At 73.9% G+C, this 57,671-nt stretch carries 46 protein-coding genes (1 of these 46 running past the window's edge); 34 read left to right on the forward strand and 12 right to left on the reverse strand.

Translation table 11 applies throughout. The features are described 5' to 3' along the window. Nucleotides 1-270: 270 nt before the first annotated feature. The 8 genes from ACIRRH_RS38390 to ACIRRH_RS38425 all read left to right on the forward strand — a co-directional run bounded on the left by ACIRRH_RS38390 (nt 271) and on the right by ACIRRH_RS38425 (nt 11,440). Nucleotides 271-1,680: a histidine kinase gene (locus tag ACIRRH_RS38390; protein WP_403077044.1), complete on the forward strand. Its 1,410-nt coding sequence runs from the start codon at nt 271-273 to the stop codon at nt 1,678-1,680. Then, nucleotides 1,632-2,297 (forward strand): response regulator transcription factor, encoded by a 666-nt coding sequence (locus ACIRRH_RS38395; RefSeq protein WP_224283344.1) that lies wholly within the window; start codon nt 1,632-1,634, stop codon nt 2,295-2,297. Before ACIRRH_RS38390 ends, ACIRRH_RS38395 begins: the two co-directional genes overlap by 49 nt. Before the next feature lie 221 nt (nt 2,298-2,518). After that, entirely contained in the window at nt 2,519-4,096 is a 1,578-nt protein-coding gene (locus ACIRRH_RS38400) for a DUF2637 domain-containing protein (RefSeq protein ID WP_403077047.1), read from the forward strand. A 110-nt stretch (nt 4,097-4,206) separates the two neighbouring features. Then, entirely contained in the window at nt 4,207-5,496 is a 1,290-nt protein-coding gene (locus tag ACIRRH_RS38405) for a DUF6986 family protein (RefSeq protein ID WP_403077050.1), read from the forward strand. Nucleotides 5,497-5,664: 168 nt separating this feature from the next. After that, a complete protein-coding gene (locus ACIRRH_RS38410) occupies nt 5,665-6,321 on the forward strand; it encodes a YigZ family protein (protein ID WP_403077052.1) in 657 nt (218 codons plus the stop codon). Nucleotides 6,322-6,746: 425 nt separating this feature from the next. Next, nucleotides 6,747-8,531, forward strand: a complete 1,785-nt coding sequence (locus ACIRRH_RS38415; RefSeq protein WP_403077053.1) for a hypothetical protein — start codon at nt 6,747-6,749, stop codon at nt 8,529-8,531. 114 nt (nt 8,532-8,645) lie between these two features. Next, on the forward strand, nt 8,646-10,391 hold the full coding sequence (locus tag ACIRRH_RS38420; RefSeq protein ID WP_403077056.1) for a restriction endonuclease: 1,746 nt from the start codon (nt 8,646-8,648) through the stop codon (nt 10,389-10,391). Nucleotides 10,392-10,678: 287 nt separating this feature from the next. Next, complete coding sequence (locus tag ACIRRH_RS38425) at nt 10,679-11,440, forward strand: ZIP family metal transporter (protein WP_403077058.1); 762 nt, start codon at nt 10,679-10,681, stop codon at nt 11,438-11,440. 98 nt (nt 11,441-11,538) lie between these two features. Here the strand turns inward: ACIRRH_RS38425 and ACIRRH_RS38430 are convergent, their stop codons facing one another. Beyond that, nucleotides 11,539-12,444, reverse strand: a complete 906-nt coding sequence (locus ACIRRH_RS38430; protein ID WP_403077061.1) for a LysR family transcriptional regulator — start codon at nt 12,442-12,444, stop codon at nt 11,539-11,541. Nucleotides 12,445-12,604: 160 nt separating this feature from the next. Here ACIRRH_RS38430 and ACIRRH_RS38435 point away from each other — a divergent pair, with 160 nt between their 5' ends. Then, nucleotides 12,605-13,546, forward strand: a complete 942-nt coding sequence (locus tag ACIRRH_RS38435) for an EamA family transporter (RefSeq protein WP_403077153.1) — start codon at nt 12,605-12,607, stop codon at nt 13,544-13,546. Here ACIRRH_RS38435 and ACIRRH_RS38440 read toward each other — a convergent pair. Further along, nucleotides 13,461-13,982, reverse strand: coding sequence for a MarR family winged helix-turn-helix transcriptional regulator (locus tag ACIRRH_RS38440; RefSeq protein WP_403077062.1), 522 nt, complete (start codon nt 13,980-13,982; stop codon nt 13,461-13,463). The two genes, ACIRRH_RS38435 and ACIRRH_RS38440, sit on opposite strands and share 86 nt — an antisense overlap. Nucleotides 13,983-14,148: 166 nt before the next feature. Between ACIRRH_RS38440 and ACIRRH_RS38445 the strand changes: the two genes are divergently transcribed. Then, entirely contained in the window at nt 14,149-14,481 is a 333-nt protein-coding gene (locus ACIRRH_RS38445) for a DUF2218 domain-containing protein (RefSeq protein ID WP_403077065.1), read from the forward strand. Here the strand turns inward: ACIRRH_RS38445 and ACIRRH_RS38450 are convergent. Further along, nucleotides 14,454-15,101, reverse strand: a complete 648-nt coding sequence (locus tag ACIRRH_RS38450) for a phosphatase PAP2 family protein (RefSeq protein WP_403077068.1) — start codon at nt 15,099-15,101, stop codon at nt 14,454-14,456. The two genes, ACIRRH_RS38445 and ACIRRH_RS38450, sit on opposite strands and share 28 nt — an antisense overlap. Before the next feature lie 495 nt (nt 15,102-15,596). Then, nucleotides 15,597-16,937, reverse strand: coding sequence for a 4-aminobutyrate--2-oxoglutarate transaminase (gene gabT, locus ACIRRH_RS38455; protein ID WP_403077071.1), 1,341 nt, complete (start codon nt 16,935-16,937; stop codon nt 15,597-15,599). Between the two features lie 242 nt (nt 16,938-17,179). Here gabT and ACIRRH_RS38460 point away from each other — a divergent pair, with 242 nt between their 5' ends. The 3 genes from ACIRRH_RS38460 (at nt 17,180) to ACIRRH_RS38470 (ending at nt 22,700) form a co-directional block, all read left to right on the forward strand. Continuing rightward, complete coding sequence (locus tag ACIRRH_RS38460; protein ID WP_403077074.1) at nt 17,180-19,270, forward strand: ATP-binding protein; 2,091 nt, start codon at nt 17,180-17,182, stop codon at nt 19,268-19,270. 154 nt (nt 19,271-19,424) lie between these two features. Next, nucleotides 19,425-20,993, forward strand: a complete 1,569-nt coding sequence (locus tag ACIRRH_RS38465; RefSeq protein ID WP_403077076.1) for a PucR family transcriptional regulator — start codon at nt 19,425-19,427, stop codon at nt 20,991-20,993. Between the two features lie 264 nt (nt 20,994-21,257). Next, nucleotides 21,258-22,700, forward strand: a complete 1,443-nt coding sequence (locus tag ACIRRH_RS38470) for an aldehyde dehydrogenase family protein (protein ID WP_403077079.1) — start codon at nt 21,258-21,260, stop codon at nt 22,698-22,700. A 99-nt stretch (nt 22,701-22,799) separates the two neighbouring features. On the opposite strand, the gene ACIRRH_RS38475 is transcribed toward ACIRRH_RS38470, so the two are convergent. Then, on the reverse strand, nt 22,800-23,468 hold the full coding sequence (locus tag ACIRRH_RS38475; RefSeq protein ID WP_403077082.1) for an NAD(P)H-binding protein: 669 nt from the start codon (nt 23,466-23,468) through the stop codon (nt 22,800-22,802). Between the two features lie 82 nt (nt 23,469-23,550). On the opposite strand from ACIRRH_RS38475, the gene dxr reads away from it, so the two are divergent. The 5 genes from dxr (at nt 23,551) to ACIRRH_RS38500 (ending at nt 29,143) form a co-directional block, all read left to right on the forward strand. Then, nucleotides 23,551-24,792: a 1-deoxy-D-xylulose-5-phosphate reductoisomerase gene (dxr, locus tag ACIRRH_RS38480; RefSeq protein ID WP_403077084.1), complete on the forward strand. Its 1,242-nt coding sequence runs from the start codon at nt 23,551-23,553 to the stop codon at nt 24,790-24,792. 69 nt (nt 24,793-24,861) lie between these two features. Beyond that, nucleotides 24,862-26,166: a M50 family metallopeptidase gene (locus tag ACIRRH_RS38485; protein ID WP_403077086.1), complete on the forward strand. Its 1,305-nt coding sequence runs from the start codon at nt 24,862-24,864 to the stop codon at nt 26,164-26,166. Nucleotides 26,167-26,310: 144 nt separating this feature from the next. Continuing rightward, nucleotides 26,311-27,471 (forward strand): flavodoxin-dependent (E)-4-hydroxy-3-methylbut-2-enyl-diphosphate synthase, encoded by a 1,161-nt coding sequence (ispG, locus tag ACIRRH_RS38490; protein ID WP_403077088.1) that lies wholly within the window; start codon nt 26,311-26,313, stop codon nt 27,469-27,471. Between the two features lie 169 nt (nt 27,472-27,640). After that, nucleotides 27,641-28,516: a GNAT family N-acetyltransferase gene (locus ACIRRH_RS38495; protein ID WP_403077156.1), complete on the forward strand. Its 876-nt coding sequence runs from the start codon at nt 27,641-27,643 to the stop codon at nt 28,514-28,516. A gap of 78 nt (nt 28,517-28,594) precedes the next feature. Continuing rightward, the gene (locus tag ACIRRH_RS38500; protein ID WP_403077091.1) at nt 28,595-29,143 is read left to right on the forward strand and encodes a GNAT family N-acetyltransferase; all 549 of its coding nucleotides are present in this window, start codon (nt 28,595-28,597) and stop codon (nt 29,141-29,143) included. Between the two features lie 25 nt (nt 29,144-29,168). On the opposite strand, the gene ACIRRH_RS38505 is transcribed toward ACIRRH_RS38500, so the two are convergent. Both ACIRRH_RS38505 and ACIRRH_RS38510 read right to left on the reverse strand, forming a co-directional pair. Continuing rightward, nucleotides 29,169-30,119 carry an aminoglycoside phosphotransferase family protein gene (locus ACIRRH_RS38505; protein WP_403077094.1) on the reverse strand — a complete coding sequence of 317 codons (951 nt, stop codon included), beginning with the start codon at nt 30,117-30,119 and terminating at the stop codon, nt 29,169-29,171. Nucleotides 30,120-30,294: 175 nt separating this feature from the next. Continuing rightward, nucleotides 30,295-31,221 carry a ferritin-like domain-containing protein gene (locus tag ACIRRH_RS38510; RefSeq protein WP_403077159.1) on the reverse strand — a complete coding sequence of 309 codons (927 nt, stop codon included), beginning with the start codon at nt 31,219-31,221 and terminating at the stop codon, nt 30,295-30,297. Between the two features lie 282 nt (nt 31,222-31,503). On the opposite strand from ACIRRH_RS38510, the gene rimP reads away from it, so the two are divergent. The 10 genes from rimP (at nt 31,504) to ACIRRH_RS38560 (ending at nt 44,768) form a co-directional block, all read left to right on the forward strand. Beyond that, a complete protein-coding gene (rimP, locus tag ACIRRH_RS38515; protein ID WP_403077096.1) occupies nt 31,504-32,043 on the forward strand; it encodes a ribosome maturation factor RimP in 540 nt (179 codons plus the stop codon). 55 nt (nt 32,044-32,098) lie between these two features. Then, entirely contained in the window at nt 32,099-33,100 is a 1,002-nt protein-coding gene (gene nusA, locus ACIRRH_RS38520) for a transcription termination factor NusA (RefSeq protein WP_403077098.1), read from the forward strand. 76 nt (nt 33,101-33,176) lie between these two features. Beyond that, the gene (locus ACIRRH_RS38525) at nt 33,177-33,470 is read left to right on the forward strand and encodes a YlxR family protein (protein ID WP_403077099.1); all 294 of its coding nucleotides are present in this window, start codon (nt 33,177-33,179) and stop codon (nt 33,468-33,470) included. Nucleotides 33,471-33,700: 230 nt separating this feature from the next. After that, a complete protein-coding gene (gene infB, locus ACIRRH_RS38530; RefSeq protein ID WP_403077101.1) occupies nt 33,701-36,817 on the forward strand; it encodes a translation initiation factor IF-2 in 3,117 nt (1,038 codons plus the stop codon). Between the two features lie 152 nt (nt 36,818-36,969). Then, complete coding sequence (locus ACIRRH_RS38535) at nt 36,970-37,266, forward strand: DUF503 domain-containing protein (protein WP_224284125.1); 297 nt, start codon at nt 36,970-36,972, stop codon at nt 37,264-37,266. 152 nt (nt 37,267-37,418) lie between these two features. After that, nucleotides 37,419-37,859, forward strand: a complete 441-nt coding sequence (gene rbfA, locus ACIRRH_RS38540; protein ID WP_224284126.1) for a 30S ribosome-binding factor RbfA — start codon at nt 37,419-37,421, stop codon at nt 37,857-37,859. A 2-nt stretch (nt 37,860-37,861) separates the two neighbouring features. Next, entirely contained in the window at nt 37,862-38,965 is a 1,104-nt protein-coding gene (locus tag ACIRRH_RS38545; protein WP_224284127.1) for a bifunctional oligoribonuclease/PAP phosphatase NrnA, read from the forward strand. 35 nt (nt 38,966-39,000) lie between these two features. Beyond that, nucleotides 39,001-39,930, forward strand: a complete 930-nt coding sequence (gene truB / locus ACIRRH_RS38550; protein ID WP_403077106.1) for a tRNA pseudouridine(55) synthase TruB — start codon at nt 39,001-39,003, stop codon at nt 39,928-39,930. Between the two features lie 192 nt (nt 39,931-40,122). Next, a complete protein-coding gene (locus ACIRRH_RS38555) occupies nt 40,123-43,758 on the forward strand; it encodes a serine protease (protein ID WP_403077108.1) in 3,636 nt (1,211 codons plus the stop codon). A 65-nt stretch (nt 43,759-43,823) separates the two neighbouring features. Next, complete coding sequence (locus tag ACIRRH_RS38560; protein WP_403077110.1) at nt 43,824-44,768, forward strand: bifunctional riboflavin kinase/FAD synthetase; 945 nt, start codon at nt 43,824-43,826, stop codon at nt 44,766-44,768. A 55-nt stretch (nt 44,769-44,823) separates the two neighbouring features. On the opposite strand, the gene ACIRRH_RS38565 is transcribed toward ACIRRH_RS38560, so the two are convergent. The 3 genes from ACIRRH_RS38565 to eccE form a co-directional block, all read right to left on the reverse strand. Continuing rightward, on the reverse strand, nt 44,824-46,920 hold the full coding sequence (locus ACIRRH_RS38565) for a MinD/ParA family protein (protein WP_403077112.1): 2,097 nt from the start codon (nt 46,918-46,920) through the stop codon (nt 44,824-44,826). Nucleotides 46,921-47,051: 131 nt separating this feature from the next. After that, nucleotides 47,052-47,819 (reverse strand): hypothetical protein, encoded by a 768-nt coding sequence (locus ACIRRH_RS38570; RefSeq protein WP_403077115.1) that lies wholly within the window; start codon nt 47,817-47,819, stop codon nt 47,052-47,054. Then, nucleotides 47,819-49,237: a type VII secretion protein EccE gene (gene eccE / locus ACIRRH_RS38575; protein WP_403077117.1), complete on the reverse strand. Its 1,419-nt coding sequence runs from the start codon at nt 49,235-49,237 to the stop codon at nt 47,819-47,821. Before eccE ends, ACIRRH_RS38570 begins: the two co-directional genes overlap by 1 nt. 186 nt (nt 49,238-49,423) lie before the next feature. On the opposite strand from eccE, the gene ACIRRH_RS38580 reads away from it, so the two are divergent. The 6 genes from ACIRRH_RS38580 (at nt 49,424) to ACIRRH_RS38605 (ending at nt 55,298) form a co-directional block, all read left to right on the forward strand. Beyond that, nucleotides 49,424-51,109: a type VII secretion protein EccB gene (locus tag ACIRRH_RS38580; RefSeq protein ID WP_403077119.1), complete on the forward strand. Its 1,686-nt coding sequence runs from the start codon at nt 49,424-49,426 to the stop codon at nt 51,107-51,109. A 203-nt stretch (nt 51,110-51,312) separates the two neighbouring features. Beyond that, a complete protein-coding gene (locus ACIRRH_RS38585; protein WP_403077121.1) occupies nt 51,313-51,597 on the forward strand; it encodes a WXG100 family type VII secretion target in 285 nt (94 codons plus the stop codon). Nucleotides 51,598-51,717: 120 nt separating this feature from the next. Then, a complete protein-coding gene (locus ACIRRH_RS38590; RefSeq protein WP_403077123.1) occupies nt 51,718-52,008 on the forward strand; it encodes a WXG100 family type VII secretion target in 291 nt (96 codons plus the stop codon). A gap of 98 nt (nt 52,009-52,106) precedes the next feature. Continuing rightward, the gene (gene mycP, locus ACIRRH_RS38595; protein WP_403077125.1) at nt 52,107-53,339 is read left to right on the forward strand and encodes a type VII secretion-associated serine protease mycosin; all 1,233 of its coding nucleotides are present in this window, start codon (nt 52,107-52,109) and stop codon (nt 53,337-53,339) included. A 111-nt stretch (nt 53,340-53,450) separates the two neighbouring features. Next, nucleotides 53,451-53,990, forward strand: a complete 540-nt coding sequence (locus tag ACIRRH_RS38600) for a SigE family RNA polymerase sigma factor (RefSeq protein ID WP_224277453.1) — start codon at nt 53,451-53,453, stop codon at nt 53,988-53,990. A 66-nt stretch (nt 53,991-54,056) separates the two neighbouring features. Continuing rightward, nucleotides 54,057-55,298: a hypothetical protein gene (locus ACIRRH_RS38605; RefSeq protein ID WP_403077128.1), complete on the forward strand. Its 1,242-nt coding sequence runs from the start codon at nt 54,057-54,059 to the stop codon at nt 55,296-55,298. Between the two features lie 69 nt (nt 55,299-55,367). Here ACIRRH_RS38605 and ACIRRH_RS38610 read toward each other — a convergent pair whose 3' ends face one another. After that, nucleotides 55,368-56,771, reverse strand: a complete 1,404-nt coding sequence (locus ACIRRH_RS38610; RefSeq protein ID WP_403077130.1) for an APC family permease — start codon at nt 56,769-56,771, stop codon at nt 55,368-55,370. 469 nt (nt 56,772-57,240) lie between these two features. Continuing rightward, on the reverse strand, nt 57,241-57,671 hold the final stretch of the coding sequence (gene eccCa, locus ACIRRH_RS38615) for a type VII secretion protein EccCa (protein ID WP_403077133.1). Its footprint extends 3,517 nt past the window's final position; only the last 431 of its 3,948 coding nucleotides appear in the window; its start codon lies beyond the right edge, outside the window; it ends in the stop codon at nt 57,241-57,243.

The following is a 57,671-nucleotide window of genomic DNA, read 5'->3' on the forward strand; positions in this document are numbered from 1 at the left end:
GGAAGCTAAGCCTTACAGCGCCGATGGTACTGCAGGGGGGACCCTGTGGGAGAGTAGGACGCCGCCGAACAATTCTTCAGAAGAACCCCCATCCGCGTCCCGGATGGGGGTTCTTCGCATTTCCGGATCATCTCACCCGCCGGTGTCACTTTGTCCACCAGCAGGTGGTCCTAGGTCTACCCCGGAATTGGGGTGCCATGGCCAGTGCCGGTGGCGGGTGGTTCGTGAACACTGATGGAGGACGATCGGTACCGGCCTCAGGAGCTTCCCGTGACAACAGTGAGTCGTACGAGCGGCACGTCCGTACGTGCGCAGGCCCGGGCTGCCTTCGCGGCCGGCGGTGAGGGCCTGACACGGCTGGTCCTGGTGCTGCTGGCCGCAGTGCCGGGGTTCGTCCTGCCGGTGGCGGCAGCCGTTCTCTCCGGGGTGATCGCGGCACAGATCCTCCAGAACTACTCTCCGGCGATCCTCGCTGCGCTCCTGGTGGCGGCGTCCGCCGGTTCCTTGGTGGCCGCCTTCCTCGTCCGCAGCGTCGCCGACCGCACCCGCGGTCAGCTGGAGCGCTGGTTCGGCATACGGCTGCCGACCACCTACGAGCCTCGTCCGGAGCTGGAGTTGGACGGTCGCGGGCACTGGTGGACGGGTTACACCTACCACCGCTCGCGGACGGTGGCGAAGTACGCGCAGGTGCTCCACTGGGGCCTGCGGGACCGGACCACCCGTGCCGAGCTGCTCTGGATGGTGGTGAACCCGTTCCTCGCGGTGGCCCTGGTCGGCCCGGTGGCCGTGCTGCTCGGGCTGGGAGCCGCCTACATCCTGTCGGGGCCGGTTCCCGCGTCCGACTTGGGTCCGTTGAGCGGTCGGATGGCGTCCATCCTGCTGAGCGTGGTGCTCGGGGCCGCGATGATCGTCGTCGGGATACTCGTGGCGCCGTTCGCGGTGCGGCTGTACGCGGAGGCGGCCCGCCGGGTGCTGGACCAGGACGGCCGGGCGACGCACGCCCAGCTGACCAGGCGGGTGGCCGAGTTGACCGAGACGCGGGCGGACGCGGTGGGCAACCAGGCGGCCGAGCTGCGGCGGATCGAGCGGGACCTGCACGACGGCGCCCAGGCACGACTGGTCGCGATCGGCATGACGCTGGGCACCATCGAGCACCTGATGGACACCGACCAGGAGGCCGCGCGCGAGCTCCTCGCCGAGGCCCGGCAGTCCTCGGCCCGGGCGCTCCAGGAGCTGCGGGACCTGGTGCGCGGCATCCACCCGCCGGTGCTCGCCGAGCGTGGGCTGGGCGACGCCGTCCGGGCCTTGGCGCTGGACAGCGCGTTGCCGACCGAGGTCTGCGTGAGCCTGCCGGACCGGCCGCCGGCCCCGGTGGAGGCCGCCGTGTACTTCAGCATCTGCGAGCTGCTGGCCAACGCGGCCAAGCACTCGGGGGCGGACCAGGTATGGGTGGACATCCTCTACCGGGCCGGCTGCCTGCGGGTCACGGTGACGGACGACGGCGTGGGGGTGGCGGACCCGTCACGGGGGACCGGACTGCGCGGGATCGAGAAGCGATTGGGTACCTTCGACGGTGTCCTCTCCATCGACAGCACGTCGGGCGGACCCACCACCATCACCTTGGAGTTGCCGTGCGAGTTGTCCTCGCCGAGGATCTCTATCTCCTCCGCGAAGGCCTGATCCGGCTGTTGGAAGCGCACGGCTTCACTATCGCGGCGGCGGTGGAGACCGGTCCCGAGCTGTTGGAGGCGCTGCTGACCCACCGCCCGGACGTGGCCGTGGTCGACGTCCGGCTGCCCCCGACGCTCACCGACGAGGGCTTGCAGGCCGCGCTCAAGGCACGGCGGGAGATCCAGGGCCTGCCGGTGCTGGTGCTGTCGCAGCACGTCCAGCAGCTCTACGCGCGGGAGTTGCTGGCCGACGGCACCGGAGGGATCGGCTATCTGCTGAAGGACCGGGTGTTCAACGCCGGGCAGTTCATCGACGCGGTCCGCCGGGTGGCGGCGGGCGGCACGGCGATGGACCCGGACGTGATCGCCAAGCTGATGCAGACCACCTCGCGCCGGCCCGGTCCGCTGCTGCGGCTGTCCCCGCGCGAGCGCGAGGTGCTGGAACTGATGGCCGAGGGCTGTTCCAACTCGGCGATCGCCGCCCGACTTTCGGTGAGCGACGGTGCGGTGGCCAAGCACATCGCCAACATCTTCAGCAAGCTCGAACTCGCCCCCGACGAGGACGCCAACCGCCGGGTGCTGGCCGTACTGGCCTACCTCAACGGCACGGCGGGGCAGACCCGCTGACGATCCGGTCCGGCCTCCGGCGCAGCTCCGCACGGTGCCGGGGCCGGTGTCGGGCAGCTCACCGTGACACTCCAGGCTGTGGGAACGCTTAAACACGTGTACGAGTAAACTCCGGTGGGCCGAGCCCGGAGGTTGCCCAGCCGTCCGGCGGCCCGACCAGCGGGACCCGGCAGTCGTGGCAGCGTACGGCAGCAGCCGACATCCAGGGGTTGATAGACGTAATGGCACGCCCAACGCTCACCAAGGCCCATCGGGGCCTGCTCGGCCTGGTCGCGGCCGGTGCCTGCATCATCTCGGGCATCGGCTTCGCGGGCTCGTACAACGCGGTGCGCGAGCTGGCCGAGGAGAAGGGTTTCGGCGCCTTCTCCTATGCTTTCCCGATCGGCGTGGACGCCGGCATCGTCGTGCTCCTCGCGCTCGACCTGGTGCTGACCTGGCTGCGAATACCCTTCCCGATGCTGCGGCAGACCGCATGGCTGCTGACCGTCGCCACCATCGCCTTCAACGCGGCCGCCTCCTGGGGCGACCCGCTGGGCATGGGGATGCACGCCGTCATCCCGGTGCTCTTCGTGGTCGTGGTCGAGGCCTCGCGGCACGCGGTCGGCCGGATCGCCGCGATCACGGCGGACCGCCACATGGAGTCGGTCCGGGTGATGCGCTGGATCCTCTCCCCGGTGCCGACCTTCCGGCTCTGGCGGCGGATGAAGCTCTGGGAGCTCCGCTCCTACGAGGAGGTCATCCGACTCGAGCAGAACCGGCTGGTCTACCGGGCGCAGCTGCGCTTCCGGTACGGCCGTGGCTGGCGCCGCTCGGCGCCGATCCAGGCGCTGCTGCCGCTCAAGCTCGCCAAGTTCGGCGTGCCGCTGGACCCGTCGCTGCTCGACCGGCTGGATGACGAGGGCCGTGAGGTCGAGGCCGGGGAGACGCTGACGGAGCAGGAGGTGCAGGGGATCGGCGTCCAGGAGAATCGTGTCGCCGCGGCCATCGCCCCGGCTGTCGAGGCCCACTCCCCGCAGCCCCAGCAGGTCCAGCAGCCCCCGCAGCCCCAGCAGTCCGAGCGGACCCAGCAGGTACCGCAGCCGCAACAGGCGCCGCAGGTCCAGCAGGCCCAGCCCGAACAAGCTCAGCCCGAACAAGCTCAGCCCGAACAGGCTCCGGCTCCGGTGCCCGCGGCCGTCGCGCCGATGTCCGCCGAGGTCGCCGCACCGATGCTCGCGAAGCTGGCCGCCGTCAGGCTGCGGGCCGCCCAGGAACCGGACGAGGCGGCCGACGCTGTCGCGCAGCCGCGTGGCGAGGAGCTGAACGTCTGGACCGAGCGCCCGGTCCGCACCACCGGCCACCCGGCCGACGCCGCCCCGGGCGGGCGGGTGCCCGGGCAGGCCTCGCCCTGGTTCAAGCCCCCGCGCCCGGCTGCCGAGGAGCCCGTTCCCGCCGCCGCGCCCGCGACCGGTCCGCAGGCCCAGCAGGCGACCGGCCCTCAGCAGCAGCCCGAGCAGCCCGCCGAGCCCGAGCAGCCCGCCGAGCCCGAGCAGTCGGTCCCGGCCGAGCAGCCCGTGCATGCCGAGCAGCTCGGATTCCCACCGGCGCCCGCTCGCCTCGACCCGGACGTCGCCTACGAGGCGCTCGTCTCGTACATGGACATCCACGGCCACCAGCCCGATCCCCAGCGCCTCGCCGACTGGCTGACCAGGGAGTTCGGTGTCACCGGCAAGGGCCCGGACGGTTCGGTCCACCCCAAGGAGGTCGCTGAGCTCTTCCCGGAGCTGCGCGACCGCTACGCCGCCGCCGGGAGGGACTGACCGCGGCCGCCGCCGTCCGGGGCTCGGGCGGCCATTGACGCCCGATCCCGCCGGAGCTACCTTCGCCTCAACAAATTGTTGAAGCGCTGGTTCGACATGGAGGAGTGCGGATGACGCGGGTCGGGGTCGACGGAAGCGGGCCGACGGACGGGCCCTCCTTCTCCACCGCGGCCCGCGCCGCCGTGGAGGCGCTGCTCGCCCCGGTGGACGCCGATCTGGCGCGCCGTTACCCGGGGGAGCCCGGGACCAGGCAGCCGGTGCACACCGTCTACGTCCCGGCCGACGCCTTCGGCGCCGACACCGTGCGGGAGTGGGGCCGCCAGGCCCTGGAGGCCTTCGACCGCCATGCCGCCACCCCCGCCGAGCTGGCCCGCGCCCTCGGTGTGACCGACGACGAGCTGCTCGCGGACGTGCACGCCCGGGTCCGCGCCAAGCTGGAGCGCGAGCCGGTCGAGGACCTGCGGATCGACTTCGAGGACGGCTACGGCCCCCGCCCCGACGCCGAGGAGGACGCGGCCGCCGTCCGCGCCGCCGAACTGGTCACCGCGGCGGTGGCCGAGGGCTGCGCCCCGCCGTACCTCGGCATCCGGATCAAGTGCATGGAGGCCCCGGTCCGGGCCCGCGGCATCCGCACCCTGGAGCTCTTCCTGGCCACCCTGCTGGCCAACGGCGGGCTGCCGGACGGCCTGGTCCTGACGCTGCCCAAGGTGACCTACGCCGAGCAGGTCACCGCGCTGGTCCGGCTGCTGGAGGACTTCGAGCGCCGGGCCGGACTGCCCGCGGGCCGGATCGGCTTCGAGATCCAGATCGAGACCACCCAGGCGATCCTCGGTCCGGACGGCCGGGCCACCGTCGCCCGGATGATCGGGGCCGCCGAGGGACGCGCCACCGGCCTGCACTACGGGACCTTCGACTACAGCGCCGCCTGCGGCGTCAGCGCGGCCCACCAGAGCATGGACCACCCGGTCGCCGACCACGCCAAGGCGGTCATGCAGGTGGCGGCCGCCGGCACCGGGGTACGGCTCTCCGACGGCTCGACCAACGTCGTCCCGACCGGCTCCACCGAGCAGGTGCACGCCGCCTGGAAGCTCCACCACGGCCTGGTCCGCCGCTCGCTGGCCCGTGCCTACTACCAGGGCTGGGACATGCACCCGGCGCACCTGCCGACCCGTTACGCCGCCGTCTACTCCTTCTACCGCGAGGGCCTGGCGGCCTCCGCCGCCCGGCTCTCCGCGTACGTCGCCAGGACGGGCGGCGACGTGATGGACGAGCCGGCCACCGCCCGGGCGCTGAGCGGCTACCTGCTGCGCGGACTGGACTGCGGCGCCGTCGACCTCGCCGAGGTCACCGCGCTGACCGGCCTGGACCGCGAGCGGCTGAACGCCCTGGCCGGCCGCTGACCCACCGGCGGCCGGCATCGCGGCCGACCGTCGAACCGGCCGTCCAACCGGCTGCCGAACCCGGCGGCTGACCCCTCCCGCCGCGCGCCAACTAGGCTGGCGGTGCCGCCCCGGTGCCCCGGGGCGCGCGCCGCCAGCCTTCGCCGTCCTCGGGAGGACCCCCGCACCATGTCCGCCACGCCGGAGCCCACCGCCAGGCCGTACCTCACCATCCGGCGGGCCGGCAGCCACGAGATCGAGATCAAGAAGTCCCGGTTCATCTGCCACCTCGCCCGGGTCGTCGACGAGGAGGAGGCGCAGGCCTTCATCGCCGGCATCCGCAAGCAGTACTGGGACGCCCGGCACAACTGCACCGCCTTCGTGGTCGGCGACGAGCAGCGCCGTGAGCGTTCCAGCGACGACGGCGAACCCGGCGGCACGGCCGGGGTGCCGATGCTGGAGGTGCTGCGCCGGCGCGGGCTGACCGACACCGTCGCCGTGGTCACCCGGTACTTCGGCGGGATCAAGCTCGGTGCGGGCGGCCTGGTGCGGGCGTACGGGAACGCGGTGTCGGAGGCCGTGGACGAGATCGGCCTGCTGGAGCGCCGGCCGGTCGCGCTGCTCGCGGTGACGGTGGACCACGTCCGGGCGGGGCGGGTGGAGAACGACCTGCGGGCGGCCGGGTACGCGGTGACCGACCTGGCCTACGAGGCAACCGGGGTGCGGATCGAGGTGGGCGTGCCGGAGCCGGACGCGGCGGACTTCCACACCTGGCTGGCCGAGGCGACCGGCGGTACCGCGGTGGCGGCCCCGGCCGGCCGCACCTACGTCGAGGTGCCGGTCTGACCGCCGGGGCGGGCGGCACCTCGTGGGTCCTGCGGGTCGGAGGAGTCGCCGGACGGCCCGTGACCGGCCGTTTCCCGTGGCCCAGGCCCTGCGCCACGCGGAAGGCCGCTTGAGCACATTCACCCGAACGTAGTGTCGTAGCCCGGAGTTGGAACTTCCGCTCCGGGCCGTGGCGTTTCCTGGGCAAGGCTCCGGCAGAACCGGACGAAACCATCGATGGAGGACACAGGACCCCACCCCCGCACCACGGAGGTATGCGCATGACCTCAGACCGTTCGACCTCGAACCCCCAGCCCGCCACGAACCCGACCTCGAACCGCCTGACCACCCACCACCCGATCGCGAATCGCTCCGCCCCGAACCGCGTCCGCCCGCACACCGGTGCCGACCTACCGGGTCCCCGCGGTCCCGCGACGCCCTATCGGATGACGGTCACCACGGCCCTCGCGCACGCCGAGGCCGTCGACCTGGCCGACGAGCAGCTGGCCTCCTGGCTGAAGCAGGAGGGCTTCGAGGAGCCCCCTCCGGACTCCCCCGCCCCCGTCGGGCAGAGCGCGGAACCGGCTTCCACCGCCGAGCGCCTCCGCCTGGGCGAGCGCGTCCTGCTCGACCGCGACCAGGGCCCGCTGCGCGGCGGACCGGGCACCGGCCGCTACGACCGCCGCCGCCTGCGCATCCCGGCCCCGCACGGCACCCAGCAGCTCACCCTCACCGTGGCCACCGCTTCGGACGGCCCCACCTGGGTCCGGCTGGAGGCCGAGACCCACAGCACCGGCAGTGGCGTGCGCACCCCGTGCCGGGTGCCGGTGCCCGAACTCGTCCGCTCGCTCCTCCCACTGCTCGACGCCACCGACGGCCCGGCGGCCGTCCACTCCGCACCCCGGGTGATCACGGCCGACGAGGTCGACACCCTGATCGACGAGCTGTGCGACCCCGAACGCAGGCTGCCCACCGTGGTGGCCAGCGTCCCGGTGAACCTCCCGGTCGACCGCTGGGCGCAGGACGTGGTGGCCCCGCTCTGCCAGCAGCTGCCCGGCCTCGCCACCGCCTACGTGCTGGACCACGGGGCCCGCACCGGGTTCAACGTCGCGCTGGAGTACCACACCGTCTACGGCGGAGCGGTGCGCACCTACCTGCCCGAGGTCGACCCGGCCTGCCGGCAGGACAGCGCCCGACATCCGGTGCTCGCCCGGGGCCGAATAGAGCAGGACCTGCGCCGCGCCGCCGGGCTGCTCGCCCGTGAGCCGCGCCGCCTGGCCGCGGACCAGCCGCTGCCACCGCCGCTGGCGGCCGTCCCGGTGCTGCGTGTCCCGCCGCCGCAGCTCCGCCGGACGGCGCAGCAGGCCACCGGGCAGGCGGCTGAGCACGTCGTCGAGCGGGTGACTGAGCGCGTCGTCGAGCAGGCCGCCGAACGGACGACCGGCCGGGCTGCCCCATACCAGGGCGCCGACCTGGCCGCGCTCGCCCGCGAGGAGCAGCAGGACCGCGCCGAACAGCAGGCCAGGGCCGACGAGCTGGAACGGGTCCGGCACACCCTGCGGCTGGAGCGCCGCGAACACCGCGAGCGGGGCCAGGGCCGGGAGGGCCGCGACGGCCGGGACATCCGGGAGGGCCGTCTCCGCCCCGGAGCCCGCGCCCTGACCGGACGCCACTGCGTCGCACCGGGCAGCGGGCCGGCGGTCGGGCCGCACTCCGCCGCCCAGCCCCCCGATCGCCGTGGCACGCCCGAGACCTTCACCGAACTCATGGCCAGACTGGGCGAGTTCCCGCTGGTGACCTTCACCGGTGACCAGAAGAACGCGCTCGCCCTGGACGAGCTCCAGTGCGCCGGCGCCGGCTGGGCCCGGCTCGCCTGGGACGGATTGACCGCCCTTCAGGAGTACGCCGAGGCCGCCGTGCGCGGTGCGGCCGGCGGGGACTTCAAGCAGTGGTGCGAGCGCACCCCTGAGGGCTGCCGCCGGTTCCCGCCCCGCAAGGCGGTCCGCGGGGAGTCCCGGACGGTGTTCAGTCACACCAAGTGGAAGCGCGAGCGGATGCTGCCGGTGCCGGAGTGCGTCGACTCCTCCCGGCGCGCGTTCATGGGCGCGCACCTGCGGATCGGTGGCGGTCGCACCGCGCCCCGACTGCACTACCTGGACGACTGTTCCGGCAGTGGCCGGATCTACGTCGGCTACATCGGTCTGCACCTGACCAACACTCGGACCAACTGAGCGGCTTGGCTGACCGCTGTGCCTGTTCGGGGGACAATGTCCGGCAGGGGCGGGCCCGCGGGTTCGCCGGTCGCCCCGGGCAGGCGCCGGACGAGCATGGGGGAACGACGACCGATGCAGTACTCAGCAGACGGCCAGTCCGACGGAACCGCCACCGTCCAGTTCCCCCGGCCGGGCTTCCTCGCCTCGGTCTTCCGCGACCTCGGCGCCGAGGGCGAGCAGGATCCGGACGGCGCCGCCACCGGCCGCCCCAGCGGGGGCACGGTCGGTGACGGCCCGTCCGGCAGTGCCCCGCCCGGCGACGTTCCGACCGGTAGCGACCCGTCCGACCCCGGCCCCGGCGGCCCCGGGCCCGCCGACCGGGGAGCCGGTCACCCCGGCCCCGGCGAGGCCGATCCGGACGAGGCCGTGGCGGCGCACGCCCGGGCCGCCGCCCTGACCCACCACCGCACGCTCGCCGTGCAGTCCGAGCACGACCGGCTGGCCGACCTGCTGAGACGGGCCGCGCTGCCCGTCTCGGCCATGGACTTCGAGAGCCAGCTGCGGCACTACCAGCCCCGCCCCTACCCGGCCGACGGCCCCGGCGCCGCCGACGAGCCCGAGCCCCGCTGGGAGGACTTCGCGCCCGCCGAGCCGCCCGCGGCCGACCCGGAGAGCGGCCCGTCCCGCCGGCTGCTCGACTCCGGCTACCAGCGCGAGCTGGCCCAGGCCCGGCTCACCCATCAGCGTGCCCTGCGCGAGTGGCGCACCCGCCGGGCCGAGGCCGGCAGCCCGGCCGTCGACGAGTCCCGGCGTGCCCACGAGGCGGCGGAGGAGGCCCGGGCCCGCGCCGTGCGCGAGTACAACGAGAGCCTGGAAGAGTGCCGGCGGGCCTACCGGCTGGCCGAGCCGGCCGCCGTGGAGTCGCTGCTGGAGCGGGCGCTGGCCGCCGCCGAGACCGCCACCCAGGACCTGCCCGCCCCCTGCCGGGCGGTCTTCCGCCCGCTCACCCGCACCGCCGTGCTGGACCTCGACCTGCCGCCGCTCGAGCTGGTGCCCTCGCTCACCGGCTACCGGCTCGCCCCGGACGGCGACATCCTCCCGGTGCCGCGCCCGCCCGCGGACCGGGCCACCGATTACCTGCGGCTGGTCGCCCGGCTCGCCCTGCGCGCCCTCCAGGCCGCCGACGCCGTCGACACCGACGAGATACTCGCCGGCGTCGTCCTCAACGGCTGGCTGCGCGATCCCGCCACGGCCGAGCCGCTCTGCCTGGTCAGCGTGGACGCCGACCGCGACGCCCTGGCCCGCACCCGGTTGCTGCCGCCGGGCACCCCGTACGAGGAGCGCGACGACGAGGGCGTCTACGCCGATGCCGAGCAGGACGAGGCCCTGGTGCGGCTGCGCCAGCTCGGTGCCGCCGTCACCCCGGACCCGTACGACCGGGTCGGTGTCCAGCCGGCCGCCCGGGCCGGGGCCACCGTGCCGGCCGCCTCCGACCTGTCCGCCAACGAGTTCGCCCAGCTGGTGCGGGACCTGCTGACCCGGGGCGGGATCGCGCAGTGGAGCGTCCGGCTGCGCGGCCCGGCCGGGCTGGTCGCCACCGGTGAGGGCGCACCCGGTACCGCGCTGCCCGGCCGCTGGGTGGTCTGGGCCTCCCGGGACACCGGGCCGGTCGGCGCCGAGCAGATCGAGACCCTGGCCGAGGCGGTCGGGGAGGAGTCCGCCGAGCGCGGCCTGCGGCTGACCACCGGCCGGTTCACCGAGGAGGTGCTGGACCTCACCGCGGAGGAGAGCCACCGGCACATCCACCTGATCGACGGCGACGGCGTCCGCGAACTCGCCCACACCCACCTGGGCCTGCCGCTGGCCACCGGCGGCTGACTGCCCTCGACCCGGCAGACCGCGCCGGCCGACGGCCCCGGTGGGCAGCCTCACTCCGAACGGCCCATCCGGAGGGCGCCCCTGCACACCCGGGCCGAGGCTGGGGGAACGGCTCCCGGCCGGGCTCCCGGCACCCCGGGTGATCACCGCCGAGCGGGCGTCCGGTACGGTCGGCGGTCGGCCCGGCCACGGGCGGATCCCAGGGGGAGAGGAATGCGCAGAGCGCTCGGCGGACCACCCGGCGAAGGCCCCGGCCACCCGGCCGGACCTGGGGCGGAGCCGGCCCGATGACCGCGGTCCTGGTCTCCGCCGGGGCGTTCCTGATGACCCTGGTCGGCGGATTCGTCGCCCAGCGCACCCGCGACCGCCGCCACCTGGTGCTGGGCTTCGCCGCCGGACTGATGCTCGGCGTTGTCGCCTTCGACCTGCTGCCCGAGGCGATCCACCAGGCGCCGGACGAGGTGCACGGCGTGCCGCAGGCGCTGCTGATGTTCGCGGCCGGCTTCCTCACCATCCACGTGGTCGAGCGCGCGGTCGCCATCCACCGCGGCCACGAGGGCGAATACGCCGCGCACTCCCACGGCCACCACGGGCACGCCCACGCCGCCGGGCGTCAGGGCATCGGGCTGACCGCCGCGCTGGCCCTGGTCGGGCACAGCGTGATGGACGGCTTCGCGATCGGCGCCGCCTTCCAGGCGGGCACCACGGTCGGCACGGTGGTGGCCATCGCGGTGGTCGCGCACGACTTCGCCGACGGCTTCAACACGTACACGATCACCCGGCTGTACGGGAACGACCGGCGGCGGGCGATGACCCTGCTCGCCGCGGACGCGCTGGCCCCGGTGTCCGGCGCGGCGATCACCCTGGCGTTCACCATCCCGGGGCACCTGCTCGGCCTCTACCTGGGCTTCTTCTCCGGATTCCTGCTCTACCTGGCGACCTCCGACATCCTCCCCGAGGCGCACAGCCCGCACCCCTCGCGCAGCACTCTGCTCTGCACCGTGGCCGGGGTCGGCTTCATGTGGCTGGTGATCGGCTTCGCCGGCTGAGGCCCGAACAGGTCCGGGGCCGGCCGTCAGCCGTCGATCCGGACGTCGCGGTCCGCGCGGGCGCAGGCCGTGGCCCTCAGCACCGGCGGGCGGGGCCCTCAGACCGGAAGCCGCCCCCAGCACTCCCGCATCGAGGCCAGTGCCTCGGTGATGGCCGGCCGCCGGGAGGCCTGCGAGCGCCAGAGCGCGAACACCCGGCGGCTCGGTTCCGGCGTCACCCGGCGGACCGCCACCCCGGGCGGCAGCGGGCCCCGTCCGAGCCTCGGCACCAGGCCCATCCCCAGACCGGCCGCGACCAGCGCGATCTGCGTCTCGAACTCCCCGACCTGGTAGCGCACGTCCGGCTCCTCACCGGCCTCGCGCAGGGTGCGGACCAGCCAGTCGTGGCAGATGTTGCCGGGCGGCACGCTGATCCAGCGCTGCCCGCACAGCCGTTCCACCGGCACGGGGTCGAGCGCGGCCAGCCCGTCGTCGGCGGGCAGCAGCAGGTCCACCGGGTCCGTCCCGAGGTCCATCCGGGAGACCCCTTCCTGCACCGGCAGCGGTACGGTCGGCCAGTCCTGCACCAGCGCCAGGTCCACCTCGCCCCGGGCCACCAGCTCGGCCGCGGGGTACGGGTCGCGCTCCAGCAGCCGGACGTCCAGTTCCGGGCAGCGCCGCCGCAGGCCGGCCAGCGCCCCGGGCATCAGTCCGCGGGCACCGGACGGGAACGCGGCCACCAGCAACCGTCCGACGGCCTGCCCGCGCTGCTCCTCCAGCCGCACCTCGGCCTGCTCCACCAGCCCCAGCACGGTCTGCGCGGTGACGGCCAGCTCGCGCGCCGCGTCGGTCAGCACCACGCCCCGGCCCTGCCGCTCCAGCAGCACCGTGCGGGTCTCCCGCTCCAGCTTGGCGATCTGCTGCGAGACCGCGGAGGGCGTGAAGCCGAGCGCGGCCGCCGCCCCGCCGACCGAGCCGTGCACCGCCACCGCGTGCAGCGCCCGCAGGCGCCCCAGATCCATCATGCAGCGATCCTAAAGTGTCTCCTTCAGTATTCATCGCTGGTGCTACATGGTCCGGCGCCATCATGCTCGACCCATGACCGCGACAACCGCCGCCGCCCCGAGCGGCCAGAACAGCACGGCCAGCACGGGCAGCACGAGCGGCCACGGCGGCCGGGGCGGCATGAGCCCGCGCCACATCGCCCTGGCCGTCCTGGTGGCCGCCATCTGGGGCCTCAACTTCGTCCTGATCCACGTCGGCCTGGACAGCTTCCCGCCGCTGCTCTTCTGCGCCCTGCGGTTCGCCGTCGTCGCGGTGCCGGCGGTCTTCTTCGTCGGTCCGCCCAGGGTGGCCTGGCGCTGGGTGGTGGCGGTCGGCGTGGTCCTCGGGGTGGTCAAGTTCGGGCTGCTCTTCCTCGGCATGCACGCCGGGATGCCGGCCGGGCTCTCCTCCCTGGTCCTCCAGGGGCAGGCCGGCTTCACCGCGCTGTTCGCCGCCGTGCTGCTGCGCGAACGCCCCGGCGGGCTGCGGCTGGCGGGCCTGGCGGTCGCCTTCGCCGGCATCGCGCTGGCCGCCTGGGACCAGGGCGTCGGCGGACCGCTCGGGGCCTTCGCCCTGGTGGTCCTGGCCGCCGTCGCCTGGGGTCTGGCCAACGTGCTGACCCGCAGGGCCGCGCCGCCGGACGCGCTGCGCTGGATGGTCCGGGTCAGCGCCGTCCCGCCGCTGCCGCTGCTGGTCCTGTCCCTGCTGGTCGAGGGACCGGAGGCGGACCTGCGCGCACTGCGCGACGTCACCCCGGCCGGACTGGGGGCGATCGGCTACGTCGGGCTGGTCTCCACCCTGCTCGGCTTCGTCGCCTGGAGCTTCCTGCTGCGCAGCTACGACGCGACCGCCGTCGCGCCCTACTCGCTGCTGGTGCCGGTGTTCGGGATGTCCTCGGCCTGGCTGCTGCTCGGCGAGCGGATCAGCCCGACGGCCGCCGCGGCCGCGCTGCTGGTGATCGCCGGGATCGGGATCACCGCGCTGCGCCCGGGGGCCGCTAGCGGTGCGGTGGCCCGGCTGCGAGGAAGCGGGCCTCGGCCGAGCGCAGCACCCGCAGCAGCACCTCCTCGTCGGCGGGGCTGACCTCGCCGAAGTACTCCTGGGCCACCTCGTCCCGGACCTGCCCGATCCGCTCCACCGCCGCCTGCCCGGCCTCGGTCAGCAGGATCCGCACCGCCCGCCGGTCGGCCGGGTCGGGACTGCGCTCGACCAGACCGGCCTCCTCCAGCGCGTCGACCACGGTGGTCGCCGAGCGCGGGGCGATGTGGAGCTTGTCGGCGAGGTCGCTCAGCCGCATCGCGCGGTCCGGCGTCTCGCAGCCGGGCACATGGGCGAGCATGCGCAGCGCCCGGGCCTGGCCGGGGGTGATGCCGTACGGCTCCAGCCGCCAGCCGGTCTGACGCCGGATCCGCTTGATCGCCCTGGTCATCGCGTCGGCCAGTTCGGCGGCGGTGCCCGGGGCGCCGGGCCGTGGGCCGGGGGAGGGGGCCGCCGGTTCGTCGGTCGGCGTGGTGGTCATCGGCGGTCTCCTCGGCTGGCGTCCGCCCCAGGGTAGCCGTCGGTCCGGGGCCCGCGGCCGACGGCGGAGGGCGATCGCGGAAATATGTTGAGCCTAGCTCAGTATCTGGGTTAGCGTTGCCCCGAGTGAGGGGACCCTAAGTTCCCTCCCGGACCCTGGAGGGCCCATGCCCCGCTCCGAAGCCCGCGTCGCCACCGACCGCCCGGGCCGTTACGCCAAGCAGCTCGCCGCCCACATGGGGCGCAAGATCGAGGCCGTCTACTCCGAGGAGACCGGCCGCGGCACGATGGTCTTCGGCGCCGGCACCGCCACCCTGGAGGCTCAGTCGGACGCACTGCTGCTCACCGTCGAGGGCGAGCGCGAGAACCTGCCCGGCCTGGAGGACGTCGTCGGCCGCCACCTGGTCCGCTTCGGCGCCCGCGACGAACTCGTCATCGAGTGGCACCGGGACAACGGCGAGGCCGGCCTGGTTCACCGCAACGAGGACCCCGAGGCCTGACGCCTCCCGGCACCCGGCCGGGGCAGCCACCGGGCGAGCGACCACAGCACCAGGACGGCCAGGCACCAGCTCGCCACCACGTCCAGCAGCCAGTGGAAGTCGCTCCACACCAGCCCCGCGCCCACCCCGAGCGACAGCAGCACCGCACCCGCAACCAGCCCCCGGACGGCGTGCGGCCCCGCCACCCGGGCCAGCAGCAGCGCCGCCACCCCGTACGAGATCGTCGCGGTCGCGGTGTGCCCCGACGGGTACCAGCCCCACTGGCCCGCCGTCAGCGCCTCCCCGAGCGGACCCGGCCGGGCGAAGGCCGACTTCGCCGGAACCACCAGCAGTGGGATCAGCCCCGCCGTCAGCGCCGCCACCGGCAGCGGCAGCCACCAGCGCCCGGCCCCGGCCCGGCGCCCCCGCCAGGCGGCCAGTGCGCCGGCCGCCAGCAGCACCGGGACTGCCGGGACGCCGCTGCCCAGGTTGGACAGGAGGTGGCCGAACCGGTCGAGCAGCGCGCTCGGGAAGTCCCGGTGGGCCGTGCGGACGGCCTGGCGGACCGAACGGTCCACGCCCAGCAGCGGCCCGTCCGCCGCGACCTGCCAGGACACCACCAGCAGCAGCACCGCCGCCACCACCGGTACGGCGACCGACCGCGCCGCCCGGCCCAGAGCAGCGGACAGCCGCCCCGGAGCAGGGGGGAGAGCTCCGGGGCGGCTCTGATGATCGCCGTTCCGTGCGCCCCGGGGGGTGTGGGTCGGACGGTCGGTCGATCGGCCTTCGGTGTGCGCCGGCCCTCCCGGGCCAGCCTGGTCGTCCTCACGCGGCACCCGCGGAAACAACCCCGGACGGGGCCCCGCGGACGGCCGTGCCAAGGGCTGAGGCTCGCTGTCCATCTGCGATGACACTACGTCAACAGCCCTTCCGCGCCGAGCGCCTTCAGCGATTCCGCACATCATCTTCACCCTGCGCCGGGCAGCCTCCGAGGCGCCCCGTCGATCATGCCCGGACCGCCCGCACGGCGCGCCCGCACACCGAACGGCCCGTGCGGACCAGAGGTCCCCACGGGCCGTTCAGCGCTGTCCGGACAACCCTCCGGCGGGGGTTCACGACCTGACGGGCGACACCGCTCAGAGGGCGGCGAACGCGCCCTCCAGGATGTCCAGGCCCTCGTTCAGCAGGTGCTCCGGCATGACCAGCGGCGGCAGGAAACGCAGCACGTTGCCGTAGGTGCCGGCGGTCAGCACGACCAGGCCCTCGGCGTGGCAGGCCTTGGCGATGGCCGCGGTGGCCTCCGCGTTCGGCTCCTTGCCGCCCGCCTTCACCAGCTCGACGGCGATCATCGCGCCGCGGCCGCGGACCTCACCGATGATCTCGTACTTCTCCTGCATGGCCCGCAGGCGGCCCAGCATGATCTCGCCGATCCGCTGCGCCTTGCCGTTGAGGTCCTGCTCCTTCATGGTCTCGATGGCGCCCAGCGCGGCGGCGCAGGCCACCGGGTTGCCACCGTAGGTGCCGCCCAGGCCGCCGGTCTGCGCGGCGTCCATGATCTCGGCGCGGCCGGTCAGCGCGGACAGCGGCAGACCGCCGGCGATGCCCTTGGCGGTGGTGATCAGGTCCGGGACGATGTCCTCGTCCTCACAGGCGAACCACTGGCCGGTGCGGCAGAAACCGGTCTGGATCTCGTCCGCGACGAACACGATGCCGTTCGCCTTCGCGAACTCCACGATCGCCGGCAGGAAGCCCTTGGCCGGCTCGATGAAGCCGCCCTCGCCCTGGATCGGCTCGATGATGATCGCGGCGACGTTCTCGGCGCCGATCTGCTTGTTGATGGTGTCGATCACCTGGGCGGCGGCCTCGGTGGCGGCGTTCTCCGCACCGGTCAGCCAGCGGTACGGGTAGGCGACCGGCACCCGGTAGACCTCGGGGGCGAACGGACCGAAGCCCTGCTTGTACGGCATGTTCTTCGCCGTCAGCGCCAGGGTCAGGTTGGTGCGGCCGTGGTAGCCGTGGTCGAACACCACGATGGCCTGGCGCTTGGTGTAGGCGCGGGCGATCTTCACCGCGTTCTCGACGGCCTCGGAGCCCGAGTTGAACAGCGCGGTGCGCTTCTCGTGGTCACCCGGGGTCAGCTCGTTCAGCTGCTCGGCGACGGCCACGTAGCCCTCGTACGGGGTCACCATGAAGCAGGTGTGGGTGAAGCTGGCCAGCTGCTCGGTCGTCCGGGCCACCACGGCCTCGGCGCTGTTGCCGACGTTGGTCACGGCGATGCCGGAGCCGAAGTCGATCAGCGAGTTGCCGTCCACGTCCTCCAGCACGCCACCGTTGGCACGGGACACGTACACCGGCAGGGTGGTGCCGACGCCGGCCGCCACCGCACCCAGCTTGCGGGCGTGCAGCTCCTGCGACTTCGGACCGGGGATCGCGGTGACCAGGCGGCGCTCCTGCGGGAGCGGCGTTGCGGCGCTCATGGGGTTTCTCCAGACTTCTCGGCTCGGTGCTTCGCAGGCTACGGCCGCCCTCCCCACCCGGGCACGCGCCACTCGGTAGCAGTGCGCCGTCCGACTTGTCCGGCACGGCCAGCGCGGGTAGCGCGACTACCCGCAGGCCACGCTCCACTACCCTGAGCGCGGGCGTGTCGCCGGTACGGCGGCATGGGTATGGCGGCACCGACGGGCGGTCGGGCCGGGCGGGCGAGGGAGCGGGGCCGTACATGGCACAGGGCGGGGCACACCACCACGGCGAGCGCACCACCACCAGACCCCCGACCCCCGTGCCCCACCCACGACCCGGCGCGGGCACCACCTCCTTCGACCTCGCGGCCTGGGCCTGCGCCCCGCGGCCCGACGCCGACCCGGGCGTCTACCGGCTCGGCTACCGCTGCCTCGACCCGGAGCGGGCGGAGGCGGCCAAGGTCGCGACCTGGCCGCTACTGCTGCGGGCGGGGCTCAATGCGGTGGTGGCATGGTTCGCCTATCTGTACGGCACTCAGCTGCTGATGTACGTCCTGGTGTGGTTCGGCGGGCAGACGGGCATCGGCCCGCTGGCCTCGCCCTCCGAGTCCGAGGCCATGATCACGCTCCTGGTGGCCAACATCCTGGTGATCGCCGTGGTCATCAAGGTCTTCGGCCGGATGGGCCGCTGGCCCGAGGTGTGGCGCCGGTACGTGGCGCCGCTGCTGTCGCGCACGGTGACGCAGGAGCAGCCCGTCGAGGAGGACGCCCCGGGGGTGGCCGAGGCCGCGCGGGGGCAGGACCCGTGGGACGGGCTGCGCCAGGGCGGCGCTGCCGAGGCGGCCGCCCGGCTGGACGGCGAGGCCGTGGGGGACGTCGACTACGTGCGGATCCGGCGGGCCTGGGAGTCCGCCCAGGCGGACCCGGTGTTCGTGCCCGCCTTCACCGAGCAGGTGGCCACCCGCGGCGCGGCGGCCTTCGCCCACCCGTCCGAAGCGCGTGAGCTGCCCGGCCGCGCAGAGCGGCACGATCTGCTGCTCGGTCAGGTCCGGCTGGGCACCGCGCAGGACGTCCCGAAGAACCCGCTGGGCCACCGGGCGGCCGGTTTCGCGCTGGACCCGGCGGTGCTGGGCACCTCGCTGCTGGCGGTGGGCCCGGCCGGGACGGGGAAGACGGCGCGGCTGGCCCGGCCGGTGGCCGAGGCACTGTGCCTGCAGGCGCTGTCCGGTACCGCCTGTGCGGTGGTGGTCGGGGCGGCGGACGCCGATCTCGGCCCGGACTCCTGGTACGACGTGGTGATCGCGCCCGGTGACCCGTCCTCGCTGTACGGGCTGGACCTCTACGGCGCCGCGCGGGACCCCGACGAGGCGGCCGCCCGGCTGGCCGAGGCGCTGCTGCCGGACGAGCTGACCGCCCGCGCGGAGCACGCCCGTACCGCGTTGCAGCAGGTGGTGGGCCCGTTCCACGCGGCGTACGGCCGCTACCCGGGGGTGCGGGAGCTGCGGGCGCTGTTGGCCGGTGAGCCGGACGTGCTGGCGGCCCTGGTGAAGGCGCTCGGTGTGGCCGGCCGGCTGGCCGTCCACGAGCGGGACCTGGAGTACCGGGAGCGGCAGCGCGACCGGGCGGACGACCCCGGGGCGCTGCTGGCTGACCGGCTGGCGCTGCTGGAGCGGCCCGCCTTCGAGGGGGCCTTCGCGACCGACGGCACCGGCCGGCCCCCGTTCGCGATGCGGGTGCTGGACCACCCGCTGCGGGTGCGGGTGAAGCTGCCCGAGCGGAGCCACCCGGAGGCGGCGCGGATGCTGTCCCGGCTGGTGGTGGGGCAGTTCGTGCAGGCGGCCGGGGCCCGCGAGGACCGCTCGCTGTTCGCCGGCCTGGTGGTGGACGACGCCTCGGCGGCGCTGGACGCCACCGCGGTGCGCGGCTTGCAGCGGATGCGCGGGGCGAACGCGGGTGCGGTGCTGCTGCTGCGGACGCTGGTGGACCTGCCGGAGGCGCTGCGGGCGCCGCTGTTCGGCGCGGTCGGCTGCCGGATGGCGTTCCCGGGGATCGCGCCGTGGGACGGGAAGCTGTTCTCGGAGGCCTGGGGGACGCACCTGGTGCAGGAGACCGCGGTCACCCACACCCCCGACACCTCCGGTGGCGTGATCCGGCGGGCCGGGCGGATCGGGCGGAAGGCGTTGTCGGGGACGACGGCGCAGACGGAGTCGGTGACGACGCGGGACGTGGAGCGGCTGCGGTGGTCGCCGTCGGATCTGGCGCACGCGTTGCCGGCCGGGCACGCGGTGGTGTCGTTGACGGCGGTGTCGGGGGAGCAGGTGCCGCCGCTGCTGGTGGATCTGCGGGGGTGACGGCGGGGCTGCCGGGGAAGTCGCCTCCGAGGTGGATTCGGCAGTGCGGGTTGTCCGGAGCGTCCATAATGAAGGGGAGAGACCCTCACCAGTCCCACGTCCCTCTCCTCGCCCGGCCGCAACGGCGCGGTCAGGTCGATCCCCCGAAGGTGCCATGCCCCCCACACTCGCCTCCGTCGTCCGCAACACGTCGCTCCATCTGACGGTCCTCGCCGGTGCGGATCACCTGGAGCGGCCGGTCCGCTGGGTGCACACCAGCGAGCTGGACGACCCGACGCCGTTCCTGGAGGGTGGCGAGCTGCTGCTCACCACCGGTATCAAGCTGGGCCGCACGGCGGCGCAGCTGCAGGCGTACGTGCACCGGCTGGCCGACGCGGGGGTGGTCGGTCTGGGGCTCGGGGTGGGGCTGTCCCACACCGAGGTGCCGCAGCCGTTGGTGGACGCGGCGGCGCAGCGCGGGCTGCCGCTGCTGCGGGTGCCGGAGCCGACGCCGTTCATCGCGATCAGCAAGGTGGTGTCGGCGGCGCTGGCCGCGGAGCAGTACGAGGCGGTGACGACCAGCTTCGAGGCGCAGGAGGAGCTGACCCGGGCGGCGCTCGGCAAGGACGGTACGACGGCGGTGGTGCGCCGGCTGGCGGCCCGGTTGGGGGGCTGGGCGGCGCTGTACGACGGGTCGGGCGCGCTGTCGGTGGTGGCTCCGGACTGGGCGGCGCGCCGGGCGGGGCGGCTGGCGGCGGAGGTGGACCGGCTGCGTCGGCGGCCGGCGCCGTCGAGTGCGGCGTTGCAGGGGCGCGCGCCGGGGATAGACACGGCGGACGAGGACTACGTGGTGGTCCAGTCGCTGGGGGCGGACCGGCGGGCCCGGGGTTTCCTGGCGGTCGGGACCGAGGACCGGATCACGCCGACCGAGCGGTACGTGCTGAACGCGGCGGTGGCGCTGCTGACCCTCACCCTGGAGCGTTCGCGGGAGCTGCGGCAGGCCGAGGAGCGGATGGGCGCGGCACTGCTGCGGATGGTGCTGGCCGGTGAGGTGGCGACGGCCCGCCAGGTGGCGGCGGGGCTGTTCGGGGGGCTGCCGGAGGGCACGGTACGGGTTCTGGTGGCCGGGGCCGGGCCGGCCAACGCGGATGCCGCGGAGGCGCTCGGGGAGCTGGGGGACCGGGCCGAGCAGGCGGGCTCCCGGGTGGGGGAGAAGCTGCTGGTGGCGCGGGAGGACGGTGTGCACGGGCCGCGGCTGATGGTGCTGGCGCTGGACAACGGCGCGGTGCACCGGGCCTGCCTGGGCGCGGTGGAGGAGCACGAGGGCCTGTCCCTGGGCGTCTCGGCGCCGGCCGCGCTGGAGGAGGCCGGGACGGCTCACGCGCAGGCCGAGCGGGCGCTGGCGGTGGCGCTGCGCGGTGGCCGCCGGTCGGTGGACCACGAGGAGGTCGGCGCGGGTTCGCTGCTGCCGCTGCTCGGCGAGGACGCGGTGACGGCCTTCGCGGAGGGGCTGCTGCGGCCGCTGCGGGAGCACGACCGGACGGCCCGCGGGGACCTGGTGGCCTCGTTGCGGGCGTGGCTGTCCCGGCACGGCCAGTGGGACGCGGCGGCGGCCGACCTGGGGGTGCACCGGCACACGCTGCGCTATCGGATGCGCCGGGTCGAGGAGCTGCTGGGCCGCTCGCTGGACGACACGGACGTGCGGATGGAGCTGTGGCTGGCGCTCCGCTCCGGCGAGGAGTGAGGCGCCGGCAGGACGCAGGCGGCCCGCGGCACGGGAGGTCCCGGCAGCAGGGCAGGAGGGCCCGGCAGTACGCAGGCGGGTCCCGCAGGACGCAGGCAGGCCCCCGTAGGACACGGGCCATCCCCGTGTAGGACGCGGTGGAGTGGCCCCGGGGGCGAACGCTCCTAGTCGGCCAATCCGGTCGGCGCGCCGCCCCGCCTACCCTCAAATCCGGGTCCCACGTCCGTGGGCCGTAGGACAGACGAGGAGAGGGCCGGTACCACGGTGACCACCACGTACGATTTCTGGCTCGCCGGCCGCCGGGCGAGCGGCGACGCCGACTTCGAGGTGCACAACAGCTGGGACGGCCGTCTGGTCGGCAAGGTGAGCATCCCGACCGAGGCCCAGGTCGAGGAGGCGCTGGACGCCGCCGTCGCCGCGCTGCCGGTGTTCGCCGCCACCCCGGCGCACCAGCGTGCCGCCGCCCTGGACCACGTGGCCAAGCGGCTGACCGAGCGCACCGAGGAGCTCGCCCAGCTGGTCAGCGCCGAGAACGGCAAGCCGATCAAGTGGGCCCGCGGTGAGATCGGCCGCGCGGTGTCGGTCTTCCGCTGGGCCGCCGAGGAGGCGCGCCGCACCAATGGCGAGACCATGCGGCTGGACACCGACCCGGGCGGCGTGGGCCGCTTCGCGGTGGTGCGCCGCTTCCCGCGCGGTGTGGTGCTCGGGATCGCTCCGTTCAACTTCCCGCTGAACCTGGTCGCCCACAAGGTCGCCCCGGCGATCGCGGTCGGCGCCCCGATCATCCTGAAGCCGGCTCCGGCGACCCCGCTGTCGGCGATGGTGCTGGGCGAGATCCTGGCCGAGACCGACCTGCCGGTCGGCTCCTGGTCGATCCTGACCGTGCCGAACGACCGGATGCCGGCCCTGGTGCAGGACGAGCGCCTGCCGGTGATCTCCTTCACCGGTTCGGACAAGGTCGGCTACCAGATCATGGACTCGGTGCCGCGCAAGCACTGCACCCTGGAGCTCGGCGGCAACGCCGCGGCCGTGGTGCTCGCCGACTGGTCCTCGGAGGCCGACCTGGACTGGGCGGCCACCCGGATCGCGATGTTCGCCAACTACCAGGGCGGCCAGTCCTGCATCTCGGTGCAGCGGGTGATCGCCGACGCCTCGGTGTACGACGCGCTGGCGGAGAAGGTCGTCGCCAAGGTCAAGGCGCAGGTCACCGGTGACCCGAGCGACGACGCGACCGACGTCGGCCCGCTGATCGACGAGAACGCCGCGAAGCGCGTCGAGTCCTGGGTCGAGGACGCGGTCGCCAAGGGCGCCAAGGTGCTCACCGGCGGTACCCGCGAGGGCGCGACCTACGCCCCGACCGTGCTGGCCGACCTGCCCGGGGACGCCATCCTGGCCAAGGCCGAGGTGTTCGGCCCGGTGCTGTCGCTGCACAAGGTGGACGGCGTGGACGAGGCCTTCGCGGCCGTCAACGACTCGGCGTTCGGGCTCCAGGCCGGGGTGTTCACCCACGACCTCCAGACCGCCTTCCGCGCCCACCGGGAGCTGGAGGTCGGCGGTGTGATCATCGGCGACGCGCCGTCCTACCGCGCCGACCAGATGCCGTACGGCGGCGTCAAGGACTCCGGTGTCGGCCGTGAGGGCGTCAAGTACGCGATGGACGACTACACCGTCGAGAAGGTCATGGTCCTGACCGGCCTCGACCTCTGAGCGGTGCCGTAGCGATGTCGTAGCGGTGCCGTGGCACCAGGCGGCAGGAGGGCCCGGTTCGCCGAACCGGGCCCTCCTCGCGTTCGCGCCCGCGCGGGCTCAGCCGTCGTGCCGGGCGGCCGCGGCGATCGCCTCCTCGACGGTGGCGTTCCCGGCGACCAGCTCCAGGGTCAGTCCGGCGGTGCCGGGTTCGTGCAGCAGGGCGGCCAGGACGGCGGCCACGTCGGCCCGGTCCACCGCGCCGCGGTCGACCGAGGGGGCCAGCCGGACCAGGCCGGTGCCGGGGCCGTCGGTGAGCCGCCCGGGGCGCAGCACCGTCCAGTCCAGCCCGGTGCGGGCCCGGACGGCGTCGTCGGCGGCGCCCTTGGCCCGCAGGTAGGTCTCGAAGACCTCGTCGGCGGGGTAGCGCGCCTCGGCGTCGGCGGCCATCGCCGAGACCATCAGGTATCGGCGGACCCCGGCGAGCTCGGCGGCGTCGGCGAGCAGCACCGCGGCGTCCCGGTCGACGGTGTTCTTGCGGGCGGCGCCGCTGCCCGGTCCGGCGCCGGCGGCGAAGACCACCGCGTCGGCACCGGTCAGCAGTGCGGCGAGCTGCGTGGCGGTGGCGGCCTCCAGGTCGAGCAGCAGCGGCTCGGCGCCGGCGTCGACGAGGTCCTGGGCCTGTTCGGGGCGGCGGATGATCCCGGCGGGGCGCTCGCCGCGGGCGGCGAGCAGCCGTTCCAGCCGGAGCGCGATCTGTCCGTGGCCCCCGGCGATGACGGTACGCATGGTTCCGACGGTAGCCCGGGACGGGCGGGGCGGCCCGGGGGAAAGTACCGGGGCGGTGCCGCGGACAGGACACAATGGGCGCATGACTTCGCTCGCTCACCCACAGCTGCGCTTCACACCCACCGTGGCGGACCCGTCCGGCCCCCGGGAGCTGGTGATCCTGGGGTCCACCGGCTCGATCGGCACCCAGGCCATCGACGTCGTGCTCCGCAACCCGGACCGCTTCCGGGTGGTGGCCCTGTCGGCGGCCGGCGGCCGGGTGGAGCTGCTCGCCGAGCAGGCGGTGCGGCTGGGCGTGCACACCGTGGCGGTGGCCGATCCGGCGGCCGAGCCGGCGCTGCGCGAGGCGCTGGCCGCGAAGGCGGCGGGCCGCCCGCTGCCGACCGTGCTGGTGGGCCCGGATGCGGCGACCGAGCTGGCCGCCCTGGAGTGCCACTCGGTGCTGAACGGCATCACCGGTTCGATCGGCCTGCGGCCGACGCTGGCCGCGCTGAAGGCGGGCCGGGTGCTGGTGCTGGCCAACAAGGAGTCGCTGATCGTCGGCGGTCCGCTGGTGAAGGCGGTGGCGAAGCCGGGCCAGATCGTGCCGGTGGACTCCGAGCACGCCGCGCTGTTCCAGGCGCTGGCGGGCGGCACCCGGGCCGAGGTGCGCAAGCTGGTGGTCACCGCCAGTGGTGGCCCGTTCCGCAACCGCACCCGGGAGCAGCTGGCCGGGGTGACCCCGCAGGACGCGCTGGCGCACCCGACCTGGGCGATGGGCCCGGTCGTCACGATCAACTCGGCCACCCTGGTGAACAAGGGCCTGGAGGTGATCGAGGCGCACCTGCTGTACGACGTGCCGTTCGACCGGATCGAGGTCGTGGTCCATCCGCAGTCGGTGGTGCACTCGATGGTGGAGTTCACCGACGGTTCGACCCTGGCCCAGGCCAGCCCGCCGGACATGCGGATGCCGATCGCGCTGGGTCTGGGCTGGCCGGAGCGGGTGCCGGACGCCGCTCCCGCCTGTGACTGGACCAAGGCGGCCACCTGGGAGTTCTTCCCGCTGGACGACGAGGCCTTCCCGGCGGTCGAGCTGGCCCGCGAGGTGGGCACCCTGGGCGGCACCAACCCGGCGGTCTTTAACGCGGCCAACGAGGAGTGCGTGGAGGCCTTCCTGAAGGGTCGCCTCGTCTTCACCGGAATCGTGGACACTGTTGCCAAGGTCGTGGCCGAGCACGGACGGCGGGACGGCGCTTCGGCGGCGGGAACTTCCCTGACGGTGGAGGACGTCCTGCACGCGGAGGACTGGGCGCGCGCCCGGGCCCGCGAGCTGGCGGCCGGCTGACGGTCGACTGACGACCCCGATTGCGGTAGGACGAGACGATGAGCGGAGCGGCATGACGGAGGACCAGCGGTGGCAACGGTTTTGACGGTGGTCGGCATCCTGGTCTTCGTCATCGGGCTGCTCATCTCGATCGCCTGGCACGAACTCGGCCACCTCTCCACGGCCAAGCTGTTCGGCATCCGGGTGCCGCAGTACATGGTCGGTTTCGGCCCGACCCTCTGGTCGCGCCGGAAGGGCGAGACCGAGTACGGCATCAAGGCGATCCCGTTCGGCGGGTACATCCGGATGATCGGGATGTTCCCGCCGGGCGAGGACGGCCGGATCACCAAGCGCAGCAGTTCGCCCTGGCGCACCATGATCGAGGACGCCCGTGAGGCCTCCTACGAGGAGCTCCAGGAGGGCGACGAGCAGCGGCTCTTCTACACCCGCAAGCCGTGGAAGCGCATCATCGTCATGTTCGCCGGGCCGTTCATGAACCTGATCCTGGCGTTCGGGCTGTTCCTGACGGTCATGATGGGCTTCGGCGTCACCATGGCGGTGCCGACCATCGGCTCGGTCGCCCAGTGCGTGGTCAAGGCCGGCCAGCCCACCGACACCTGCCCGGCCGACGCGCCCAAGACCCCGGCCAACGAGGTCGGCCTGCGCCAGGGCGACAAGGTGCTCTCCTTCGACGGCGACCGGATCCGCGACTACGACCAGCTCCAGGCGGACATCCGGAAGTCGGCGGGCAAGCAGGTGACGATCGTCGTGGACCGCGGCGGTCAGCAGCTCACCTTCACGCCCACCATCGCCGTCAACGACGTGCAGAAGTACGACGGCAACGGCGTGCCGGTGAAGGGCCAGACCGTCCAGGCGGGTTTCCTCGGGTTCACCCCCAGGAGTGAGACCGTCCAGCTCGGCTTCGGGCAGTCCGTCGACCGGATGTACGACATGGCCGAGAACGGGGTGCGGTCGCTGGCCGCCCTGCCCGGCAAGATCCCCGGCCTGTGGAACGCCGTGGTCGGCGACGCCCCGCGCGACCCGGACTCGCCGATCGGCATGGTCGGCGCCGCCCGGGTCAGCGGTGAGGTGTTCTCGCTGCACGAGTCGGCCACCCAGCGGATCGCGATCTTCGTGAACCTGCTGGCCGGCATCAACCTGTCGCTGTTCCTGTTCAACATGCTGCCGCTGCTGCCGCTGGACGGCGGCCACATCGCCGGAGCGGCCTGGGAATCGGTCCGCCGCCGATTCGCACAGATGTTCCGGCGGCCGGATCCGGGCCCGTTCGACGTCGCCAAGCTGATGCCGGTCGCGTACGTCGTGGCCAGCATCTTCATCGGATTCACCCTGCTGGTGATGGTGGCCGACCTGGTGAACCCGGTGAAGATCGGCTAGGGCGTAGAGGTACGGCGGGTGTGCTGGGCGCCCGGACCGTGCCGTACCGTGGAGGCCGGGTGCGCGGGAGTTCGCGCACCCGGCCTCGGCCGTCCCAGCGGCCGGGCGGACGACCACACCTCAACCCCGGGGAACCCTGCGCACATGACCGCGATCTCGCTCGGTATTCCGTCCCTGCCGCTCAAGCCGCTGGCCAAGCGCCGCTACTCCCGGCAGATCATGGTCGGCAACGTGCCGGTCGGCGGCGACGCCCCCGTCTCGGTCCAGTCGATGACCACCACGGTCACCTCGGACATCAACGCCACCCTGCAGCAGATCGCCCAGCTCACCGCATCCGGCTGCCAGATCGTCCGGGTCGCCGTGCCCTCGCAGGACGACGCCGACGCGCTGCCGATCATCGCGAAGAAGTCGCAGATCCCGGTCATCGCGGACATCCACTTCCAGCCGAAGTACGTCTTCGCGGCGATCGACGCCGGCTGCGCGGCGGTGCGCGTGAACCCGGGCAACATCAAGGCCTTCGACGACAAGGTCGGCGAGATCGCCAAGGCCGCCAAGGACGCGGGTGTGCCGATCCGGATCGGCGTCAACGCCGGCTCGCTGGACAAGCGCCTGATGGAGAAGTACGGCCGGGCCACCCCGGAGGCGCTGGTCGAGTCGGCGCTGTGGGAGTGCTCGCTGTTCGAGGAGCACGACTTCCGCGACATCAAGATCTCGGTCAAGCACAACGACCCGGTCGTGATGATCAACGCCTACCGCCAGCTCGCCGCCGCGTGCGACTACCCACTGCACCTCGGCGTGACCGAGGCCGGGCCGGCCTTCCAGGGCACCATCAAGTCGGCGGTCGCCTTCGGCGCGCTGCTGGCCGAGGGCATCGGCGACACCATCCGGGTCTCGCTCTCCGCCCCGCCGGCCGAGGAGATCAAGGTCGGCAACCAGATCCTGGAGTCGCTCGGGCTGCGCGAGCGCGGCCTGGAGATCGTCTCCTGCCCGTCCTGCGGGCGCGCCCAAGTGGACGTCTACAAGCTCGCGGAGGAGGTCACCGCCGGGCTGGAGGGCATGGAGGTGCCGCTGCGGGTGGCCGTCATGGGCTGCGTCGTGAACGGTCCGGGCGAGGCCCGGGAGGCCGACCTCGGGGTCGCCTCCGGCAACGGCAAGGGGCAGATCTTCGTGAAGGGCGAGGTCATCAAGACCGTTCCGGAGTCGAAGATCGTCGAGACCCTGATCGAGGAGGCGCTGAAGCTCGCCGAGCAGATGCAGGCGGCGGGTGTCGAGTCGGGGGCGCCGACCGTGGTCGCGGGGGAGTGACCCCGCACAGCCTGTCCTGACCGCGCGGGAGCGTCCGCACGGTGTTTTCCGGAAAGCGGGGCCGTCCGTTCGCGGACGGCCCCGCGGCCGTAGCCGGGTGGGGCCACGGAGTAGGGTGCGGCCAGAGTCGTCTCAGTGAGGTGCTGTCTCGATGCTCGATCGAGGTGTGATGCTCCCGAGCTCCTTCCAGGCCGTCCGGGCCCTGGCCACCACCCGCGTGCTGGAGCCGCCGGACCTCCCGGACGTCCTGGAGATCCTCCACCGCGACCCGGTCGCCAACGCCTTCGTCGCGACCAGGGTCGAGGCCGTCGGGCTGGACCCGTGGCGGCTCGGCGGGGAGATGTGGGGCTGGTACGACGGGGACGGCGTGCTGGACGCGCTCTGCTACACCGGGGCGAACCTGGTCCTGGTCAACGCCGGGTCCGAAGCGGTCGCGGCGTTCGCGGAGCGGGCCCGGCGGCAGGGGCGGCGCTGCTCCTCGATCGTCGGGCCGGCGGCGGCCACGGCGGCCTTCTGGGCGCTGCTGGAGCGCAGTTGGGGGCCGGCCCGGGAAGTGCGGGCGCACCAGCCGCTGTTGGCGACCTCGGAGCCGTCGGCGGAGATCGCGCCGGATCCGCTGGTGCGGAGGGTGCGGCGCAACGAGGTCGAGGACTTGATGCCGGCGTGCGTGGCGATGTTCACCGAGGAGGTGGGGGTGTCGCCGCTGGCGGGGGACGGGGGGCTCCTCTACCAGGCCCGGGTGGCCGAACTCGTCTCCACCGGGCGGTCGTTCGCACGATTCGGGGAGGACGGCCAAGTCGTCTTCAAGGCGGAGATCGGGGCGGTGACGGAGGGGGCCTGTCAGATCCAGGGGGTCTGGGTCGCTCCGGAGCACCGGGGGCAGGGGCTCTCCGAGACGGGGATGGCGGCGGTCCTGGACGTCGCGTTGCGGGAGGTGGCGCCAGTGGTGTCGCTGTACGTCAACGACTTCAACCTGCGGGCCCGGGCCGCGTACCGGCGGGTGGGGTTCCGGGAGGTCGGGGCGTTCATGAGCGTGTTGTTCTGAGCGGGTCGAACGAGCCGTGCGGGAAGTGGTTGGGATCTTCGGCCGCGCTGCGGGGCCGCTGGTAGTAACGTCCGGAGCATGGATCAGCTGACCGGGGTGACGATCGAGGCCATCGACCTTGCGGCTTGGGCGCCGCAGGCGCTGGAGGTCCAGGCGGTGGCGTTCGGGCTGACGCCAGAGGAGGTCGCGGTCCGGCTGCACATCGTGGGGCGGCACGCCCTGCAGCCCGGGGTGATCGCGCTCGGGGCGATGAGCGGGGGGCGGCTGATCGGGTTCGGGTACGGGATGCCCAACCACCGGGAGCACTGGTGGAGCACCGTCATCGAGCCGTATCTGACCTCCCGGGGGTACGAGGACTGGCTGGACGGGGTCTTCGCCGTCACCGAGCTGCACGTGCTGCCGGAGTTCCAGGGGCAGGGGGTCGGCTCGCGGATCATCCGGACGCTGTGCGAGCGGTCGGGGTTGGACCGGAGCATCCTCTCGGCGATCGACGCGGAGACGCCGGCGCGGCGGCTCTACCGGGCGTTGGGGTACCGGGATCTGGCGCGGGCGGTGCGGTTTCCGGCGACGGACCGGCTGTACGCGGTGATGGGGGCTCGGTTGCCCCTGCGGGGGGCCGGGGCGTAGGGGCCGGGTCGTAAAGGTTCGTGGGTCAGAGGGAGTTGGCGAACTCGAGGTAGAGCTCGGCGTCTTCGCGGCGGTCCGCGGTGAGGGCGCGGAGGGCGAGGTCGACGGCGCGGAAGAGGGTCCAGCCGCGGAGGCGGTCCTGGTCGACTTCGAGGGCTTCGGAGAGCCGGCCCAGCCGACGGCGGACGGCGGCGGGGGCGCCGGGGGCACCGATCAGGGTGTCGGCGCGGTCCAGGGCGAGGCGGGCCAGGTCGTAGGCGCGTTCGCCGGCCAGTGGGCGCGGGTCGATGGCCAGCCAGGGGGCGCGGTCGGCCGCCAGGACGTTGCCGTGGTGGAAGTCGCCGTGCAGGAGGAAGGACTCGTCGGCGGAGTCGGCCAGGGTCCTGGCGGTGTCCAGGGCCTCGGCGATCAGGGGCTGGGCTTCGGCGATCGCCGTGTGGTGAGCCGGGTGGCGGTCCGGGCGGGGGGCCGCCAGGGCGGCGGCGGTGGCGGTGGCCGCGGCCACCCGCTGGGGGACGGTGGGGAAGGGGTGTCCCTCGGGGAGTTCCGTCCAGAGGCGGTGCAGCAGGCTGGTGGCCTCCAGCATGGCCTTGGGCTCGGCGAGGGAGCGCAGCGGGATCTCGCCGTGGAGGCGTTCGAGCAGGAGGACGCCCTCGGCGGGGACGGCGTCGAGGAGGAGGACGGCTCCCCGGCCGGCCCAGTGGGTGAGGGCGGCGTGCTCGTGGGCGGTCTCGGGGGTGGGCAGGCCGACCTTCAGGACGGCGGGGGAGAGGTCGTCGCGGTGGACGTACGCGATGAGGCTGAGACTGCCGCCCGGGTCGAGGATCCGTTCCAGGGTGAGGTTCCAGGCGGCGAGGTGGGCGGTGGCCCTGGCGGGGAGGGTGGCCAGCCATTGGCGGCCGGCCTCGCCGTGGGTGGTGGTGACGCTGTTCGTCAGCCAGGTGGGGACGGTGATGGTGGGTTCGGCTCCCGACATGGGTCCATTGTCGGGGTTTGGGGGCCGGGGTGGGGCTTTCGGACGGTGGGTGTCGGGGGCGGCTCCGGGGGCCGGATGATTTTCCGACTGCCGAACCCTGTGGGTGGGGGTCGCTGGGGGTGGTTCTGCGCGGGCGCGCGGGCGTTCGCCACGCGCCCGCTGAGGTCCCGGGGGGTCAGCCGGGGATGCCCGGGAAGGGGGTGGCCGGGGCACCCCAGTGGCGGGCACGCAGGGTGGTTTCGCGGAGTGCGGTGGCGGCGAGGGGGCGGTAGGGGGCGGGGACGTCGGCGACCAGGTCGGCGTAGACGGTGGTCAGGCGGGTCTCCAGGTGGATGGCGAGTCTGGTGGCGTCGGTGGGGCCGGTGACGGGGAAGGGGAGCCGGTAGCCGCCGGCGGCGGGGGTGGGGGCGGCGGTGAAGGTGGTGAGGAGGCGTTGCCAGGCGTCGCGTTGGGCCTGGTGGGCGGCGTGGGTGGTGCGGGCGTCGGTGCGCTGGGGGTCGTCGGGGAGGTGGGCGCCGACCACGCCGTAGCCGTAGACGGCGGCGTGTTCGGCGCCGAGGGCGGTCTGGAGGGCGGGGACGGCGGCGGACCCGGTGGCGGGGGTGGCTTCGGCGCTGCCGTTGGGGGTCTTGACGGGGGTCTGGTCGCCGAGGGCCGCGGCGTGCAGGGCGTTGGAGGCGGAGATGGAGGCGAGCAGCCGGGCGAGGGGCGGGCTGACCTCGCCGAAGCCGTCGAGGTGGGACTCGGCGGTCCGGTGCTCCATGACGGCCAGCTCGGCGAGGGTGGGGAGGGAGCGGTACGGGGTGCTGGTGGGGGAGGGGCTCGCGGTCGGCAGGCCCTGGACGAGGGCGGCGCGGTGCTGGACGGTGTCGTCGCGCAGGGGTTGGAGCAGGGCGGTCGGGGTGCCCGGGACGGTGAGCAGGTTGTCGTAGGCGCCGAGCAGGAGGTCGGTGTCGGCGATCGCACGGAGGCGGGCGGGGGTGTCCGGGTCGCGCGGTGGGGTGGGGCCGGCGGGACGGTCGCCGCGGGGGTCGGCGGTGCAGGCGGTGAGGGTGGTGAGCAGTCCGAGGGCCAGGAAGGTCCTTCGGCTGGGCGGCTGCATCGCGGTCACTCCGGGCGGGTACGGGAGGACGGCCTCCCCGCCTGCCCTCGTTGGCGTGAATGATTACAGAATCCCCACGTTCCCGGGCCCGGTTCGGGGGTGCCGTGCCGGGTGTGAGCTTGCTCGCAGTGGGTGGTGTGCGCGTGGTCGGCGGAGGTCCGGAATCGGTGGTTGGGGGCTTGACCGGATAGGCTTTGGGCCGAGCTGCCGTGATCCGGTGTGGCACCGGGGGTGCGGGGCGACCTTCTGACAACAGCAGACGCGGCCGAGGAGTCCACCCGGATGAGCACCACCCACACCGACCGGCTGCGAGCGTTGCTGGAGCCGCTGGCCGAGCAGGCCGGACTGGATCTGGAGGACGTCAGGGTCACCAGGGCGGGCAGCCGCCGGCAGGTGCAGATCGACGTCGACACCGATGGCGGCGTGGACATGGACGCCATCGCCGAGTTCAGCCGGGTGGTCGGTGAGGCCCTGGACGAGTCGGACCTGATGGGGGACGAGGCGTACCTGCTGGAGGTCGGCTCGCCGGGTGCGGAGCGTCCGCTGGTCCTGCCCCGGCACTGGCAGCGCGCCGAGGGTCGGCTGGCCAAGATCCACCTGGTGGACGGCGGGGAGATCGTCGCCCGGGTGCTGGAGGCCGACGAGGACGGCGCACTGGTCGAGGTGCAGCCGGTGAAGGGGCGCGGCCGCCCGAAGGAGCGCCGTCTGGCGTACGCGGAGGTGGCCCGGGCTCGCGTCCAGGTCGAGTTCAACCGCAAGGACGACGACAAGCTCCTGGACGAGGCCGCGGACTTCGACGAGGGGGAGGACGGCGCCGAGTGACCCCCGGGTGCCGTACGACCATGACGAACGTGACGAAAGACGAGGAGGCGTAGCCGTGGACATCGACATGAGTGCCCTGCGCACGCTGGTCAACGAGAAGAACATCCCCTTCGACCTGCTGGTCGAGTCCATCGAGTCCGCCCTCCTCACCGCGTACCACCGCACCGAGGGCTCGCGCCGCCGGGCCCGGGTGCACCTGGACCGCAAGAGCGGCCACGTCACCGTGTGGGCCATGGAGGACCCGGCGGAGCTGGAGGAGGGCGTCGAGCCGAAGGAGTTCGACGACACCCCGAGCGGCTTCGGCCGGATCGCGTCCAGCATCGGCATCCAGGTGATGATGCAGCGCCTGCGCGACGCCGCCGACGACCAGACCTTCGGCGAGTACGCGGGCAAGGAGGGCGACATCGTCACCGGTGTCGTCCAGCAGGGCAACGACCCGAAGAACGTGCTGGTCGACATCGGCAAGCTGGAGGCCATCCTGCCGCCGCAGGAGCAGGTCCCGGGCGAGGACTACCGGCACGGCACCCGGCTGAAGTGCTACGTGGTGGCCGTGCGCCGGGGCGTGCGCGGGGCTTCGGTGACGCTGTCGCGCACCCACCCGAGCCTGGTGAAGAAGCTGTTCGCGCTGGAGGTCCCGGAGATCGCGGACGGCAGCGTGGAGATCGCGGCGATCGCCCGTGAGGCCGGCCACCGGACCAAGATCGCGGTCTGGTCGCGTCGCCAGGGCCTGAACGCCAAGGGCGCCTGCATCGGCCCGATGGGCTCCCGGGTGCGCGCGGTGATGGGCGAGCTGCACGGCGAGAAGATCGACATCGTCGACTGGTCGGAGGACCCCCGGGAGATGGTGGCCGCCGCCCTGTCGCCCGCGCGGGTGACCAGCGTGGAGATCGTGGACGCCGCCCAGCGTTCCGCCCGGGTGATCGTGCCGGACTACCAGCTGTCGCTGGCGATCGGCAAGGAGGGGCAGAACGCCCGCCTGGCCGCGCGCCTGACCGGCTGGCGGATCGACATCCGTCCGGACACCGAAGGCCAGGCCGAGGAATCCCAGGCCCGGTAGCCGGTGTTGTCCTAGTCGCCCGCGTCGGTCCTCCGGGATCGGCGGGGCGGCACCATGTCGCTTCGGAGGGGTAGACTTGCCTTCGTCTGGCCGGACGCATGTCCGAGCACGCCCGGAACGCACCTGCGTGGGCTGCCGCAAGCGCGCGGCCAAGCACCAGCTGTTGCGTGTCACGGCGGTCGAGGGCGAGTGCGTCCCCGATCCCCGTGGCGCACTGCCGGGCCGGGGCGCTCACCTGCATCCCGATTCCGGCTGCCTCGACCTCGCGGTCCGCCGTCGGGCGTTCCCCCGGGCCTTCCGGCTCCAGGGCGCGCTCGACACGGAGCGGCTCCGCGGGTTCATCGAGGAGCGGGCAGGCGGAGCCTCTTAGGCGGGCCACCTCCCGCGACGGCCGCCGCTCACCGCGGCGGAGAACCACCGCAACAAGCACAGCGTTCGGGCAGCCGCGCGCCGTGCCACCAGTCAGGTACCTCGCGATGTGGAAGTAGGTCGAGATTGCGATGAGCACTCGATGAGTACGCGATGAGTACGCGATGGGTACGCCCATGAAGTAGCGACAGTCCGGCGGACGAGACCCCCGGACTCATAGACAGGAGTGAAGTGGCTAAGGTCCGGGTTTATGAACTCGCCAAGGAGCTTGGCTTGGAGAGCAAGGCCGTCATGGCCAAGCTCACCGAGCTCGGTGAGTTCGTTCGTTCGGCGTCCTCGACGATCGAGGCGCCGGTCGTGCGCAAGCTGACTGACGCGCTTGGTGTGGCCCCCACCTCTGGTGGTTCCGCTGCCAAGCCGGGCCCGCGGAAGACCGCGGCGCCCTCCCCCGCCGCCGGTTCGGGTGCCCCGAAGCCGGGGGCTCCGACCCCGGGTCCGCGCCCCGGCGCGACCCCTGGTCCCCGTCCGACCCCGGCTGCTGCCGCGCCTTCCGCGCCGGCCGCCGCCGCCCCCACCGCCCCGAAGCCGGGCGCGCCGACTCCGGGCCCGCGCCCGGCCGCGCGTCCCGCCGCTCCGGCGGCCCCGGCCGCGCCCGCGGCCGAGTTCTCCTCGCCGGCTCCGGCCGGTGACGCCCCGCGTCCGTCCGCCCAGGCCCCGCGCCCGAGCGGCCAGGCTGCCGGCGGCGCCCGTCCGGGCCCGCGTCCGGCCGGCCCGCGTCCGGGCAACAACCCGTTCACCTCGGGCAGCGCGACCGGCATGGGCCGCCCCGGCGACCGCCGTCAGGGTGGTCAGGGCGACCGTCCGCGTCCGGGCGGTGCCCAGGGTGCCGGTGCTCCCCGTCCGGGTGGCGACCGTCCGCGTCCCGCCGGTGCCCCGGGTGCCGGTGCGCCGCGTCCCGGTGGCGACCGTCCGCGTCCCGCCGGCGCTCCGGGTGCCGGTGCGCCGCGTCCCGGTGGCGCTCCGCGTCCGGGTGCTCCGGGTGCCGGCGCTCCCCGTCCGGGTGGCGACCGTCCGCGTCCCGACGGCATGCCGCGTCCGGCCGCGCCGCGTCCCGGTGGCCCGACCCCGTCCGGCATGCCGCGCCCGAACCCGGGCATGATGCCGCAGCGTCCGGCCGGCCCGCGTCCGGGTCCGGGTGGCCGCGGTCCGGGTGGCCCCGGCGGCCGTCCGGGTGGTCCGGGTGCCGGCGGTGCCCGTCCCGGTTTCCAGGGTCGTCCGGCCGGTCCGGGCTCGCGTCCGGCCGGTGGCGGCGGCTTCGGCGGTCCGCGTCCCGGTGGCGGTGCCCCGGGTGGCGGCGGCTTCGGCCCGCGTCCCGGTGGTTTCGGTGGTCGTCCCGGCGGCCCGGGTGCCCGTGGTGGCACGCAGGGCGCCTTCGGTCGTGGCCCGGGCGGTCGCCCGGCGCGCGGTCGCAAGTCGAAGCGGGCGAAGCGCCAGGAGTACGAGGCCATGCAGGCCCCGTCCGTCGGCGGTGTGATGCTGCCTCGCGGCAACGGCCAGACCGTTCGCCTGTCGAGCGGCGCCTCGCTGATGGACTTCGCGGAGAAGATCAACGCCAACCCGGCCGCGCTCGTCTCCGTCATGTTCAACCTCGGTGAGATGGTCACCGCGACGCAGTCGGTCTCCGACGCGACCCTCGAACTGCTGGCCGGCGAGATGGGCTTCCAGCTCGAGATCGTCAGCCGGGACGACGAGGACCGCGAGCTGCTGGAGTCGTTCGACATCGACTTCGGTGCGAACGAGGGCGACGAGGACCAGCTGGCCCCGCGCCCGCCGGTCGTCACCGTCATGGGTCACGTCGACCACGGTAAGACCCGCCTGCTGGACGCCATCCGCAAGTCCAACGTGGTCGCGGGTGAGGCCGGTGGCATCACCCAGCACATCGGTGCCTACCAGGTCGTCACCGAGGTGAACGGCGAGCAGCGTCCGATCACCTTCCTGGACACCCCGGGTCACGAGGCGTTCTCCGCCATGCGTGCCCGTGGTGCCAAGTCCACCGACATCGCGATCCTGGTGGTCGCGGCCAACGACGGTGTCATGCCGCAGACGGTCGAGGCGCTGAACCACGCCAAGGCCGCCGGTGTGCCGATCGTGGTCGCCGTCAACAAGATCGACGTCGAGGGCGCCGACCCGACCAAGGTCCGCGGTCAGCTGACCGAGTTCGGTCTGGTGGCCGAGGAGTACGGCGGCGACACCATGTTCGTCGACATCTCCGCCCGCCAGGGCCTGCACATCGACCAGCTGCTGGAGGCCGTGGTCCTGACCGCGGACGCCTCGCTGGACCTGCGGGCCAACCCCGAGCAGGACGCGCAGGGTATCGCCATCGAGGCGCACCTGGACAAGGGCCGCGGCGCCATGGCGACCGTGCTCGTGCAGCGCGGTACCCTCCGCGTCGGCGACTCGATCGTCGTGGGCGACGCCTACGGCCGTGTCCGCGCGATGCTGGACGAGAACGGCAACAACCTCTCCGAGGCCGGCCCGTCCCGTCCGGTGCTGCTGCTCGGTCTGACCTCGGTGCCCCGCGCCGGCGACAGCTTCATCGTCGTCGACGAGGACCGCACCGCCCGCCAGATCGCCGAGAAGCGCTCGGCCCGCGACCGCAACGCCGCCTTCGCGCAGCGTCGGGTCCGGGTGTCCCTGGAGGACCTGGACAAGGCCATCGCCGCCGGGTCCATCGAGCAGCTCAACCTCATCATCAAGGGTGACGTCTCCGGTTCGGTGGAAGCCCTCGAGGACGCCCTCGTCAAGCTGGACGTGGGCGAGGAGGTCGAGCTCCGGGTCCTGCACCGCGGTGTGGGTGCCATCACCGAGTCCGACGTGGACCTGGCGATGGGCTCGGACGCCATCATCATCGGCTTCAACGTGCGCGCCGAAGGCCGTGCGCGTACCGCGGCCGACAAGGAAGGCGTGGACGTCCGGTACTACTCGGTCATCTACCAGGCGATCGAGGAGATCGAGAACGCCCTCAAGGGCATGCTCAAGCCGGAGTACGAGGAGGTGCGCCTCGGCGCCGCGGAGATCCGCGAGGTCTTCCGCTCCTCCAAGTTCGGCAACATCGCCGGTGTCCTGGTCCGCGACGGCATCATCCGCCGCAACGCCAAGGCCCGCCTCATCCGCGACGGCAAGGTCGTGGCGGAGAACCTCTCCATCGAGGGTCTGCGCCGCTTCAAGGACGACGCGACCGAGGTCCGCGAGGGCTTCGAGGCCGGTGTCACCCTGGGGTCGTTCAACGACATCAAGGTCGAGGACATCATCGAGACCTACGAGATGCGCGAGAAGCCGCGCGCCTAGTCGGTGTCAGCCGGGGCCGGTCGACGGATGGTATTTCCGTCGACCGGCCCCGGTCTCGCTGTGTAGGGTCCGGGAGTAGTCCAGACGTAGCGGCGTCAGCCCGGTTCCGGGCTGCCCCCCGAGGCCTTCCAGGTCGGCGAGACCTGTCATACATGTTCGTGGGAACACTCACCTTCGACCTGCTGCTGGGCGACGTCCACTCGCTCAAGGAGAAGCGTTCGATCGTGCGGCCCATCGTGGCCGAACTGCAGCGCAAGTACAGCGTGTGCGCTGCCGAGACCGGGAACCAGGACCTGCACCGCCGGGCCGAGATCGGCCTCGCGGTGGTGTCCGGCGATGCCGGATACGTGACCGAGGTCCTGGACAGCTGTGAGCGGTTGGTCGCCGGCCGCCCCGAGGTGCAGCTCCTCTCCGCGAGGAGGCGCTACCACAACGACGACGACGAATGAGGACTGTGGAGCCGGCCGACGAAGTCGCCGTTCTCACACGGATCAGGACCGAGAGCGCCCGCAAGGCCGGGCGCGGGCCGGTACTTTGGGGCGTGGGCCCCGACGGGTGCGCAGCTCGCCCGGGTACCGGGCCCATTGCACGAGGAGGCAACGTGACCGACACCGCAAGGGCGCGCAAGCTCGCCGACCGTATCCAGGTGGTCGTCGCCCAGACCCTGGAGCGGCGGATCAAGGACCCCCGCCTGGGGTTCGTGACCATCACCGACACCCGGGTGACCGGAGACCTGCGCGAGGCCACCGTCTTCTACACCGTCTTCGGTGACGAGACCGAGCGCGAGGCCACCGCGGCCGCGCTGGAGAGCGCCAAGGGCGTGATCCGCTCCGAGGTCGGCAAGATCGGCGTGCGCTTCACCCCGACGCTGACCTTCGTCGCGGACGCGCTGCCGGACAACGCCCGGAACATCGACGACCTGCTCGACCGGGCCCGCACCTCGGACGCCGCCGTGCGCACCCAGGCCGCGGGGGCGAGCTACGCCGGTGCCGCGGACCCGTACCGGGTTCCGGCGTCCGAGCGTGACGACGAGGACGAGTAGTCATGGCGGGTGAGCCGGCGCAGGCCGCCTCGCGAGCCGGATCGACCACGGGGGCGTCCTCCACCAGCACGGTGGAGGGTGCCCTCGCGGCGCTCCCGGGGCCGCGTACCGAGGAGAGCGGGTCCGAGCTGCTCTGGCAGCAGGTGGTGGCGGAGATCGGGCGGGCCCGTTCGATCGACCTGATCTGCCACATCTGCCCGGACGGCGACGCGCTGGGCTCCTCGCTGGCTGCCGCGCTGGCGCTGCGCGTGCTCGGCAAGCAGGTGCGGGTCTCCTTCGGCGACGACCCGCAGATCGTGCCCGAGTCGCTGTCCTTCCTGCCCGGCCAGGAGTTGATCGTGCCGGCCGCCGAGGTGCCGGACGTGCCGGAACTGGTGCTCTGCTTCGACGTGGCCGCGGAGAGCCGGCTCGGCCTGCTGCACGACAAGGCCTTCGCCGCGCCCGTCCTGGTGGTGTTCGACCACCACGCCTCCAACCCGGGCTTCGGCACCCACCAGTTGATCGACCCGACCGCGCCGGCCACTGCGGTGCTGGTCGACGAACTGCTGCGCCGGCTCGGCGTCGAGCTGGACCAGGAGTTGGCCACCTGCCTCTACACCGGTGTCGCCACCGACACCGGCTCGTTCAAGTACCGGGCCACCACACCCGCCACCCACGAGCTGGCCGGCCGGCTGTTGGCCACCGGCATCCGGCACGACCTGATCTCCCGACAGCTGTGGGACACCTCCTCCTTCGGCTACCTCAAGGTGCTCGCGGGCGCGCTCGACCGGGCCGTCTACGAGCCGGAGGCGGCCGGCGGGCTGGGCCTGGTGTGGACCTGGGTGCCGTACCAGGACCTCGCGCTGTTCAGCGTCACGGTCGAGGAGATCGAGGGGCTGATCGACATCCTGCGCCGCCCGGCCGAGGCCGAGGTGGCGCTGGTGCTCAAGCAGGACCCGGACGGCACGCTGCGCGGCTCCTCGCGCTCCAAGGGCGCGGTGGACGTCGCTGCGGCCTGCACCGAACTGGGCGGCGGGGGGCACGTCTTCGCGGCCGGCTTCAGCGTCCGGGAGGACGTGGCCGCGGTGGTCGAGCGGTTCCGGAGCGCCCTGCGACCGGTACGTTGATCGTCTCTCCTGACGTTATTTAGAGAAAGAACCCGATGAAGCGCAAAGGCACCGGCCCGGACGGCCTGGTGATCGTCGACAAGCCCGAGGGCATCACCTCGCACGGGGTCGTCGCCAAGCTGCGGTGGCTGGCCGGGACCAGGAAGGTCGGGCACGCCGGCACCCTGGACCCGATGGCCACCGGCGTGCTGGTGATCGGCGTCGAGCGGGCCACCCGGCTGCTCGGCCACCTGATGCTCACCGCCAAGACCTACGAGGCGACCATCCGGCTCGGCCAGACCACCATCACCGACGACCGCGAGGGCGAGGTCACCTCCTCGACCCCGGCCGACGCCGTCACCCGGGAGGCGATCGACGCCGGGATCGCGGCGCTCACCGGCGAGATCATGCAGGTGCCGTCCAAGGTCAGCGCGATCAAGATCGACGGCAAGCGCTCGTACGCGCGGGTGCGCGAGGGCGAGGACTTCGAGCTCGAGGCCCGGCCGACCACGATCCACTCCTTCACCGTGCACGAGCAGCGCGCGGCGCTCGCCGAGGACGGCACGCCGGTGACCGACCTGGACGTCACCGTCGAGTGCTCCTCCGGCACCTACATCCGGGCACTGGCCCGGGACCTGGGCGCCGGGCTGGGCGTCGGCGGGCACCTGACCGCGCTGCGGCGCACCAGGGTCGGGCCGTACGGGGTCGAGTCGGCGCGCACCCTGGAGCAGCTGGAGGCCGAGGTCACCGGCGAGCCCGCCAAGGGGCTGGAGGTGCTGCCGATCGCGGCGGCCGCGGCGGCCGCCTTCCCGCGCTGGGACCTGGACGAGGCCTCGGCGCAGAAGCTGTCCCACGGCGCCCGGCTGAAGGCGCCCGGGATGGGCGTGGACGGGCCGATCGCGGTGTTCGGGCCGGACGGGCGCTTCCTCGCACTGGTCGAGGAGAAGGGCGGGCAGGCGAAGCCGGTCGCGGTCTTCGTCGGCTGACGGCCCCGCCGCTGTTCGGAGCCCCCGTCGGGATTCATCCCGAAGGGGGCTTTCCCGTTTCCGGAGCACCTTCACCCGCACGAGGGAGCGCGCGGAGTGAACGCCCGTGGTGAGCGGCGCGGGCGCGGTCGGCTCGCCGCCCCGGCGGGCAGGTTCCCGACAGCGAGCGAGCGACGGCCGAGGGGGTACGACATGCCGGGGTTTCCGGAAGGCGGTCCAGGGCGGTACCTGCTGCGGATCCGGGACCTCAACGGGCGGCTGCACGGCTTGGGGTTCGTCGCCGACCCGCAGGGGGGCGTGCTGACGGCGCACGAGAGCGTGGCCGGACTGGACCGGATCGTCCTGCACACCCCCGGCGGGCAGACCAGGGTGCTCGGCCCGGACGCCGTGCTGCCGCTGCCCGAGCACGGGCTCGCGCTGCTGCGCACCGAGGCGGTCGGCGGGCTGCCGGTGCCGCCGCTGCCGCTGTGCGCCGTCGTGGCCGGCCACGAGGTGCTGCTGCCCGCGCTGGCGGGGGAGGACGAACGGGTCGTCGCCCTGCGCTGCGGGCTGCTCGCCGTCACCGGCGCCGCGTACGGCGGGCACCGGCTCGGCGGGGTGGTACTGCTGGACGTGCCGGTGGTCGGAGGGGTCGCGGTGCCGGCCGGCTCGCCGGTGCTGGACGCGCGCAGCGGGGCGGTGGTCGCGCTGGCCGCGCCCGCCGTGCGCGGGCCCCGGCACGGTGGGGCGCTGCCGGCCGTGGTGGTGGGGGCGGGCCCCTCGGGCGGGACGGGGGCCGCGGAGGCGCTGGCCGGGCTGTTGGCGAGCAACGCGGCGGCGGTGCCCGGCTACGGCCCGGCGCTCAACCTGGCCGGGGTGCTGCGGCTGACCGCCGCCCAGGTGACGGCCGTCGGCGCCGGACCGGGCCGGGTGGCCCACCTGGCCGCGGACCGGGTGGACCGGCCGGACGGCCTCGCCGGGGACGAGCCGGCCGCGACCGTCACGGTGCTGGTCGGCGCTCCCGGCAGCGGGCGCACCACCGAACTGGCCGCGCTGGCCGCCCGCCGCTGCGGCGGAGCCCGCCCGCTGCCCACCCTCTGGCTGCGCGGCGCCGACCTGCACGCCGGGGACCGGTCGCTCGCCGAGCCGGTGGAACGGGCGCTGGCAGCCGCGGCGGCCGGACTCGGCACCCCGGCGCCCGCTCCGGAGGCGGTGGCGGCACTGTGCGCGGCGGCCGGCCGGCCGCTGCTGGTGGTCCTGGACGGCCCCGAGGAGGCCCCGCTGCCGGTGGACGCGCGCTGGCTGCGCGGCGCCGGCGAGTGGCTGACCGGCTGCGGGGCCCGGCTGGTGACCGCCTGCGGGGAGGAGCTGTGGGAACGGCTCGCGGCCGAGACCTGGGGGAGCGGCACACCCGGCCCCCGGCGGACGGCGGAGCCGGACCCGGACGGCGACCTGAGCAGTGCCCCCACCGTACGGATGGACGGCCTCGGCCCGGGCGGGCCGAGCCTGGCCGGGCAGCGGCTCGGCCCGCTGCCCCCCGAGGCGGCCGAGCGGGTGCGCCGCCGGTACGGGCTGCCGCCGGGCCACCCGGCCGCCGCCGAGGACGCGCGGCACCCGCTGGCCGTCCGGCTGACCGGGGAGCTGTGGGCCCAGGGGCTGCACGACGGGCCGGTGCGCCGGGGCGAGCTGTTCGGCGCCTTCCTGGACCTGCGCTGCCTGCGGGTGGCCCAGCGGCTGGCCGAGGACGGCCGGCCGCGCCGCCCCGGCGCCCACCGCCGGGGCGCGGTGCGGCCCGGCGGGCCGGGGCACCGGCGGGTGCGCCGGCTCGCGGCGGCGGTGGCCGGGCGGGTGCACGAGGCGGCCCGGCGGATGCTCGGCGGCCAGTCGGGCGGCGGGCTGGACCGGGCCGTCTTCGAGGACCTGTTCCCGGTCGAGGGCGGCTGGGCCACGGCGGTGCTCGCCGAGGGCCTGTTCGTCCCGGCCGGGCCCGGATTCCGCTTCGCGCACGGGGAGTTCGCGGACTGGCTGCAGGGCCGGCACCTGGACCTGGACGCGGCGCTGCGGCTGCTGCTCGGCGAGGCCGAGGACACCCCGCCGTGGCCCGCCGACGAGGTGGAGGAGCCCGGTGGCCGGCCGGCGGGGGAGACGGCCGCCGGGGCGAACACCGTCCCCCGGCACCGGATCGGCCCGGTCGCCGCCGCGCTGCGCCGGGTGGCCGAGACCTGGGGCGCCGGTGCCCTGGACCCGTGGCTGCACCGGATCTGGCGCGCCCTGGACCTGCGCCCGCCGGGCAGCGAACCCGCCTGGTGGGCGGCCCGGCTGCTCGCCGCGGGCCTGGCCGCCAGCCCGGACCCGGCCGAACACCGGGCCCTGCTCGACCAGTTGGCGGCCCGGATCGCCGAACGGGCGGGCGCGGCGGGCGCGGCGGCGCTCCCGGCGGCCGGGCTCGGCCGCTTCGGCCCGGCCTTCTGGACCGGCCTCGGCCTGCCCGTCGAGGCGGAACTCGCCCTGCTGCGCCACCTGGTGATCGCCGACGGCCCCGGGCAGCGGTTCCTCGCCGTGGTCGCCGAACGGCTGCGCGCCGACCCGGTCGCGGTGTTCCCGCTGCTCTGCGCCTGGTTCGAGGACCCGCGCGGCCTGCCGGGCCGCCCCGGCGTCGCCGACCTCGCCCACGACCTGCTGCACGCCCACCGCCGGCTCGCCCTGGACGAGCTGGCCGACGCGCTGGCCGACGCGGCACACCCGCGGGCGGACGCGCTGCTCACCGTGCTCGCCGCCGAGGAGCCGTCCGCGCTCTGCCGGGCGGTGGACCGCTGGAGCCACGACCGGCGCCCCGAGCGGCACGTCGCGGCCGCCGTGCACGCCCTGCGGACCGCCCCGTACGCCTCCGGTGCCGGGGCCGAGCTGCTGCGGTACACCGCACTGACCCTGCTCGCCCGCGAGGGCGAGCTCGGCCTGCACGGGGCCGCGCTGGCGCTGCTGGTGGGCGATCCGGCGACCCGGGCCGAGTACCTGCCGGCCGCGCTCGCCCGGTTCCGGGCGGGCGGCGACGCCTTCCTCACCCCGCGGGTGCTCGCCCCGGCCCTGGAGAGCCACCCGGAGCCCGTTCTGGCCGCGCTCGCCGACCGGGCGGCGGGCCCCGGCGGGGCCCCCGCCGAGACGCTGCGGGTGCTCGCTGACGCCACCGCCCCGGCGGCCATCCGGCGGGGCGCCGAACTGGCCGCCTGGCTGCTGCGCGCGGACCCGGTGCCGGCCGGTCCGGTGGCCGTCGACTACCTCGGCCGTCGGCTGGGGCGCGCCGTCGCCGTCGGCCCGGCCGACCGGCTGGAGCTGCGGGTGCTGCTCGGCGTCGCACTGGCCGCCCGCAGTGCGGCGGTCCGGCGGCCGTTCGCCGAGGTGCTGTCCGTCCCGGTGGCCGACCCGGCTGCGGACGCGCTGCGCTGCGAGCTGCTGGACACCCTGCTCGCCACCGAGACCGACCCGACGGTGCTGGCCGCCGCCGTGGAGAGGCTCGCCGAGCACTGCGCGGCCGAGAACCCCGCCCGGGCCCGGGCGGTGCTGGCCCGGGCCACTCCGGGGCTGCCGGATGCGGACGAATTCCTGGTGCGCTGCGCCGGGCGGTCGGCGGCCTTCGCCCGGCTGCTCGCCCGGTGGCCGTCCGGTGCCGCTCCGACCGCCCCGGACGGCCCCCGGCTGGCCCGGATGCGGGCCCTGGCGGCGGCCGGACGGGATCCGCAGTACGCGGCCGCCGAGGCCGAGCGGGCCGTGCCCGGGCGGGCGTCGGGGCCCTCGATGGGCTCAACCCGTATTCCGGTGCCTGAGCCGGGGCAGGCGCATGGCACGCTATAGGGGTTCGGGTTTTGAGCGTTTGAGCGTACAGAAGGTACGCGTCGTACGGAACAAGGAGCGGTCAGGTGCAGCGCTGGCGTGGCCTGGAGGAGATCCCCGGTGACTGGGGACGCAGCGTCGTCACCATCGGCTCGTTCGACGGGGTGCACCGCGGGCATCAGCTGATCATCGGGCGGGCGGTCGAGCGGGCCCGCGAACTCGGTCTCCCCTCGGTCGTGGTGACCTTCGACCCGCACCCGCGCGAGGTCATCCGCCCGGGCAGCCACCCGCCGCTGCTCGCGCCGCACCCGCGCCGTGCCGAGCTGATCGCGGAGCTGGGCGTGGACGCGGTGCTGGTGCTTCCGTTCACCACCGAGTTCTCCCAGGAGTCCCCGGAGACCTTCGTCCGCCAGGTGCTGGTGGACGCGCTGCGCGCGCGGGTCGTCATCGAGGGCCCCAACTTCCGGTTCGGGCACCGGGCAGCCGGGGACGTCGCGCTGCTCGGCGAGCTGGGCCGGGCGGACGACTTCGAGGTCGAGGTGATCGACCTCCAGGTGTGCGGCACGGCCGGGGACGGCGAGCCGTTCTCCTCCAGCCTGACCCGCCGGCTGGTCCAGACCGGGGACATGGCCGGTGCCAACGAGGTGCTGGGCCGCCCGCACCGGGTCGAGGGCGTGGTGGTGCGCGGCGCGCAGCGCGGCCGTGAGCTGGGCTACCCGACCGCCAACGTCGAGACCGTGCCGCACAGCGCGATCCCGGCCGACGGCGTGTACGCGGGCTGGCTGACCGCGGACGGCGAGCGGATGCCGGCGGCGATCTCGGTCGGCACCAACCCGACCTTCGACGGCACCGCCCGCACCGTGGAGGCCTACGCCATCGACCGGGTCGGCCTGGACCTGTACGGGCTGCACGTGGCCGTGGACTTCCTGGCCTACCTGCGCGGGATGGAGAAGTTCGACTCCATCGACGCGCTGCTGGACCGGATGGCCGACGACGTCAAGCGGGCCCGCGAGCTGACCGACGGCGTCTGAGCGCCGCGACGACGGAAGGGCCCACCGACACAGGTCGGTGGGCCCTTCCGCTGTCTCACTGCTGGGGCGCCTGCGGCGGGTAGCCGTAGCCGGGCCCCGGCTGCTGCGGCCAGGGCGCCCCTGGCGCGGGCTGCTGCGGGTAGCCGTACCCGGGCGGGGGCGGCGGGGCCTGGCCGGGCTGCTGGGCCCACGGCGCCCCGGGGACGGGCTGGCCGGCCTGCTGCGGGTAGGGCTGTTGCTGCGGGTCGGCGTACGGCTGCGGCTGGCCGCCAGGCTGCGGGTAGCCGGCCTGCGCCTGCTGCTGCCAGCCGGCCTGCTGGGCGGCGGCCTGCTGGGCCCGGATGATGTCCTCGCCGACCAGGGTGGCCAGCTCGAAGTAGGCCTCCCGGACCTTGGGCCGCATCATGTCGAGGTTGACCTCGGCGCCGGCCGCCAGGCTCTCGTCGAACGGCACCACGATCACGCCCCGGCAGCGGGTCTGGAAGTGCGCGACGATGTCCTCGACCTTGATCATCTTGCTGGTCTCGCGCACCCCGGAGACCACCGTGATGCTGCGCTGCACCAGGTCCGCGTAGCCGTGCGCGGAGAGCCAGTCCAGGGTGGTCGAGGCACTGGAGGCGCCGTCCACGCTGGGGGTGGAGACGATGATCAGCTGGTCGGCCAGGTCCAGCACCCCGCGCATCGCGCTGTACAGCAGGCCGGTGCCGGAGTCGGTCAGGATGATCGGGTACTGGCGGCCCAGCACGTCGATCACCTGGCGGTAGTCCGAGTCGTTGAAGGTGGTCGAGACCGCCGGGTCGACGTCGTTCGCCAGGATCTCCAGGCCCGAGTTCAGGTCCTGCGAGGTGAACTGACGGATGTCCATGTAGCTGCGCAGGTGCGGGATGGCCGTCACCAGGTCGCGGATGGTCGCGCCGGTCTGGCGCTTGACCCGGCGGCCCAGGGTGCCGGCGTCCGGGTTGGCGTCGATCGCGATCACCTTGTCCTGGCGCTCGCTGGCCAGGGTCGCGCCGAGCGCGGTGGTGGTCGTGGTCTTGCCGACGCCGCCCTTGAGGCTGATCACGGCGATCCGGTAGCAGCTCAGCACCGGAGTGCGGATGACCTCCAGCTTGCGGGCCTTCTCGGCCGCCGCGGCCTTGCCGCCGAACTGGAACCGCGGCTGCTGGCGCTGCTGCTTGGGCTGGCTGCGCAGCAGCCGGTCCGAGGACAGCTCGACGGCGGCGGTGTAGCCGAGCGGCGCGCCGTGCGCGGTCTGCTGCGGGGCGGCGGCCTGCTGGAACGCGCTGGGCTGCGGGGCCTGCGGCTGCTGCTGCCACGGCTGTCCGGGCTGGCCCGGCTGCGGCTGTCCGGGCTGCGGCTGTCCGGGGTGCGGTTGGCCGGGCTGGGCCTGCGGGCCGGGCTGCGGCAGGCCCGGCTGCTGGTACGCGGTGGGCTGCGGCCAGCCGCCCTGGCGCGGGTCCACCGGGCCGGGCTGGGGCGCCGGGCCGGTCTGCTGCGGGGCGGCGGCCTGCTGGGCCTGTTGGGCCTGCTGGGCCGCCCACGCGGCCTGCGGGTCCCAGGCCGCCTGCGGGCCCTGCGCGTCCTGGGGGTGCTGCGGCGGGACCTGCTGGACCGGCGGCTGCGCGAAGTTCTGCGGCTGGACGGGCTGTCCCGGCTGCCCGGTCGTGGCGGGCGCCGGCGCCGGGTACGGCTGCGGTGCGGGCTGCTGCGCCGCGGCCTCGGGCGTCGGCCAGGCCGGGGCAGCGGCCTGCGGCTGCTCGGCGACCACCGGAGCCACCGGCGCGGCTGCCGGGAACGGGACGTGCTGCGCCTCGGCTTGCACCGGCGCGGCGGGCGCGGGCGCCTGGTCGGCCGCCGGGGCCGCGGCCTGGCCGGGCACGGGAGCCTGGGCCTGCTGCTGCGCCGGAGCGGGCTGCTGGGCCTGCGCCGGAGCGGCGGCGGGCCCCGGAGCGTCGGCCGCGGCCACCGCGGGCGTCGGCGCGCCGGGCGCCGCAGCCGGCGCTGGAGCAGCCGGCGCCGAAGCAGCCGGAGCCGCCGCGGGCTCGGTCTGCACGTACCAGGACGGGGGAGTGTAGTCAGGTGCGTCCGACCAGTCGTCGTCGTCCTCCGCCGCGTTGTCGCCGACGTAGACGCCGTCCCGATCGCTGCTCACTCTGGCTCCCTCGTGTTCGCCGCCGCTTGTTCAGCGGTGCCGTTGCCGCATCAAAGACTAGGCCGTGCGGCAACCCCCGTTGAAGGCGGCTTCGGTTCCCCGCCGGCCCGCCCGGCACGGCGAGCGGCTGCTCAGTCCATCCGGCGCGGCGCGCCGAGCACCTGCTGTTCGGCCTGCCCGGCCACGGCTCGTACGTACTGGCGCCGCATCCGGGTCGCCCACAGGGTCAGGTCGTCGCCGAGGGTGGGCAGCGCGGCCACGTCCTCCGGCGGCAGCGACAGCACCCGGCCGGTCAACTCCGCCTCCTGCGGAGAGATTCGCTGCACGCCGACCAGGTCGGCCGCGTTCAGCACCCGGGAGGCGTTCGGGCCCAGGTAGGGCAGCAGGGTCAGGGTGGTCTGCCAGGGCGCGGCGGAGAGCCGGCTGCGCGGCGGGCGGGCGCCGAGGTCGCGCACCACCAGCACCGGCGAGGCCACCGAGGCGCCCTGCGGGCCGAGCCGGCCGACCTGGTGGATCGTCACGCACGGCTGGCCGCCACCGGCCGCCTGGGCCATCGGGCCCCACAGCTGTCCACGGGCGGTCTCCACCGCGACCCGGGCGCCGATCGCGGCCGCCCGCAGCGCGATGACCTGCGCCGTCCACATGCCGCCGACGAGCACCAGGTCGTACGAGGTCGGGCGGAACAGGCCGAGCACTGCGGGCAGTCCCTGCGGGTCGACGCCGATCACCACGCCGTCGTCGCCGACCGGGAAGGCCAACGCCGCGAGGTCGGCCGACTCCAGCACGTGCTTCTCCCGGCGCGGGCCGCGCAGCCCGAAGCCGGGCAGGATCCGCGGCCGGGCCCGGCGCTGCTCGGCGCCGGGCTGCGGGCCGGCGGTGGGATAGGTCTGGTACGCCATCAGGAAGCCCCTCCGAGCGGCAGGGTGGCGAGCATGCCGGGGGCCTGCTCCAGGTCGAGCCGGACGAGGCCGAGCCCGGTGCTCTGGGCCCGGGTCTCCACCTGGCGGCCGATCTGGCCGACCTCGCTCTCGTTGCGGCCGGTCACCCGCAGGTGCCCGCTGACCGTCACCGAGCCGCCGGTGCCGTGCCCGGCGGTCAGGCTGAAGGTGCTGGCGAGGGCCGGGGAACCGGTGATCAGGTTGACCAGGTCCGGCGCGGCGATCCGGCCGGGGGCGCCGTCGGGGCGGCTCAGCTGCGGCCAGCGGGAGATCCAGTACGTGGTGTGCCAGCGGTCGTCGATCCGCCAGAACCGGTTGCCCTCCTGGGTACGGCGGGTGGTGCCGCCGCCGCCGCCGCCGGTGCCCTGCCGGCCGGCCACCGCGATCGGGTTGGCGCAGGTGGAGATGGCCAGCGCGGCGATCAGCTCGCGCTCGTCCAGCACGGTCGCGTTGAAGCCGGCGCTGTTGAGCCGGCCGGCCAGCTGGTCGGTGACCCGCTGCAGCGCCTTGCGTGCGCCTTCCTCGCCGCCGCCACGGGCCCGGACGGCGGTCGCCGCGCGCTCCGGGTCGAGCTTGAGCGCGATCCAGGTCAGCCGCAGCCCGGGCGTGGAGGTGCCGTCCGGCAGCTCGCGGTAGGCGCGGGCGGCCAGCGACTGCTCGGGCAGGTGCGGGGCCGGGGCGGGCTGGGTGTGCTGGACCAGCTGCACCGACTCCAGGGTGATGTCGTCCACCGTGAGCGCCGAGCAGATCACGTCCAGCGGCAGCGGCAGCGCGGTGCGCACCGGGCGCAGCGGCTGGTCCTTGGCCTGGACGAGCAGCACCGAGCTGAGGAAGGTCCCGTCGCCGACCATGCCGGTCTCCCGGCGGACCGGGCGGCCGCCGAACTCGGCCTCGGTGGCGTGGGTGCAGGTGCGCAGCCCCGGTTCGAGCTCCAGCGCCGGCGCCAGCGCCGGGTCGGTGCCGGCCGGCGGCAGCAGCGTCCTGGCCTGCTTGCGGCGGGACTTGAGGGCGGCGCGGACCCGCAGCAGCTCCGGGACGGTGCGGCCGCGCACCGGGACGAGCGCGAGCACGAGCAGTACCAGCGCGACCGCGCCGAAGCCGGCCGCGACCGTGCGGCTGATCGTCCAGCCGACCGCGACCAGGGCCGCCGCCACTTCGACCAGGACGAGCTGTTGGAGCTTCAACCGTCCGCCGAGCAGCCCCGGTCGGGGGTTGACGCGGACCTGGACGGCGCCGCCGCCCCCGGTGCCGTCCGGTTGCGGTCGGGCGGCCCCGGCCCCGGTCTCGGTCGTCGGTGCGCTGTGCTGCGCCCGGCCGGCCCGGCGCGACCTCCCACCGCCCGCGCTGCGGCGGCGTCCTGGAGCGGTCTGGCTTGGCATCCCCCGGTGGCCCTCTCTGATCCGTTGTCGCGGCCCGGCTGGCTGTGTCGCGGACCGTACCCGTACCGTACTCACCGTCTGCTGCCGCATCGTAGAGGGTTCGCGCCGGTTCGTGCCCGGCGGGTGACCACGGGGCAGGTCGGTCTGACAACGCCCGACGACGTCTGACTAGGGGGACGACGAGGTATGGCATCGCGCCGGGACGAGCTGAACGCGTACACCTTCGCCCGCAAGCGCACGGTGGGCGCCTTCCTGCTGCCCGCCGGCGGCGGCAGCGACGAGGACGCGCCGCGTCCGGTGAAGGCGGTGCTGCCGAGCGTGCTGGCCGGGGCGGTGATCGTGGCCGGGTTCGGGCTCTGGGGGGTCTTCAAGCCGGCCGCGCCGGTGAAGTGGGACGACGGCAAGAACATCATCCAGGGCAAGCAGTCGACGACCCGGTACGTGGTGCTCACCGACCCGGACAACAAGACCAAGCGGCTGCACCAGGTACTCAACATGTCCTCGGCGCGGCTGGTGCTGCCCGCGGGCGCCAAGGTCGTGGTGGTGGACGACGGGGTGCTCGACCGGTACCCCAACCACGGGCCGACGATCGGCATCCCGTACGCGCCGGACAAGTTGCCGAGCACGGACAACGCGAGCAGGGCGATGAAGTGGGCGGTGTGCGACCGCCCGGGCTCGGACGACAAGCAGGAGACCGTCAACCAGGCCGTGTTCGTGGCGGCCGGCGCGGACGCGGCGGCGCTGGCGGCCAAGGACCGGATGCTCGGCCCGGACCAGCTGATGCTGGTGCAGCAGGCCGACGAGCAGCAGGTGTCGGCCGCGCCGGCGTCGGGCCAGCCGGCCGCCGCGGGTACGGCGGTGTACCTGGTCGACGCGCAGGGCCGCAAGCACCTGATCGGCTCCCCGCAGTCGGACGACAAGGAGCGCAAGGCGCTGATCACCGCGGTGTTCGGGCCCAACGCGGTGCCGCAGCGGGTCAAGCGGGACTGGCTGGACACCCTGGTGAACGCCACTCCGATCACCTTCCCGCAGGTCGAGGGGGTCGCCGACAGCCAGGGCGCCAACTCCAAGGTGGTGCTGACCAACCAGGCCGACCGGCGGGTCGGCCGGCTGGTGCACTACCAGGACCGCCACTACGTGGTCGGCAAGGAGCAGCTCTACCTGGTCACCGCGTTCCAGGCGGAGCTGATCCGGCAGAACCCGGCCTACCAGATGCTCTACAAGTACGACCAGGACAAGAATCCGCGCAGCGACGAGATGAACCCGGCCGACAACTCCCAGTGGGGCGGCGAAAGCCGGCTGAAGGACACCGCGCCGGACTGGCCGCTGAAGACCGGTGCGCCGGTGAACAACTGGCAGGACCGCCAGGACCCTCGGATGGTCGTGTGCAGCACCTACGACGGCGGCGCCGAGGACGGCAGTGCGGCCAAGCGCAGTGTCTGGGCCGGGACTTCGTACCCCGCGCCGTACAACAACGGCGCCGGAGCCGCGTACGTGACGCCCGGTCACGGGCTGTTCTACCGCTCGCTGGACAACTCGGCCGCCGGCTCCGGATCCGACTTCCTGATCACCGAGACCGGGTTGCGCTACTCCGTCCCGTCCAACGGCGACGGCAGCCAGCTTCCCGCCGCCTCGCCTCAGCCCGGCCAGAGCGGCCCCCCGAAGCAGCCGACGCCGCAGCCCAGTGCCACGCCGACCCCCGGGGCGCCGTCCCAGGAGCCCGGTCAGCAACAGGAGGAACCCGGCGGCAACCAGGCCCGGTTGGGCTACCAGGGGGTCAAGCCGCTGCCGGTGCCGAAGGAGTGGTCGAACCTGGTTCCGGCCGGCCCACCGCTCACCGCGAAGAGCGCCGCCCAGCCGCAGAACGCCTGACCGGCCAAGCGCGGTAACCGAATTGGCCCCAGTGTCATGGTCTGGTAACTACTCAGTGCTCGGTGTTGGGTGAGCTGCGTGTGCCGACTACAGTGCTGTTGGACATCACACCGGTGATGCGACGGTCGGCCCTCACGGGCCCTCCGTACACGCAAATGTTGTCTCATGGGGGACGGTGGAGCATGGCTCAGGGTCAGTTCACGATGACTGCACAGGAGATGCTGGCTTTCGCCAAGCAGATCGAAGAGGCCATCGGCAAGATCGAGGCTGAGAAGAACAAGCTGATCGGCACGGTCTCCGGCATCACCAGCGGCTGGCAGGGCCAGGCCGCGACGGCCTACACGAGCCTGCAGAACCGGGTCAACGAGGACATCGCGGGCCTCAAGGAGTCGCTGAACGCGATCAAGCACGCGATCGAGCTGACCACCAAGCACTACGCGAGCACCGAAGAGGAGCAGAAGGCGATGTTCTCCTCGGCCCAGGGCTGATCACCGCACTCGCGCTGATCACCGCACCTGCGCCGACCGCCGTTCTGTCCCGACCCACCGCTCTGCGGGGCGCCCGCCACTGACCGCGTGGCGCTCCGCACCCTCGTCAAGGGAGACAACGTGTCCGACCACATTCTCGTCAACTTCCAGACGGTTCACCAGGCGGCCGAGGAGGTCAAGGCCTCGGCGAGCCGCATCGACCACCTGCTGAACGACCTCAAGGGCAACGTCACCCGCATCGCCTCCAGCTGGCAGGGTGCCGCCCAGCAGGGCTACCAGGCCCACCAGGCCAAGTGGGACGCCAAGGCCGCCGACCTCCAGCAGACCTGCGCGCAGATCGCGAGCTCGCTGGACAAGGCCGCGCAGAGCTACAAGACGACCGAGGACGCCAACGCCAAGCTCTGGGGCTGACGTTCGGGTTCCGTAGGGAACGACAGGGGGCGGGTACCCGGATTCCGGGGACCCGCCCCCGACGCGCGGCACGGGTGGACGACATGAGGGGTGGCAGGGTGTCCCGACACGGGTACCGGAAGGCGGCCGCGGCGCTCGCCGTGCTCGCGGTGCTGGGCGGCCCGCTCGCCGCCCCGGCGTACGCCGAGAGCGGGCCGGGGCTGGCCGCGGCCGGCGACTGTCCCAAGAACGCGCCCGACGTGCAGACCGTGCCGTGGTCGCTGCAGCGCCTGCTGCTGAACGAGCTGTGGCAGGGCGGGAAGACCACCGGGGCGGGCGTGACGGTCGCGGTCATCGACACCGGGGTGGACCAGAACAACCCGCAACTGAGCGGCAAGGTCGACGAGGGCCCCAACCTGCTGGTCAACCGGGAGATCAAGGAGCCGATCCAGGGAAAGTCCATCGAGGACCCGGTCGGTCACGGCACCAAGGTGGCCGGCATCATTGCCGCCCGCCCCAGGCCGACCACCGGCTTCGTCGGACTGGCCCCCGACGCCAGGATCCTGTCGATCCGGCAGAACGACAGCGACGGCAACGGTGACGTCTCCACCCTGGTCAGGGCGATCAGGGAAGCGGTCGACAAGGGCGCCAGGGTCATCAACATCTCCCAGGACGTGCGCGGCGCGGGCGACGCGCGCTTCGGCGGTTACCAGGACCTGAAGGCCGTCGTCGAGTACGCCGAGGCACACGACGTCGTGGTGGTCGCCTCCACCGGGAACGACGGCAAGGAGGGCGACACCTACCCCGGTGCCTTCCCGACCGTGCTGGCCGTCGGCGCCTCCGACCGCAACAACGAGCGTGCGCCGTTCTCCCAGTACGGCAGCTTCGTGAAGGTCGCCGCGCCCGGTGTCGACATGCTGTCCACCGTGCCCGGGAGCGGCCAGTGCGTGGACAACGGCACCAGCTTCGCCGCCCCGTACGTCTCCGGGCTCGCCGCGCTGCTGAGGGGTGCCCACCCGAACTGGAAGGCGGCCCAGGTACGGGCCTGGATCGAGCAGAGCGCGCAGCGCACCCAGCGCGACCCGGACAAGTTCGTCGGCTGGGGCGTGGTGGACCCGGTCAAGGCCGTCACCAAGGCCCCCGCCGAAGCGCCCTGGGCACCCGTCCCGGACGCCCCGGTGCAGCTCGCCGCCGCGCCGATCGTGCCGCGCCCGGTGGGCCTCGGCGAGACCCAGGCCGACCGCGACGGCCGCACCGCGACGTACGTCCTCGGCATCGGCGCGCTGCTGGTCGCCCTGCTGATCGGCGGCGGCGTGGTGCTGCGCGACCACCGGCGCAGGTCCGCCGACTGACGCCCGGCGGAAGCCGGCTCGCCGAAATTCCGCCGCGACTCCTGTAACACCGCCGCCCGCCCACCGCATCGATGAAGTGTCAGGGAGGGCGGACCGCAGGGGGCAGGGCGCATGAGGTGGATCGGGGCGGGCCGGGAGGCCAAGGACGCGGAGTTCCTGGAACTCGTCTCCGGCCGGACCGGCCACCTGTACCGCTCGGCCTGCCTGCTCACCAGCGGCGACACCCACTACGCCGAGGACCTCGTCCAGGAGGCCCTCAGCCGGATGTACGTGCTGTGGCGGCGCAGTGCCTTCACCGGCCGCGGTCGGATCGACAACCCGGCGGCCTACACCCACACCGTGATGGTGCGCACCTTCCTCGCCCAGCAGCGCCGCCGCTCCAGCGGCGAGCGCCCCAGCGACACCCTGCCGGAGCCGGAGGGGCAGGACGCCGACAGCACCCTGCGGCTGACCCTCCTCGACGCGCTCGGCCGGATGCCGCCCAAGGACCGCGCGGTCCTGGTGCTGCGCTACTGGGAGGACCGCAGCGTCGAGGAGACCGCCGAGGCCATGCGGGTCTCCTCCGGGGCCGTCCGTACCCGCACCACCCGGGCCCTGGCCCGGCTGCGCACCCTGCTCGGCGACTCGCTGACCGAGCTCGCCGGCCGCTGAGGCCGGCGCCCGCCCGCCCGTACGGCACCTCTCGCAAACCGCGACGCAAGGAGACGGTGAACACCCATGTCCGAACCGGACAAGTTCGAGGACGATCTTCTCTATGCCCTCACCCGTACGGGGGAAGGCTTCCGCACCGAGCAGGCCGACCTGGTCGCGGGCGGCTACCGCCGCGGCCGCAGCCGCTGGCGCCGCCGCTCGACCGCCGCCGTGGTGGGCGGCGCGGCCGCGCTGGCCCTGGTGGGCACCGGCACGGTGTACCTGGGCTCGCTGGGCGGCAAGGACGCGGGCACGGTGAGCGCGGCCTCCGCCCCGGCCGCCACCGCCGGCAGCGCCGCCGCCGCGGCCACCCCGACCACGGCGAAGTCCACCGCCCCGGCGGTGGTCTCCGGCGACGAGGTGCTGGCCACCTTCCAGGCGCTCCTGCCCAAGGGGGAGACCAGCGAGGCCAAGGGCCGCGGGACCGACGACGAGCGACTGGACGGCACCTTCGCCTCGGCGAGCGTGGTCTTCGACGACGGCCAGGGCAAGTCGCTGGTCCAGATCGGCATCCAGAAGCACCACCCCAAGCAGGCGCAGGTCCCCACCTGCCCGCCTGACTTCAAGCTCGCCCGGGTCGACTCCTGCTCCGCCACCACCCTGCCGGACGGCTCCAAGCTCCTGCTGGAGCAGGGGTACGAGTACTCGGACGGCCGGGCCGACACCAAGGAGTGGCACGCCACCCTGACCGGCCCGGACGGCCGGAGCATCTCCCTGAGCGAGTGGAACGCGCCCAAGGAGAAGGGCGCGCCGGACAGCCGCCCCAACCCGCCGCTCACCCTGGACCAGCTGAAGGGGATCGTCACCGACAGGTCCTGGGACCGGGTCGTCGCGGCGGTCCGGTACGACGGCATCGACGAGGACGCGGTCGACCCCGGCCTCTCGCTGCCCGACCGGGAGGCCGTGCTGGCGGGCCTGCTGCCCCCGGGGGTGACCGTGACCGGCCGCTCCGGCAGCGCGCTCGCGGCCACCTTCCAGCTGGCCCAGGGCCCGGCCGCCGGCTCGTTGATGCTGCGGGTGGAGAACTGGGCGCACGGCGGGAGCGTCCAGGGCGAGCGCGCCTTCAAGGACGCGAACACCCTCCCCGACGGGAGCAGGATCCTCGTCAACGGCGACCCGGACGGCAAGGAGAAGCCGCTGACGGTGAACGTCCTGCGTCCGGACGGCATGGAGGTGCTGGTGTACCAGATGCCGACCGGCAAGCCGCTGCTCACCGCGGACCAGCTGAAGACGATCGCCACCAGCCCGGCCTGGAAGGCGAAGAAGTAGGACGCGCACGCGGCGGTGCCCCGGGCTGGGGGAGGCCCGGGGCACCGCCGTGTGGGGGAGGGGTGGGGGTCAGTCCTGCTGGTCCTCGGGGAGGCTGATCACCCAGCGGGTGTCCTGCCGGGGGCGCAGGTAGAACAGCCAGTAGAGGGTGGCGGCGGCGGTGATGCCGCCGGTCCACAGCAGGGGCTCGGCGTCCAGCTTGGTCATCACGTAGACCAGGACGGCGATCAGGACGACCGGGACGACCGGCCACAGCGGCATCCGCCAGGCGGCGGCGTGCTTGTGGTGGGCGCGGCGGGAGAGCAGCGCGGCGATCGCGACCAGCAGGTACATCCCGGTGACGGCGACGCCGGTGATGTTGCTCAGCAGCTCGCCCTTGACGAAGCAGAGCGCGGCGCCGGGCAGGCCGACCGCCAGGGTGGCGATCCACGGCGAGCCGAACCGGCCGAGAGTGCCGAAGGCCTTGTTGACCGGCTCCGGCCAGGCCTTGTCGCGGGCGGAGGCGAACAGCACCCGGGAGTTCTGGATGACCATGACGATGCCGGCGTTGATGATGGCCAGCGCGACGCAGAGGCTGATGAAGGTGCCGACCGCGGAGTTGCTCCAGGCGGTGACCATGCCGGAGATGTCGCCGGAGGACAGGGTCTGGAGGTCGGGGGCGCCCATGGTGATGGCGACGACCGGGACCAGGATGATGGCCGAGGAGATGCCGAGCGTCCACAGCACGGTGCGCGAGACGTTGCGGCGGGGGTTCTCCAGCTCCTCGGACAGGTAGACCGCGGTGGAGAAGCCCTGGGTGATGAACAGGGCGATGCCGAGCGCTCCGACGATGGCGCCCACGCTCACCGTGGTGGTGGCGCCGCCGTCCCCGGTGACCACGCCGTGCAGCAGGCTGGGGGCGTCGCTGTTGGTGTGGGCGAAGCCGAGCACCGAGACCACGCCGGCCGCGATGACCTCCAGCACCAGGAAGATGCCGGTGATCCAGGCGTTGGCACGCAGGTCGAGCAGGCCGGCCAGGGTGGCGGCCAGCATCACGGCGGCGCCGGTCATGGCCTTGTCCAGGTGCAGGACGGGGGCGAGGTAGTCGGCGGTGCCGAGGGCGATGACCGAGGGGACGATCATCACCACGATCAGCGAGAGCACGAAGACCAGCCAGCCCATCAGCCGTCCGGCGAGGGTGCCGACCATCGCGTACTCGCCGCCGGCGCTGGGGATCAGCGTGCCGAGCTCGGAGTAGCAGAACGCGACCGCGACGCAGAGCACGGTGCCGATCGCGATGGCCAGTGCGGTGGCGCTGCCGATGCTGGAGAACAGCTCCGGCACGATCACGAACAGCGTCGACGCGGGCGTGACGCAGGACAGCGTGAGCAGTGTGCCGCCCACGACGCCGATCGAGCGCTTGAGCTGCTGGGGCGCGGCCGCCTCGGCCGCCGTGGCGGCTACGGTCTGTGGCGGGCGAAGCGTGTCGGTCATGTGGCTTCCGATCGGCTTTGTGCGGTGCTGGAGTGGGAGCGGTATCGCCTCCGCTGGCTGGTTGCTCGGTGTCTGGTTCCAGTCGCTCCCGGGGCGCAATGGAACCTTGGGCGTATTGATCGAGTCAACGTGGGAACTGCTTCGGAATCCGTTGCGGCGAACGGCATAGGCATGCGATCCCATGATCACGTTCGGTCATTGCGGGCTTTGTCCGACTTGTTACCTAAGCCACATGGCAATTGAATCGAAGGTGAACAAAGGGGAGGGGGTCGTGATTCAAAGGTGGCACTCCAGGTGGACGGCGACACGCCCAGGTGTCCCCGAAGCGTCCGGCAACTCCCCGGCCGGGTGCGGGAACCGCAGCCCCCGCTCCGAAAGAGCTAGGTAACGTTTCGGAACCTGGGACGCCGAAGGGGTCGGACTCCGCGAGTCCGACCCCTTCGATCACCGTCCGTGACGGTCGACGCGGCTACGCCACCGGCAGCCAGCCCGTCTGGACCATCTGCCCGCTGGTCACGCGGCGGGACACGTAGACCCCTCGGCCCGGCGGCAGCGCCTGCGGCTTGACCGTCCCCAGCAGCGCGCCCTCGTCCCGGTTCCCGGAGAGGATCACGCCCTGGCCGCCGAGCTCGCGCATCCGCTGCAGCACCGGCTCGTACAGCGAGCGGCCGGCGCCGCCCGCGCTGCGGGCCACGATCACCCGCAGGCCGATGTCGCGGGCGAACGGCAGGAACTCGGCCAGCGGGGCCAGCGGGTTGCCCGAGCTCGTCGAGACCAGCTCGTAGTCGTCGACGATCACGAACATGTCCTTGCCGCTGTACCAGCTGCGGTTGCGCAGCTGCTCGGCGGTCACGTCCGGGCCCGGCAGGCGGCGCGAGCAGGCGCCGCGCAGCATGTCCA

Source organism: Kitasatospora sp. NPDC101235 (assembly GCF_044767505.1).
Classification (GTDB): Bacteria; Actinomycetota; Actinomycetes; order Streptomycetales; family Streptomycetaceae; genus Kitasatospora.

Coding starts and splice junctions, on each gene's coding strand:
- ACIRRH_RS38435 (WP_403077153.1), top strand. CDS start 12,605: ATGAGCCCGCGCCACATCGCCCTGGCCGTCCTGGTGGCCGCCATCTGG.
- ACIRRH_RS38410 (WP_403077052.1), top strand. CDS start 5,665: ATGTCCGCCACGCCGGAGCCCACCGCCAGGCCGTACCTCACCATCCGG.
- ACIRRH_RS38430 (WP_403077061.1), bottom strand. CDS start 12,444: ATGATGGATCTGGGGCGCCTGCGGGCGCTGCACGCGGTGGCGGTGCAC.
- ACIRRH_RS38460 (WP_403077074.1), top strand. CDS start 17,180: ATGGCACAGGGCGGGGCACACCACCACGGCGAGCGCACCACCACCAGA.
- ACIRRH_RS38505 (WP_403077094.1), bottom strand. CDS start 30,119: ATGTCGGGAGCCGAACCCACCATCACCGTCCCCACCTGGCTGACGAAC.
- ACIRRH_RS38555 (WP_403077108.1), top strand. CDS start 40,123: ATGCCGGGGTTTCCGGAAGGCGGTCCAGGGCGGTACCTGCTGCGGATC.
- ACIRRH_RS38610 (WP_403077130.1), bottom strand. CDS start 56,771: ATGACCGACACGCTTCGCCCGCCACAGACCGTAGCCGCCACGGCGGCC.
- ACIRRH_RS38475 (WP_403077082.1), bottom strand. CDS start 23,468: ATGCGTACCGTCATCGCCGGGGGCCACGGACAGATCGCGCTCCGGCTG.
- ACIRRH_RS38570 (WP_403077115.1), bottom strand. CDS start 47,819: ATGGCGTACCAGACCTATCCCACCGCCGGCCCGCAGCCCGGCGCCGAG.
- ACIRRH_RS38600 (WP_224277453.1), top strand. CDS start 53,451: ATGAGGTGGATCGGGGCGGGCCGGGAGGCCAAGGACGCGGAGTTCCTG.
- dxr (WP_403077084.1), top strand. CDS start 23,551: ATGACTTCGCTCGCTCACCCACAGCTGCGCTTCACACCCACCGTGGCG.
- ACIRRH_RS38445 (WP_403077065.1), top strand. CDS start 14,149: ATGCCCCGCTCCGAAGCCCGCGTCGCCACCGACCGCCCGGGCCGTTAC.
- ispG (WP_403077088.1), top strand. CDS start 26,311: ATGACCGCGATCTCGCTCGGTATTCCGTCCCTGCCGCTCAAGCCGCTG.
- ACIRRH_RS38425 (WP_403077058.1), top strand. CDS start 10,679: ATGACCGCGGTCCTGGTCTCCGCCGGGGCGTTCCTGATGACCCTGGTC.
- ACIRRH_RS38465 (WP_403077076.1), top strand. CDS start 19,425: ATGCCCCCCACACTCGCCTCCGTCGTCCGCAACACGTCGCTCCATCTG.
- ACIRRH_RS38510 (WP_403077159.1), bottom strand. CDS start 31,221: ATGCAGCCGCCCAGCCGAAGGACCTTCCTGGCCCTCGGACTGCTCACC.
- ACIRRH_RS38495 (WP_403077156.1), top strand. CDS start 27,641: ATGCTCCCGAGCTCCTTCCAGGCCGTCCGGGCCCTGGCCACCACCCGC.
- ACIRRH_RS38420 (WP_403077056.1), top strand. CDS start 8,646: ATGCAGTACTCAGCAGACGGCCAGTCCGACGGAACCGCCACCGTCCAG.
- ACIRRH_RS38415 (WP_403077053.1), top strand. CDS start 6,747: ATGACGGTCACCACGGCCCTCGCGCACGCCGAGGCCGTCGACCTGGCC.
- ACIRRH_RS38585 (WP_403077121.1), top strand. CDS start 51,313: ATGACTGCACAGGAGATGCTGGCTTTCGCCAAGCAGATCGAAGAGGCC.
- ACIRRH_RS38405 (WP_403077050.1), top strand. CDS start 4,207: ATGACGCGGGTCGGGGTCGACGGAAGCGGGCCGACGGACGGGCCCTCC.
- ACIRRH_RS38440 (WP_403077062.1), bottom strand. CDS start 13,982: ATGACCACCACGCCGACCGACGAACCGGCGGCCCCCTCCCCCGGCCCA.
- ACIRRH_RS38605 (WP_403077128.1), top strand. CDS start 54,057: ATGTCCGAACCGGACAAGTTCGAGGACGATCTTCTCTATGCCCTCACC.
- ACIRRH_RS38535 (WP_224284125.1), top strand. CDS start 36,970: ATGTTCGTGGGAACACTCACCTTCGACCTGCTGCTGGGCGACGTCCAC.
- rimP (WP_403077096.1), top strand. CDS start 31,504: ATGAGCACCACCCACACCGACCGGCTGCGAGCGTTGCTGGAGCCGCTG.
- eccE (WP_403077117.1), bottom strand. CDS start 49,237: ATGCCAAGCCAGACCGCTCCAGGACGCCGCCGCAGCGCGGGCGGTGGG.
- gabT (WP_403077071.1), bottom strand. CDS start 16,937: ATGAGCGCCGCAACGCCGCTCCCGCAGGAGCGCCGCCTGGTCACCGCG.
- ACIRRH_RS38545 (WP_224284127.1), top strand. CDS start 37,862: ATGGCGGGTGAGCCGGCGCAGGCCGCCTCGCGAGCCGGATCGACCACG.
- ACIRRH_RS38400 (WP_403077047.1), top strand. CDS start 2,519: ATGGCACGCCCAACGCTCACCAAGGCCCATCGGGGCCTGCTCGGCCTG.
- ACIRRH_RS38500 (WP_403077091.1), top strand. CDS start 28,595: ATGGATCAGCTGACCGGGGTGACGATCGAGGCCATCGACCTTGCGGCT.
- ACIRRH_RS38580 (WP_403077119.1), top strand. CDS start 49,424: ATGGCATCGCGCCGGGACGAGCTGAACGCGTACACCTTCGCCCGCAAG.
- truB (WP_403077106.1), top strand. CDS start 39,001: ATGAAGCGCAAAGGCACCGGCCCGGACGGCCTGGTGATCGTCGACAAG.